We start from the raw sequence: 57671 nt of genomic DNA, 5'->3' as shown, positions 1-57671 counted from the left end.
GTCTGCTCGGCCGCCCCGGCGGCCGAACGCGCCGCCGCCGGGGCCGAGCCCGCCGCCCCCCGGTCGGCCGTGCTGATCGGCACGGCCGCCACCGGCGGTCAGGCCCTGGGCGACGACGCGATCCTGCTGCGCCACCCGGACGGCGGGCTGCACCTGGTCTGGCACGCCCGCCGCTACCTGCTGCGCGACGCCGGCCGGGTGCTCGCCGCGCTCGCCGCCACCCGGCAGCGGGCGGTGCCGGCCGCGCCCGCCCTGATCAACAGCATCCCGGCCGGGGCCGACCTCGCCCCGCCCGACCTGCCCGGCCTCGGCCAACCCTCGCCCCGGGTGCCCGGCGCGGCGGTGGGCGACGTCTTCCTCGTCCGCAACTCCGGCGGCGGCCGCCAGTATGCCGTGGCCCTCACCGGCGGCCTCGCCGGCGTCACCGAGTTGCAGGCCACCCTGCTGCTGGCCCGCACCGGCCAGGGCGAGCCGGAGGCGATGACCCTCGGCCGGTTCGCCGCCCTGCCCAAGCTGCCGGACCTGGTGCCGACCGGGCCCGCCGCCCCGCCGCCGGCCCCGCCCCGGCTCGCCGCCGCGGACTCGGGGGCGCTCTGCGTCCGGGTGGGCGACGACGCGGGGGCCGGCGACGACGCGGGGGTGGGCGACGTGCGGCTGGGCGTCACCCTGCCCGACCTGTCGGACAGCCCGCAGGCGGCGGGCGGGCCGGCGGTCGCCGATCACGTCGTGGTCGAGCCCGGGCACGGCGCGGTGGTGGAGTCGGTCGCCGCCCCGGGCGCCACCGGCGGCGCGCTCTGCGTGGTCACCGACCTCGGCCGCCGGTACGTGCTGGCCGACCCCGCCGTGCTCGGCATGCTCGGCTACCGGGACGTGCGTCCCGTCCGGCTGCCCGCCGGCCTGGTGAGTCTCGTGCCGGCCGGCAGCCCGCTCGACCCGGCGGCGGCCCGCTCGGCCGGCGAGTAAGGAAGGGCCCCCTGTTAACGCCTACGGTAGAGAAGGGTTCCCCGCTCACCCCGCTCCGGCGGGGGAGGGCACGCCCGGAGGGCGGGCGCGGGGGCGGCGGGTCAGGCGGGGCGGCGCAGCACGGTGACGGCGAAGTCGGCGTCGTCGCGCCACGGCCGCAGGTCCCAGGTGGCGAAGCGGTGCTCCGGCCGGAGGCCGGCGGCGACCGCGTCGGCGTCGAAGTCGGTGAGCCGGTAGCCCCGGTCGGTGCCGAAGCCGACCACCACCGCCCCGTCGGGGCGCACGTGCGCGGCGACCCGGTCGAGCACCTGCCGCTCGGTGCCCGGGGCGACGAACGCCATCACGTTGCCGGCCAGCACGGCGGCGTCGAACGGCTCGGGCTCCCCGGCCGCCGCGAGGTCCAGCTCGGCCAGGTCGCCGACGAGCCAGCGGGGGCCGGGGTGGTCCGCCCGGGCCGCCTCGACCAGCACCGGGTCGGCGTCGACGCCCACGACCAGGTGGCCCCGGGCGTGCAGCGCCGCGCCCACCCGGCCGGTGCCGCAGCCGGCGTCGAGCACACGGGCGCGCGGCGGCACCATCGCGTCCAGCAGCCGGGCCTCGCCGGCCAGGTCCGCGCCCTCGGCCGCCAGCCGGCGGAACCGGTCGACGTACCACTGCGAGTGTTCGGGGCCGGTGTCGGTCACCCAGCGGGTCGGGTTCGCCATCGCCCCACGCTAGCCGACCCGGCCCGACGCCCCCGTGGCCAGCCCGTCCGGCCCGGCAGCAGAGGTGCAGATTGATCAATAACAAGACATATGCCGATTTTCTGCTCTATGCTGGAACTCGGCGCTACCGGGAGTGGGTCATGATCAACTGGGTTGTCTCACTCGCCGGCCGGCTGCGCGGCGCACCGGCACCGGCACCGGCACCGGCACCGGCACCGGCGCTGCGCCCGGCGGTCGTCGTGCGGCGGCCCGCCGGGCCCCCGCGGGCAGCCGCGTGAGCACCGGCACCGCCGCCGACGGCGGCGCGCCGGCCCGCGCCCGCGACACGGGGGCGCTGTGGAGGTTGGCCGTGGCCACCCTCGACGGCAACTGGGAGCACGACCACACCGTCCCGTCGCGCACCCTCTACCCGCACCAGTGGAGCTGGGACTCGGCGTTCATCGCGGTCGGTCTGTCCCACGTGCGCCCCGACCGGGCCTGGCGGGAGCTGCGCACCCTGTTCGCCGCCCAGTGGGCCGACGGGCGGGTGCCGCACATCGTGTTCAACCCCGCCCTGCGTGCCGGGTCCTACTTCCCGGGGCCCGCCTTCTGGGACTCGGCGCGGGTGCCCGGCGCGCCCGCCGTGGCCACCTCCGGCATCGTCCAGCCGCCCGTGCACGCCCTCGCCGCGTGGCTGGTGCACCGCCGGGCGCCGTCGGAGCGCAGCCGGGCCGAGCTGGCCTGGCTCTATCCCCGGCTGGTCGCCTGGCAGCGCTACCTCACCGGCCGGCGCGACGTCGGCGGGGCCGGGCTCGCCAGCATCGTGCACCCGTGGGAGTCCGGGCTGGACAACAGCCCCGCCTGGGATTCGCCGCTGGCCGCGGTGCCCGCCGACGTGGCGGTCATGCGGGCGTACCAGCGGCACGACACCGACCACGCCGACGCCGCGCACCGCCCCACGGACCTGGACTACGCGCGTTACGTCGCGCTGGTCGACGCCTACCGCGCGGGCGGATACCGCGACGACGGGCTCGGCGGGCGGCACCCGTTCCTGGTGGAGTGCCCGCTGGTGAACACGGCGCTGGGGCTCGCCGAGCACGCGCTCGCCGCCATCGCCCGCGAGACCGGGGCCGACCCGGGCCCGCACCGCGAGCGCGCGGCCCGCATCACCGCCGCCCTGGTGGACCGGTTGTACGACCCGGTCGGCGGCACCTTCCACCCCCGGGACCTGCGCACCGGCCGGCTCGTCCCGGCCCGCACCGCGCTCGGCCTGATGCCCCTGGCGCTGCCCGGCCTGCCCGCCCGGCCGGTCGCGGCGCTGCTCGCCGAGGCCTGCTCGCCCCGGTTCGGGCTGGCGGCCCGGATGGACCGGCCGCTGCCCAGCCACGACCGCACCGCGCCCGACTTCGAGCCGCTGCGCTACTGGCGGGGCCCGAGCTGGCAGAACCTCAACTGGCTGCTGTGGCGGGGGTTGCGCGCCCACCACCGGTTCGACCTGGCCGCCGGGCTGCGCGACTCGATGATCGACCTCGTCGCGACCGCCGGCTGCCACGAATACTTCCACCCCGACACCGGCGCCGGGCTCGGCTCGCCCGCGTTCGGCTGGACCGCCGCGCTGCTGCTCGACATCCTCGCCGAGCCCTGACCGCCTGCGGTCCGCGACGGCGGCCGCGGGTCCGGCCAGGCGAGCCGGGCGGACCCGCGGCCGGGCTCAGGACACGCCCGCCGGGGTGCCGCCGCCCACCCGCAGCCCGGACAGCGGGATGTCGTCGACGGCCCACCCGAGCGCGTCGACCACCTCGACAACCCCGCTGACCTGCGCGGACAGCCGCAGCGCCAGGCGCACCGTGGAACGCCGTTCGAGCTGGCCGGTGAGGGTGACCACGCCGTCGTGCACGGTGACGTCGACGACGTCGTCGCGCACGCCCAGCGTCCGGCGCAGCACCTCGCCCACCACGTCGGCGCGGATGTCGCCGTCGGGGCGCAGGTGCATCCGGAGCAGGTCGCCCCGGGTCACGATGCCCACCAGCCGGCCCAGGTCGTCGACCACCGGCAGCCGCTTGACGTGCCGCTGGGTCATGAGCCGCGCCGCCTCCACGCACGACGCGTCCGGCCCGACGGTGACCGCCGGGGCGCTCATCAGGTCGGCGGCGAGGGTCGCCCCCGCCTTGACCTGCGCCTCGCGCTGCCGGCGGCCGACGAACACCCGCCGCTCGTGCGGCTGCCCGAGCAGCTCCACCTTGTGCAGCAGGTCCGCCTCGGAGACCACCCCGAGGACCCGCCGCGCGCCGTCCACCACCGGCGCCGCGGTGACGCGCCAGCCGGTGAGCACGTCGACGATCTCCCGGTACGCCGTGCCCTCGCGTACCGCCGCGACGTCCGTCGTCATCACGTCCCGCACCTGCCACGCCCGCATGGCGACCTCCCTCGTTCCACCCCGACCGTAGGAGCGGTCGGGTGGTGCTGGGCAGGGCCGGCCGGCCCGGCGGGCGCGGGGACTCCTACCCGTGCCCGGCGGGCCGGAGGTCCCGGTGGCCCGTCAGCGGGTGGCGGTCAGCTCGCGCAGCAGCGCCGCCACCCGGGACCGGATCTCGTCGCGGATCGGCCGGACGGCCTCGACCCCCTGCCCGGCCGGGTCGTCGAGCTTCCAGTCCTCGTAGCGCTTGCCGGGGAAGACGGGGCAGGCGTCGCCGCAGCCCATGGTGACGATCACGTCGGAGGACTCGGCGGTGGCGTACTCCAGGAGCTTGGGCCGCTGGTCGGTGATGTCGATGCCCACCTCGGCCATGGCCTCGACGGCGGCGGGGTTGACCGTGCCGGCGGGGGCGGAGCCGGCGGAGCGGACCTCGACGGCGTCGCCCGCGAGGTGGCGCAGCCAGCCGGCGGCCATCTGGGAGCGGCCCGCGTTGTGTACGCAGACGAACAGGACGCTGGGCTTGTCGGCCACGGTGGTTTCCTCCGGGGTGGTGGGGTCAGTGGGTGAAGCGCCGGCGCAGCCGCAGCGAGACGTAGACCAGGCCGACGAGGACGGGCACCTCGATCAGCGGGCCGACGACCCCGGCGAGGGCCTGGCCGGAGGCGACGCCGAAGGTGCCGACGGCCACGGCGATGGCGAGTTCGAAGTTGTTGCCGGCGGCGGTGAAGGCGAGGGTGGTGGTGCGGGCGTAGCCGAGGCCGACCGCCCGGCCGAGCAGGTACGCCCCGGCCCACATGAGCGCGAAGTAGACCAGCAGCGGCACCGCGATGCGGGCCACGTCGAGCGGCCGGCCGGTGATCGCGTCGCCCTGCAACGCGAAGAGCACGACGATGGTGAACAGCAGCCCGTAGAGGGCGGCGGGGCCGATCCGGGGCAGCAGGCGCGACTCGTACCACTCGCGGCCCCGGGCGCGTTCGCCGAGGCGGCGGGTGAGCCAGCCGGCGAGCAGGGGGACGCCGAGGAAGATGAGCACGTTGCGGGCGATGTCCCAGCCCGAGACCGCCAGCCCGGCGCCGGGCAGGTCGAGCCAGCCGGGGAGCGCGACCAGGTAGAACCAGCCGAGCAGCCCGAAGGCGAGCACCTGGAACACCGAGTTCAGGGCGACCAGCACGGCGGCGGCCTCCCGGTCGCCGCAGGCGAGGTCGTTCCAGATGATCACCATGGCGATGCAGCGGGCCAGGCCGACGATGATCAGCCCGGTGCGGTACGCGGGCTGGTCGGCCAGGAAGATCCAGGCGAGGGCGAACATCAGCGCGGGGCCGACGACCCAGTTGAGCGCCAGCGAGGAGACGAGGAGCCGGCGGTCGCCGGTGACCGTGTCGAGGCGGTCGTAGCGGACCTTGGCCAGCACCGGGTACATCATGACCAGCAGGCCGAGGGCGATCGGCAGCGAGATGCCGCCGAGCTGCACCGCGTCGAGCGCCCCGTCCAGGCCCGGCACGGCCCGGCCGAGCAGCAGGCCGGCGGCCATGGCCAGGCCGATCCAGACGGGCAGGAACCGGTCGAGGCGGGACAGCCGGGCGACCACCGCGGTCTCGGCGGCGTCGGCGTGGACGGTGCTCACGCGCACTCCCGGGCCGCCCCGGCGGCCCCGGCGGCCGGCTCGACGGTGAGCAGCGCCGCGAGCTGGCCCAGCATCGCCGGCCGGGCCCGATACCAGACCCAGGTGCCGCGCCGTTCGGCGTCGACCAGGCCCGCCTCGCGCAGCACCCTGAGGTGGTGCGAGATCGTCGGCCCGGTCAGGTCGAAGGCGGGGGTGAGCTCGCAGACGCAGATCTCGCCGTCCTCGGCTGAGGCGATCATCGACAGCAGTTGCAGCCGCACCGGGTCGCCGAGCGCCTTGAACGCCGGGGCGAGCGCCGCCGCCGTCGCGGTCGGCAACCGACGCTGCGTCAGCGGCGCGCAGCAGGGCACGGCGGTCAGGTCCGGCGCTTGTTTCGACATGTCTCTAGGTTGACAGGTGTCTAATCAGCGTGCAAGCCTCTGCTTCGACGGATGTCGAGACAGGGAGGCTGAGTTGCTGATCCGCGCCATGGTCGCCGCCGACGCCGAGCGGGTGCTCGCCATCTACCAGGCGGGCCTGGACGGCGGCGACGCCAGTTTCGAGACCGTCGCCCCCACCTGGGCGGCGTTCGACGCGGCCCGGCTGCCCACCCACCGCCTCGTCGCCGTCGACGCCGCCGAAACCGTGCTCGGCTGGGTCGCCGCGTCGCCCACCTCGACCCGCCCCGTCTACGCGGGCGTCGTCGAGCACTCCGTCTACGTCGACCCGGCGGCCCGGGGGAGAGGCGTCGCCCGGCTGCTGCTCGACGCGCTGATCACCAGCACCGAGGCCGCCGGGATCTGGACCATCCAGTCCGGGGTCTTCCCGGAGAACGCCGCCAGCCTCGCCCTGCACGCGCGGGCCGGCTTCCGCACCGTCGGCGTACGGGAGCGGGTCGGCCGGCACCACGGCCGCTGGCGCGACGTGGTGCTGCTGGAACGCCGCAGCACCGTCGTCGGCTGACCGCCCCCTGCCCGAACCCACCTGGAGGAACCCGTGACCGTCCCGAACGACCTGCCCGTCGTGGTGATCGGTGCCGGCCCCGTCGGCCTCGCCGCCGCCGTGCACCTGCACGAGCGTGGCCTGCCCTGCACCGTCCTGGAGGCGGGGGAGAGCGTCGGCGCGGCCGTGCGCCGGTGGGGGCACGTGCGCGCCTTCTCGCCCTGGCGCTACGACATCGACGACGCCGCCCGCCGGCTGCTCGCCGCCAGCGGCTGGACCGCGCCCGACCCCGACGCGCTGCCCACCGGCGGCGAGCTGGTCGACGCGTACCTGCGGCCCCTCGCGGAGCTGCCGCAGCTCGCGCCGCACCTGCGGCTGCGCGCCCGGGTGGTGGCGATCAGCCGGCTCGGCCTCGACCGGCTGCGCACCGCCGGCCGCGAGCAGGCCCCGTTCCTCGTCCGGCTCGCCGACGGCGAGGAGCTGCTGGCCCGCGCGGTGATCGACGCCTCCGGCACCTGGGACACCCCGAACGTGCTCGGGGCGTCCGGCCTGCCGGCCCGGGGCGAGGCTGCCGCCGGGGCGTACCTGGAACGTGCCCTGCCGGACGTGCTCGGAGCGGACCGCGACCGGTTCGCCGGCCGGCACACCCTCGTCGTCGGCGCCGGCCACTCCGCCGCCAACACTTTGCTCTCCCTCGCCGAGCTGGCCGCCGACGCGCCCGGCACACAGGTCACCTGGGCGATCCGCGCCGCCTCGCCGACCCGCGCCTACGGCGGCGGCGACGCCGACGCGCTGCCCGCCCGGGGCGCCCTCGGCTCCCGGCTGCGCGGCCACGTCGAGGCGGGCCGGATCCGGCTGCTCACCGGCTTCTCCGTGCACGCGCTCGACCCGGCCGGCGACCGGGTCGCCGTCACCGTGCGCCGCCCCGACGGCGGGCAGGAGACCGTGACCGTCGACCGGATCGTCGCCGCCACCGGCTTCCGCCCCGACCACGGCATCGCCGCCGAGCTGCGCCTCGACCTCGACCCGGTGCTCGGCGCGACCCGGGCCCTCGCCCCGCTCATCGACCCCAACGAGCACTCCTGCGGCACCGTCCCGCCGCACGGCGTCGACGAGCTGAGCCACCCCGAGCCCGGCTACTACGCGGTCGGCATGAAGAGCTACGGCCGCGCGCCGACCTTCCTCATGGCCACCGGCTACGAGCAGGTCCGCTCGGTCGTCGCCGCCCTCGCCGGGGACTGGGCGGCGGCCCGCGACGTCCGGCTGGAACTGCCCGAGACCGGGGTGTGCAGCAGCGACCCGGCCGACTCCGTCGACGGGCAGGGCTGCTGCGGGCCCGCCCCGGAGCCGGCGGCCCGGGGGCTCGCCACCGGCCTGCACGGCGGGCTGCTCACCGCCCTGCCACTGGCCACCGTGGACTCCGGCGCGGGCGGGTGCTGCGCCGGCTGACCCGGCGCGAGCGGCACCCGGCTCAGGGGATCGGCGCGACGGGGCGCACCGGCGTCTCGCCGAGCAGCCCGCCGTCGTGGACCGTCCCCGCCAACTCCCGCTCCCGGTAGGAGGTGGCGAGGACGATCCAGCTCAGGAAGCTGCCGTAGCCGCCGCAGAGCGACGCGCCGCCGTCGCCGCCGCACAGGACCGCCGGGTCGGTGGTGAACTCGGCACGGTACGGGTCGTCGCCGATGACCAGGCCGAACAGGTTCGGCTCCTGGATGAGCGGCACCGTGCCGTAGGGCAGGCCCTCGGGATAGCCGTCACCCCACCGGAACAGGGTGGTGGCCCCGGCCCCGCACGCGTACTCCCACTCGTCGGGAGTCGGCGGTCGCAGGCCGAGGCGGTCGAGCCCGGCCATCAGCCACGCGTGACCGTCGTTCTCGTCGCCGCCCTCGGGGCCGTCCTCGCCCTCGGAATCGTCATCGTCATCGTCGTCGGGGGGCAGCAGCGTGTCGGCCTCCACGGAGCGGACCGCCACGAGGCTGGCCGGCAGGGACACGCGACGCGGCGGCGAGGTCACCTCGGCCAGGAAACGGTCGAGCGGCTCGGTGAGGGCCCACTCCGTGCTGGCCTCGGCGAAGTCGGCGCGCAGCCGGGCGTCGGGAACGAAGCGGCCCGGGTCGTGGCCGAGCTGCGCGGTGCCGCCCGGCACGAGGGCGAAGCTGACACCGTCGCGGTCGAAGAACGCGACCCGGCCGCCCCGGCCCGCGTACGCGTGCGGCCCGACGCCGGTGAGGCGCGTGCCGGTGCTGCGGGCGATGGCGGCGGCGGTGCGGGCGGCGGCCTCGTCGGACAGGCCCGACCAGGCGGACCACGTGAGATCGGCATGCGACACGGGGGCATTATGGCTGCGGTCCCTGACATGTCCGCACCGGCGGCCACGGCTCAGTCGTGGTCGTAGACGGTGGTGGCGATGTCGCGGTCGCACAGGGCCGCGACGACGAGCGGCTCGATGCGCTCCCACCGGCCGCCCGCCAGGCCGCAGCCGATGCGCGGCAGGTGCACGCTGGCGGAGAGCCGCATGGCGTGCGCGGCGACGGCGTCGAGGCAGCGCTCGACGGCGTCGTACCGGATCGGGGGCCCGTTGCTGCCGGTGCGGATGCCGCGCTGGGCGACCATGTTGGCCACCCACGTGTCGGGCCGGACCTGGACCAACTGGGTCGCGCCGAGGCCGAAGTCGTTGCCGGAGCGCTCGCGGTGCCACTGCCGGTAGGCGCGTTCGGGCTCCGGCCACCGGCGGGAGACGGCCAGGACGAAGCCCTTGCCCCACCCGCCGATGTCGTTGCACACGTGGGCGATGATCTTCGGCCCCCTGGCCTGTGGGCTGGTCGCATCGCCCCTGATGATCCGCAGTGGTACCACCCGGTGATGCTCCCACCGGTGCGGCCCGCCGTCGACTTCGTTGTCGAGGGCGGTGCCGCCCGCCCGCGCCGACCGCCCGGCCATCCGGAGCAGAACCCGCCCCCGGGCCGGCTCCGGGAAAGTGGGCCGGCCCGGGGGCGGGGATCAGGAGGGCGGTCGCGGCGCGCGTACCCAGGACAGGAAGCGGTTGGTCAGGTCGCCGGGCGGGCTCGCCGGGTTCAGCGCCGTCAGGTGGGCCGTCGCCTCCTGCATGAGCAGCGCCAGGTAGAACAGCAGGGCGGTGCGGTCGCCCCGGTACTCGGCGAGCAGCGACAGCCGCGCCGGGCCGCACGGCCACGGGGCCCCGCAGCGGCGGCACAGCCAGAGGGGGCGCATCGGCAGGTGCGGGCCGCCCGACATCAGCGGTACCGCAGCGCGGTCGCCCGCGCCTCCTCGTCGGTCAGCGGCAGGAACCACAGGAACCGCCGCACGATCTGCGGCGGCGTCGGGCCCTCCGGCCGGCCCCGCAGGTCGCGGATCGCCGGGCGCAGGAAGAGCGTGAAGCCCGCCAGCAGCGCGCCGCGCAGGTGGTCGTCCAGGGGCAGGCTGCGCCATGCGGCGCAGGGGAACGGCTCGCCGTCGGCCTCGCACCGCCAGGTGGGCCCGGCCGCGCAGTGCCGCTCCAGCGCGACCGCGGGCCTCACCAGCGGCCCCCGTCTCTCCGCCGGCCTTCGATCGGGGTACGCGGCGCAGCGGCGCCGCCGTGCGCGAGGCGGGTCGCCCGGTCACGTGCTCGTCGGTGGGGCATGGCTCTCCCTCGGTGCGTGTCGGCAGTGGAGCAGTGGAGAGGGGGCCGCCCGACACCAGCTTGCTCAGGGTTGTGAGACGAACACATTCTGTAGCAGGATGGATTTGAGGTGCGCGGGACAATTCAGAAAGGGAAGCCGGATGAACCACGCGGTTATCGAGGCGATGGCGACTGCCGGTCTGACTGCCGAAGCCCTTGCAGCTCAGGTTGAGGTGGATCCGAAGACGGCCGGGCGGTGGGCAAATCCTGGACATATCCCGCAGTCCCGCCACCGGGCGAAGGTTGCCGCCCTGCTCGGGCGAGAAGTCTCGGAGTTGTGGCCGGAGGTCGGCAAGCGGCGCGAGCCGACGTGGTTCCGGCGGTGGGCCGACGTAGAGCGCGAGGCGCTCTCGCTGCGATGGTTCGAGCTGGCCTGGATCCCGGGTCTACTTCAGACCGAGGCGTATGCGCGAGCCACCCTCGCGGGTGAGGCGTTGTCCAGTGGCGAGGTCGACCGACTCGTCGCCGCCCGTCTGGCTCGACAGGCGGTGCTGCGCCGCGATCCGCCCATGCTGCTGGTCGCGGTCATCGATGAGATGGTGCTCAGGCGCACGGCTGGCGGGGACCGGTCCATGATGCGCGACCAATGCGAGCACCTGGCGGCCTGCGCGACGCTGCCCTTCGTCCAAGTCCATGTCGTTCCTGCCGACGTGGGGATGTACGCCGGGCTCGGCGGGCCGTTCATCCTGGCCGAGTTGGACGGCGGCGCGCGGCTCCTCCATGTGGATGGTCAGGCCCACGCGCAGATCCTCGAACAGGCAACTGACCTTGCTACGCTGGATCGGCGGTGGGCTCGTATCTGTGGTGATGCCCTGCCGCGGGCGCAATCCCTAGAACTCATCAGGAAAGCGGCGGCCTCATGGACATGAGCCAGGCTCGGTGGCGCAAGAGCACGAGGAGCGGCAACAACGGCGGTGCGTGCGTCGAGGTCGCTGACAACCTGCCTGGTGTCGTTCTTGTCCGGGACACGAAGGACCGCGCCGGCGGGATGCTGACCTTCGCGCCGGACGCCTGGGCCGGGTTCGTGGGTCTCGCCAAGCGGATCGGCCCCGTCGGCTGACTGCCCGGCCCCGCCTGAGCCCGTGCGCGAGCCGACCGCCACGTGACCTGACGGTAGACGACGTCCTCACGGCCGATATCGCGACGTCGCGGTGGAGCATCGACAGATCTTGGTAACTTTCGGCCCCTCGGGGGGCCGTCTCGTACCAAGATCTCTTGGTCGTGTTCGGGTGCCTCGTGACGCGTGGTGGTGGGGGTGCGCGGGCGCTCGGGCGGCCCCGGGCCCGTCGGGCTGGGCGCACGCGGGCCGGCCCTGGCGGCGCGGGTCGTCCGGTGGCGCGGGGTGGGCGTTCGGTGGCCGGTCGCGGTGGAGCCGCGTCGGCGTGTCGTGTCGTGGAGGCAGCCAGCGTCCAGGGTCGAGGTCTCGTTGCGCCGTAGGGAGCGGCCGGCAGGGGTGCGTGCGGGGCGGTCGGGATTGCCTTCGCGGCGTACGATGGCCGGTGCCCCGCCCGTGCCGATTGCCCTTCCTGAGCTGCCGTTAAGGTCCGGCCGCAGTGGAAAAACGCCGGTCATCAGGCGCTTTGGCCGCAAGATTACTTGCGGGTATGCCTCTAGGTTGAAACTCATGTGCGCGCTAGGGGGATGATCGGGTGAATCTTGCCGGCCGTCCCGGGTCGCGTACGTCGGCTGTTCGGTCCGACTCTGATCGATGATCTTGCCGGCCAGGCATCGAGTCCTATGCTGCATCCATTGTGAAGTCCTGGGGGGGATCGTGATCACGATGCTTGGATGCCGCGCGCCCGTCGGTGGTGCGACGACCCGCGCCCACTGACATGGAAACATACAACATCGTCCATCGTTTCGCTGACCGTTCGGCCATTTTCGCCGACCGGCCGGCCCTGCTCGGCGACGACCAGCCGGTGAGCTACTCGGCGCTCGCCGCCTCGGCGGGCGGTCACGCCGCGCTGCTCGCCGCCGCCGGGATCCGCCCCGGCGACCGGGTCGCCCTGCTGACCCCGCACGGCGCGCCCACCGTCGCCGCCATCCTCGGCACGCTCGCCGCCGGGGCCGCGTACGTGCCGCTCGACCCGGGCTTCCCCGTCGACCGGCTGCGCCACATGCTCGCCGCCGCGCGGGTGCGCGCCGTGCTGACCGCCCCCGAGCACCGGGACCTCGCCGACCGGCTCGCCGCAGAACACCGGGAACCGACCGACCGACCCGGGACCGGGCGCGAGCCCGGCCCCCACCACCAGGAACAGGCCGACCGGCCCGGCACCGCCGTGTCGGCCAGCGTCGTGTCAGACAGCGTCGTGCCGGCCAGCGTCGTGCTGACCACCGACACGGTGGCTCCCGCCCCGCTGCGCCCCGTGCCGGTCGACCCCGACGCCCTCGCCTACGTGCTGTTCACCTCCGGCTCGACCGGGCTGCCGAAGGCCGTCGGGCAGACCCACCGCAACCTCGCCCACGTCGTCGACAACCAGATCGCCACCCTCGGCATCGGCCCCGACGACCGGCTCAGCCTGCTCGCCTCGTTCAGCTTCGACGCGGCCATCCCCGACCTGTACCCGGCGCTGCTCACCGGTGCCGCCGTCGTCCCCGTCGACCTGCGCCGGCACGGGCTGGCCCACGCCGTCGAGCAGCTCGGGAAGCACCGGGTCACCGTCTACCACTCCACCCCGACCGTCTACCGGTTCCTGCTCGACGCCCTCGGCGACCGGCGGCTGACCAGCGTCCGGGCGGTGCTGCTCGGCGGCGAGCAGGCCACCCACGCCGACGCCGCCCGGGGCCGGGACCGGTTCGCCCCGGGCTGTGTGCTGGTCAACGGGTACGGCGCGACCGAGATGACGTTCGCCGCCCGCTACGCGCTGCCGCTGGCCGAGGCCGACCCGGCCGCCACCGGCCCGCTGCCGATCGGCACCGCACTGCCCGGCTACGAGCTGCACCTGGCCGACACCGACGCCGAAATTGACGCCGCCGCCTACACCGACGCCGCCGCCTACACCGACGCCGCCGCCTACACCAGCGGCGCAGCCCCCGTCGGAGCCACCGTAGCCATCGACGCCGCCCCCGACGGCACCACCGGGGCTGCCCGAGTCGAGGCCACCGGGGAGATCATCGTGCGGGGCCGGCACGTCGCGCCCGGCTACCTCGACCGCGCCGACGACCGGTTCAGCCGCGACGGCGACGGGGTGTGGTCGTACCGGACCGGGGACCTCGGGGCGCGGCTGGCCGGCGGCGACCTCGTCTGCCTCGGCCGGCTCGACCGGCAGGTCAAGGTGCGCGGCTTCCGGGTAGAGCTGACCGAGATCGAGGCCGTGCTCGCCGCCTGCCCGGGTGTCGGCGCGGTCCGCGCGATCGCCCGCGGCGGCGAGCTGCTCGCGTACGCCCGCCCGGCCGGCGGGGTCCTCGACCCGGCGGCCCTGCGCGCCGCCCTCGCCCGGCGGCTGCCGGAGTACGCCCTGCCCCGGGCCGTCGTCGTGGTCGACGAGTTCCCGCTCACCGTCACCGGCAAGATCGACGAGCGGGCGCTGCCCGAACCGGCCGCCGAAGCCACCGTCGCAAAGGAGGCCGCCGACCAGCAGCCGGCCACCGCCACCGAGCGGGCCGTGCACGACGTCTGGTGCGCCGTGCTGGGCCGCGAGACGGTCGCCCGCACCGCCGGCTTCTTCGACGTCGGCGGCCAGTCGCTGCTGCTCGGCGTGGTGCAGCAGCGGCTCGCCGCCCGGTTCGGGGTGCGGCTGCCCCTGCTGCGGCTGTTCGAGAACCCGACGATCGAGGCGCAGGCCCGCCTGGTCGACGCGCCGGCCGCGCCCGACCGCGCGCCCGTCGGGCCGGCGCCGGCCGCGCCCGCCACGGCCGCACGCGAGTACACCGGCGACGAGATCGTCGTCGTCGGGCTCGCCGGCCGCTTCCCCGGCGCGCCCGACCCGGCGACCTTCTGGTGGAACCTCTGCGCCGGCGTCGACGCCATCCACGAGCACACCGACGCCGAGCTGGCCGCGCTGGGCATCGGCCCCCGGCTGCTCGCCGACCCCCGGCACGTGCGGGCCGCCGGCCGGCTCGACGACGTGGCCGACTTCGACGCCGACTTCTTCGCCTTCGGCGCGCAGGAGGCCGCCCGCACCGACCCGCAGCACCGGCTGTTCCTGGAGACGGCGTGGGAGGCCCTGGAGGACGCCGGGCACGACCCGTCCCGGTTCCCCGGCCTGGTCGGCGTCTACGCCGCCACCTCCGCCAACCGCTACTTCCTGTTCCACCTGATGGACAACCCGGCGGTGGTCGGCGACGTCGACCCCGACGACTGGGAGGCCCGCCTGGTCGGCCGGCAGTTCACCGACCACCTGCCCGGCCAGGTCGCCTACCGGCTGGGGCTGACCGGGCCGGCCCTGGCCGTGCAGAGCGCCTGCTCCAGCTCGCTGGTCGCGGTCTGCGTCGCCGCCCAGAGCCTCGCCGACTACCAGTGCGACATCGCCCTGGCCGGCGGGGTCAACGTGACCTGGCCCCGCTACCGGCACACCCCCGGCGGGATGGCCTCCCCGGACGGGCGGTGCCGCGCCTTCGACGAGGCCGCCAACGGCTCCGGCTTCGGCTCCGGCGTCGGCGTCGTCGCGCTGCGCCGGCTCGCCGACGCGCAGGCCGACGGGGACCGGATCTACGCGGTGTTGCCCGGCTGGGCGGTCACCAACGACGGCGCGGACCGCGCCGGCTACGCCGTCCCCGGCCCGTCGGGGCAGGCCGCCGCCGTGGCCGGCGCGCTCGCCGCGGCCGAGGTCGCCCCCGGCGAGGTACGCCTCATCGAGGCGCACGGCAGCGGCACGCCGTTCGGCGACGCCCTGGAGGTCGCCGCCCTGCACGAGGTGTACGGGGGCGCCGCGCCCGCCGAGAGCTGCGCCCTCGGCTCGGTGAAGACCAACATCGGGCACCTCGACGCCGCCGCCGGCATCGCCGGCCTGATCAAGGCGGTGCTCGCCGTCCAGCACGGTGTCATCCCGCCGAACCTGCACTTCACCCGCCCGCACCCCGAGATCGACCTGGCGGGCGGCCCGTTCTACGTGCCGACGAAGGCCCGGGACTGGCCGCAGGTGGCCCGCCGGGTGGCCGGGGTCAGCTCGTTCGGGCTCGGCGGCACCAACGCCCACGTCGTCGTCGAGCAGCCGCCCCCGGTCGAGCCGGTCGAGGCCCGGGACGCCGCCGCCCCGGGAGCCGCCGCCCCGGGAGCCGCCGCCCCGGGAGCCGCCGCCCCGGACGCGGTCGCGCACCTGCTGCCGGTGTCGGCGCGTACCCCCGTGGCGCTGCGGGCGGCGCTGCGCCGGCTGCGGCAGCACCTGGCCGGGGCGTCCCCGGCGCTGGCCGAGGTCGCCGCCACCCTCGCGCTGGGCCGCCGGGAGTTCGGCTGCCGGGCGGCGGTCGTCGCCACCGACCTCGACGCCGCCCTCGCCGGACTGGACGAGCTGCTCGACTCCGTCGGCCTGGCCGAGCTGCCCGCCGCCGGGCCGGACGAGCTGCCCGACGCCGACGCCCGGGTCGCCGGCCCGGACGGCGAGCTGCGGGAGCTGGCCCTCGACTGGGTCGCCGGCCGCGACGTCGACTGGGCGGCCCTGCACCCCGAGGGCGGCGTGCGGCGCACCGGGCTGCCGACCTATCCCTTCCAACGTCAGCGGCACTGGATCGACCCCCCTCAGAAAGGCGTGCGGTGAACTGGTTCGTCTCCGCCGGAAGCCGTCCCCAGGCGCCGGTGCGGTTGTTCTGCCTGCCCTACGCCGGGGCCGGGGCCAGCGCGTTCCGCCACTGGCAGGGGGCCTTCGGCGCGGACGTCGAGGTGCTGCCCGTGCAGCTGCCCGGCCGGGAGAACCGGATCAGCGAGGACCCGCGCTTCACCGTCGCCGACGTCGCCGCCGCGATCGCCGGGCGGGCCGACCGCCCGTACGCGATCTACGGGCACTCGATGGGCGGGCGGGTCGGCTTCGAGGTGGTCCGCGAGCTGGCCCGCACCGGCGGGCCGCTGCCGCTGCGGCTCTACGTCGGCGGGGCGCGCGCCCCGCACGTCAACGACGCGAGCCTGTTCGACGGGCTGTCCAACGTGGACGACGAGGAGCTGCTGCGCCGCCTCGGCGACGGCGGCGGGCTGCCGCCGGAGGTGCTGGACCACCCCGAGCTGGTGGAGCTGCTGCTGCCGCTGCTGCGCGCCGACTTCGGCCGGGTCGACAGCTACCGGTACGTGCCGGGCGAGCCGCTGCCGGTGCCGGTCGTCGCGTTCAGCGGCCGCGCCGACCGGGCCGTCAGCCACGCGCAGAGCGCCGCCTGGGCGCGGCACACCGCCGCCGGGTTCACCCTGCACGAGATCGACGGCGGGCACTTCTTCCTGCACGACCGCCTGCCCGAGCTGGTCGCCGCGATCCGCGCCGACCTCACCGACGCCCTGCGGGGCGCCGCCGCCGTCCGGGTCGCCGGCGCACACGGGACCGTGCCGGCCCCGGACGGCCCGGCGGAGCAGGCGGCCGCCCCGACGGGGGACGGGGCCGACGGGGCCGGGGCGCACCGGGTGCCGCTGGGCGACACCGGCTGGTCGGTGTGGCGCGACGCGATCCTGCGTACCACCGGGTTTCCCGCCGACGGGCTCACCGCGCTCTCCGCGCCGCAGGCCGCCGCCGCGGCCGACGACCTGCTCGCCACCGGCGACGGCGCGGAACGGTTCGACAAGGAGTTCGCCGAGGCGCTCACCACCGCCGCCGGCCGGCTCAACGAGCTGGCCGCCGACCCGCTGCTGCGCGAGGCCGTCACCTGGCAGAACCGCACCGCCCTGCTCGCCCTCGACGGGCTGGCCCGCGCCGACGCCGACGCGCCCCGCAACGTGCGCCGCCGCGACCGCGAGCGGGCCCTGCTGAAGTACTGGCAGCGCTACTGCGGCAAGAACGAGACAGTCGGCTTCTTCGGCCCGAGCTGCTGGGTCACCCTCGACCCCGAGCAGGCCGACACCGCCCGGGTGCGCCCCGGGCCGGCCCTGACCCGGCGGCGCTGGGTGTGGTTCGAGTCGTGGGCGCTGTCCGCGTACGCCGACCGCGTCGGGGCGGACCTGGCCGTGCGGCAGTGGTGGCCGCCGCTGCTCCAGCCGCACCTGAGCCTGCGCGACCGGTCGGTGCTGCGCCCCGGCCGCCCGCCGGTGACCCTCACCCCCGTCGAGGCGGCCCTGCTCGCCGCCGCCGACGGCCACCGCAGCGCCCGCGACCTGGTCGCCGACCCGGCGATCGGGCTGCGCCGCCCCGACGACGGGTACGCCCTGCTCGACCGCCTCGTCGAGCGGGAGCTGATCACCTGGGACGCCAACCTGCCCGTCGCCCCCGAGGCCGAGGCGGCCCTCGCGGCCCGCATCGACGCCATCGGCGACGAGCCGGCCCGGCTCGCCGCCCGCGCCGGCCTCGACCGGCTGCGCGCCGCCCGCGACGAGGTGGCCGACGCCGCCGGCGACCCCGACCGGCTGCGCGCCGCCCTCGACCGGCTCGACGCCACGTTCACCGAGCTGACCGGCCAGCCGGCCCGCCGCCGCGCCGGCCAGATGTACGCCGGGCGCACCCTCTGCTACGAGGACACCGCCCGCGACCTCGACGTGAGCTTCGGCGCGCCGCTGCTGGCCGACCTCGCCGCCCCGCTCGCCGTGCTGCTGCGGGCCGCCCGCTGGCTGGCCGGCGAGCTGGAGCAGGCGTACGGGGCGACGTTCCGCGACCTCTACGAGGAGCTGCGCGCCGACGCCGGCGACGCCCCCGTCTCCCTGGCCGACCTGTGGTTCCTCGTGCAGGGCCTGTTCTGGGGCACCGGCGAGCGGCCCGTCGACGCCGTCGCCGCCGAGTTCGCCGCCCGCTGGGCGGGCCTGTTCGGCCTCGCCGACCTGCCCGACGGCGCGACCGAGGTGCGGCTGGCCGTCGCCGACCTGGCCGACCGGGTCGCGCAGGTGTTCCCCGACCGCCCCAGCGAGTGGACCAGCGGCCGGCTGCACAGCCCCGACCTCCAGCTCTGCGCCGCCGACGCCGACGCCCTCGCGCGGGGCGACTACACCGCCGTGCTGGGCGAGCTGCACGCCGCGTGGCCGTCGTTCGACTGCCAGGTGTTCACCCCGTCGCACCCGGACGTGGCGCGGCTGCGCGCGGCGCTCGCCGCCGACCTCGGCGAGCACCGGATCCGGCTGCTGTTCCCCGCCGACTGGCCCCGGCGCACCAGCCGCACCGCCGAGGCGCTGACCGGCCCCACCGACCGGCAGCTCGCGTTCCTGCCCGCCCCGGGCGTCGACCCCGACCGGGTGCTGCCCACCGTCGACCTCACCGTCGCCGACGAGGACGGCCGGCTCGTCGTCACCGCCCGCGACGGGGCGAGCTGGCCGCTGACCGAGGTGTTCGCCGGGCTGCTCAGCGCCCACGCCGTCGACGGGTTCAAGCTGGTCGCCGCCGCCCCGTACACGCCCCGGATCACCCTGGACCGGCTGGTGGTGGCCCGGCAGACGTGGCGTACCACGGTGGCCGAGAGCGGCCTGGCCGACGTGACCGCCGAACGGGACCGGTTCCTCGCCGTGCGCCGCTGGCGGCGCGACCTCGGCCTGCCCGAGCTGGTCTACGTCAAGCTCGGCACCGAGACCAAGCCCTGCTTCGTCGACCTGGGCAGCCCCGCGTACGCCGCCATGTTCGCCGCGATGGTCCGGGCCGCCCGCACCGACGGCGGCGACGCCGTGTCGCTGACCGTCAGCGAGATGCTGCCGACCCCCGACGACGCGTGGGTGCCCGACGCCGCCGGCCGCCGCTACTTCAGCGAGCTGCGGCTGCACATCGTCGACGACCGGCGGCGGGCCGCGCCGTGAGCCACCTGCTGCCACTGGGGGACACCGGCTGGTCGGTGTGGCGGGACGTGCTGCTGCGCACCGCCGGGTTCCCCGCCGCCGGCCTCGACCTGCTCGCCGCGCCCGAGGCCGCCGCGGCGGCCGACGCGCTGCTGGCCGGCGAGCCCGCCACCGAGGCGTACGACAAGGAGCTGGCCGCCGCCCTGGCCGGCTCCTCCGACGTGCTCGCCGGGATCTGCGCCGACCCGGCCGTGCGGGAGGCGGTCACCTGGCAGAACCCGGAGATGCTCGTCGCCCTCGACGGGCTGCTGCGCACCGACCCGGCCGTGCGCAACAAGCCCCGCCGCAAGCGGGAGATCGCGGTGCTGCGCTACTGGCAGCGCTACTGCGGCAAGGCCGAGACGATCGGCTTCTTCGGGCCGGTCTGCTGGGGCGTGATCGACCCGGACACCCCGCACACCCGGCTGACCCCCGGTCCGGGGCTGGTCGCCCGCCGCCAGGCGCACCTGGAGGCGTGGGCGCTGTCCGCGTACGCCGACCGGCTCGCCGCCGACCCGGCGGTGCGCCGCTGGTGGGCCCCGGTGCTGCCGCCCCACCTGCGGCTCGACGGCCGCCGGCTGTGCCCGCCGCTGGCCCCGGCGGTGGAGCTGACCGCCGTGGAGGCCCGGCTGCTCGCCGGCTGCGACGGCCGCACCCCGGCCCGGGAGCTCGTGGCGCGGCTGTGCGCCGACGGCGACGCCGGCCTGCGCCGCGCCGACGACGGCTACCTGCTGCTCGACCGGCTCGTCGAGCGGGGCCTGCTGACCTGGGACGCCGGACTGCCCAACAACCCCGATGCCCAGCGGGTGCTCGCCGCCCGGATCGCCGCCGTCGGCGATCCGGAGCTGCGCGCCGGCCTGGCCGCCGGCCTCGACCGGCTCGTCGCCGCCCGCGACGCCGTGGCGTCGGCGGCCGGCGACCCGGACCGGCTCGCCGCCGCCCTGGCCGCCCTGAACGCCGAGTTCACCGCCGCCACCGGGGAGTCGGCGACCCGGCACGGCGGGCAGATGTACACGGGCCGCACCGTCGTCTACGAGGAGACGACGCGGGACCTGGAGCTCGCCGTTGGGTCGGCCGTCCTCGACGCCCTCGCCGCGCCCCTGGCGATCGTGCTGCGGGCCGCCCGCTGGCTGACCGCCGAGATCGGCGCGGCGTGCGAGCGGGTCCTCGGCGAGCTGCACGCCGAGCTGGCCGCCGACGGGCCGGTGCGGCTGGCCGACATGTGGTCCCTCGCGCAGGGGCTCATCCTCGCCCCGGACGGCCCCGTCGCCGTCGCCAGCGCCGGGTTCACCGCCCGCTGGGCCGAGCTGTTCGGGCTCGCCGACGTCGCCGCCGACCAGCCGGAGCTGCGGCTGCGCAGCGCCGACCTGGCGGGGCGGGCCGAGGCGCTGTTCCCCGCCGCCGCGCCGGGCTGGCCCACCGCCCGCGTGCACAGCCCCGACGTGCAGGTCGCCGCGGCCGGCGTCGACGCGCTCAACCGGGGCGAGTTCCAGCTCGTCCTCGGCGAGCTGCACCCGGCGACCACCCCGTTCGACAGCGCCGTGTTCGCCCCGTTCCACCCCGACCCGGCCGCGCTGCGCGCCGCCGTGGACGCCGACCTGGGGCCGGCCCGGCTGCGGCTGCTGCCGCCGGCCGGGTTCCCCCGGCAGACCACCCGCACCACCTGGCACCTGCGGGGCCCCGCCGACCGGCAGGTCGGCATCGACACGGCCCGGGGTGCGGACGTCACCGACCTGGTCGCGGCGAGCGCCGTCCGGGTCGAGTCCGTCGCCGGCCGGCTCGTCGCGGTGCTGCCCGACGGGGCCCGCTGGCCGCTGGTCGAGGTGTTCGCCAACCTCCTCGGCGCGCTGCTGCTGGACAGCTTCAAGCTGCTCGCCCCCGCCCCGACGACGCCGCGGATCACCATCGACCGGCTGGTGGTGGCCCGGCGCACCTGGCGCACCACCGTCGCCGACAGCGGCCTGGCCGGGGCGGCCGGCGAGTCCGCGCGCTACCTCGCGGTGCGCCGCTGGCGGGCCCGCCTCGGCCTGCCCGAGCGGGTCTTCGTGAAGGTCGGCACCGAGGTGAAGCCCTGCTACGTCGACCTCACCGGCCCGCTGTACGCCCAGTCGCTGTGCGCCATGGCCGACGCCGCCGCCCGCACCGACCCGGCCGTGACCCTCACCGTCAGCGAGCTGCTGCCGGCCCCCGCCGACGCCTGGGTGGCCGACGCCGCCGGGCGTGGCTACGTCAGCGAGCTGCGCCTGCAGATCACCGATCCAGCCACCTACCGGGGGGAACACGGGTGACCGACATCCTGTCCATCAGCGCCGCCCACGGCGAGCCGCTGCCGTGGCCCGACGCGACGGTCGCCGAGCTGGTCGCCGCGCGGGCCGCGCGGACCCCGGGCGCGGTGGCGGTGCGCCAGTGGGACGAGCAGCTCACCTACCGGGAGCTGGTCGGCCGGGCCGCCGGGGTGGCCGCCGCGCTGCGCGAGCGCGGCGTCGGCCGGCACAGCCGGGTCGGGGTGTGCGGGCACCGCCGGCCCGACCTGGTGGTCACCGTGCTCGGCGTGCTGCTCGCCGGCGCGTGCTACGTGCCGCTGGAGCCGGGTGGCCCGCGCCGCCGGCTGCGGGAGATCGCCGCCGACGCCGGGGTGCGCGTCGTCGTCGGCGACGCCGCCGGGGACGAGTTCGGCGACGTGCCCGGCGTCGAGACGGTCGGGCTGCCCGGCCCCGCGCCGCTGGCCCCCTGCCCGGCCCGGCCCGGCGACCCCGCGTACGTGCTGTTCACCTCCGGCTCCACCGGCCGACCCAAGGGTGTCCTCACCACGCACCGCAACATCGTCGAGTTCGTCACCGGCTGCGCGGCCCTGACCGGCGCGGACGCGTCGGTGCGCAGCCTCGGCATCGCCTCCCTCGGCTTCGACGCCGCCACCATGGACCTGTTCGTGCCGCTGCTGCTCGGCGGCGCGGTGCAGCTCGTCGGCGTCGACGACCGGTCCGACCCGGCGCGGCTGGCCCGGTTCGTGGCCGCCCACGGGGTCGACTGGGGCTTCATCACCCCGACCGTGCTGTCCATGCTGGACCCGGCGGAGCTGCCCGGCTGGCGCACCGTGCTCTGCGGCGGCGAGCCCGTGCCCGCCGAGCTGGCCGCCCGCTGGGCCCCCGGCCGGCGCTTCGTCAACGGCTACGGCCCCACCGAGACCACCGTGCTGGCCGTCACCGCCGAGCTGACCGCCGCCGAGACCGACCCGGTGCCGATCGGCCGGCCGCTGCCCAACCACCGGGCGTACGTCGTCGACGCCGACCTGCGTCCCGTGCCGCCCGGCGAGACCGGCGAGCTGCTGATCGGCGGCCCCGGCCTGGCCGACGGGTATCTCAACCGGCCCGGCCTGACCGCCGACCGGTTCGTGCCCGACCCGTTCTCCGGCCTGCCCGGCGAGCGGCTGTACCGCACCGGCGACCTGGTCACCCAGGGCCCCGACGGGCGGCTCGTCTACCTCGGCCGCGCCGACCGGCAGGTGAAGATCAGGGGGCAGCGCATCGAGCTGGGCGAGGTCGAGGCCGTCCTCGCCGGGCTGCCCGGCGTCGACCGGGTGGTGGCGGAGGCCGTCGACGCCCCCGCCGGGGCCGAGCTGGTCGCGTTCCTCACCCCCGCCGACGCCCCCGACGACGCGGAGCTGCGCGCGTACGCCGAGCCGAGGCTGACCCCCGCGATGCGTCCCGCCCGGGTGCTGCGCCTGGCGGAGCTGCCGGTCAGCCCGACCACCGGCAAGCTGGACCGGCCGGCGCTGCGGGCGCTGGCCGCCGCCGCCCGCCCCGCGCCCTCGGCCGCCGACGCCGACGGGCCGGCCGACGCCGACCCGGTCACCCGGGCGGTGGCCCGGGTGTGGGCGCGGCTGCTCGGCGCGGCCCCCGGCCCCGACACCGACTTCCTCGCCGCCGGCGGCAACTCCATCGCCGCGATGCGGCTGGTCGCGGCGCTACGCGCCGAGCTGGGCCGCGCCGTGGACACCCGGGACGTGTTCGCCGGCCGCACCCTCGCCGGCCTGGTGCAGCGGATCACCGCCGCCGCCCCCGCCGCCGGGGACGGGCTGACCACCGGCAACCCGCCGACGCTGTCGCCGCCGCAGCGGCGGCTGTGGTTCGTCGACCAGCTCGCCCCGTCGAGCGCGCCGTACAACATCGCGGTGGCCCACCGGCTGCGCGGCGAGCTGGACGTGCCGGCCCTCGGTGCGGCCCTGCGGGCGGTGGCCGAACGGCACGACGTGCTGCGCTGGCGCATCCCGCAGACCGCCGGGGTGCCCTACGCGGTCTGCGCGGAACCCACCGACGTGGCGGTGCCCGTGGTGGACCTGACCGGCGGCGACGACCCCGCCGCGGAGCTGGCCCGGATGCTCGCCGACGGGGCGGCCCACGCGTTCGACCTGGCCACCGGCCCGCCCTGGCAGGTGACCGTCTACCGGCTCGGCCCGGCCGAGCACGTGCTCGCCGTCACCTGGCACCACGCCGTGTTCGACGGCTGGTCCGAGGCGGTGTTCTACGCCGACCTCGCCGCCGCGTACGCGCGGGCCGTGGCCGGCGACGACCCGACGCTGCCCGCCCCGGCGGCCCGCTACGCCGACTACGCCGTGTGGCGGGCCGAGCGGGACCGCCGCCGGGGCGCCGCCGACCTCGCCTGGTGGACCGCGCACCTGGCCGGCGCGCCGACGGTGCTGGAGCTGCCCCGCGACCGGCCCCGCCCCGCCGTGCAGACGTACGCCGGGGTGGAGGCCGCCGTCGCGTTCTCCGCCGAGGCCGACCGGGCGGTGCGGGCGCTGGCCGAGCGGCGCTCGACGACCGTGGCGGCGGTGCTGCTGGCCGCGTTCGGCGAGCTGCTGAGCCGGCTCACCGGCGGCGACGACCACGTCGTCGGCGCGATCGTCGCCGACCGGCGGCTGGCCGCGTTCGACGACGTCGTCGGGTTCTTCATCGACACCGTCCCGGTGCGGGTCCGCACGGCCGGGGCGAGCTTCGCCGAGCTGGTCGACCGGTGCGCCGCCGAGCTGCACGACGCCACCGCCCACCCGGGCGCGCCGTTGGAGCGGATCGTGGAGGCCCTCGGCGTGGGCCGGGACACCTCCCGCGCCCCGCTGGTGCAGGTGCTGTTCAACGTGCTCAACTTCGCCGAGCCCCGGCTGGCGCTGCCCGGGCTGGTCGGCGGGCCGGTGCCGGTGCCGAAGCCGGGCTCCCCGTTCGACCTCACCGTCTACGTGGTGGAGCGGGCGGTCACCGGCGCGGACGGGCCGGGGCGGCTCGGCGTCGAGGTGGTGTTCAACCCCGACCTGTTCGACGCCGACCGCGTCGAGGCGCTGCTGGCCGACCTGGCCGCCCTCGTCGGCGCGCTGGCCGCCGCGCCGCGGTCCCCGGCCGGGGAGGTGGCCGCCGAGCTGCCCCGCCCGACGGTGCGCACCGCCGGGCTCGGCGCGATGACCGTCGCCGCGTCCGCCGAGCCGGCCCGCGCGGTGGCGCTGCCGGCGGGGCCGGACGCGCTCACCGACACCGAGGAGCTGGTCGCCGCCGCCTGGCGGGAGGTCCTCGGCCGCGACCGCGTCGGCGTGACCGACAACTTCTTCGACATCGGCGGGCACTCGCTCGCCCTGGCCGCCGTGCACGCCCGGCTGACCGCCGCCACCGGCCGGTCGATCGCGATGCTCGACCTGTTCCGCCACCCCACCGTCCGGGCCCTCGCCGCGCACCTCGACGGCGCGGCCGACCGGCCGGAGCTGGCCCGCGCCGCGCTGCGGGCCGCCGCCCGTCGCAGCCGCGCCCGACGTATCCCTCCCCGCCGCCCCGGCGGCACCGCATGAAGGACGACCTGATGGACAACGCGATCGACACCGATCACCCCGCCGACGACGGCATCGAGCCGATCGCGATCGTCGGGCTGGCCGCCCGGCTGCCCGGCGCGGCCGACGTGCACGAGTTCTGGCGCAACCTCGTCGACGGCGTGGAGTCGGTCACCGAGCTGACCCGCGAGGAGCAGATCGCCCGGGGGGTGCCGCCCGAGGAGGTCGACGACCCGGGCTGGGTCAGCCGCGCCCCGCTCGTCGACGGCTACGACGAGTTCGACGCCGGCCTGTTCGGGATGACCGCCCGGGAGGCCGAGGTCACCGACCCGCAGCACCGGCTGTTCCTGGAGACCTGCTACACCGCGCTCCAGGACGCCGGCTACGACCCGGCCCGCTACGACGGGGCCGTCGGCGTGTACGCGGGCACCGGCGCGGCGTCGTACCTCAACCGCAACGTGCTGCGCAACAAGAAGGTCGGCGGCAACCCGCACAGCGCCGTCTCCATCGCCACCAGCAACTCGCCGAACTACGTGGCGACGAACGTGTCGTACCGGCTGGACCTGCGGGGGCCGAGCCTGACCGTGCACACCGCCTGCTCCACGTCGCTTGTCGCGTTCCACCTGGCGTGCGAGGCGCTGCGCAACGGCGAGTGCGACATGGCCCTGGCCGGCGGCGTCAACATCGAGCTGCCGCAGGCCGGCTACCTCGGCATGGACGGCTTCACCTCCCCCGACGGGCGGTGCCGGCCGTTCGACGCCGCCGCGAACGGCACCGTGTGGGGCAGCGGCGTGGGGGTGACGCTGCTCAAGCGGCTCTCCGACGCGATCGCCGACGGCGACCACATCCGGGCCGTGGTGCTCGGCAACGCCATCAACAACGACGGGGCCGGCAAGGTCGGCTTCACCGCGCCCAGCGTGGACGGGCAGATGGAGGCCGTCGCCCAGGCCGTCGGGATGGCCGGGATCGACCCGCGCACCATCAGCTACGTCGAGGCGCACGGCACCGGCACCGCGATGGGCGACCCGATCGAGGTGGCCGCCCTGTCGGCCGTCTACACGAAGGACACCGACGACCGGGGCTGGTGCGGCATCGGCTCGGTCAAGTCCAACATCGGCCACCTCAGCCAGCCCTCCGGCATCGTCAGCGTGATCAAGACGGTGCTGGCGATGGAGCACGGGCTGATCCCGCCGACGATCAACTACGAGACCCCCAACCCGGCGATCGAGTTCGCCGACACCCCGTTCTACGTGGCGAACACCCTCACGAAGTGGGACACCGACGGCGCGCCGCGCCGCGCCGGGGTCAGCTCCTTCGGCATCGGCGGCACCAACGCCCACGTGGTGCTGGAGGAGGCGCCGCCGGCGCAGCCGGGCGACCGGCGGGTGCGCCCGGCGCAGCTGCTGCACGTCTCGGCGAAGACCGCCACCGCCCTCGACGCCGCCGTGGACCGGCTCGCCGAGCACCTCGCCGGCAACCCCGACGGCGGGGCCGCGCACCTCGCCGACGTCGCGCACACCCTGCGGGTGGGCCGCCAGCAGTACGCCCACCGCCTCGCCGTGGCCGCCGCCGACCTGCCCGACGCGGTCGCCGCGCTGCGCAACCCCCGGCGCGCGACGCGCGGGGTGACCGACGGGCCCGCCCCGAAGGTGGGTTTCCTCTTCTCCGGCCAGGGTTCCCAGTTCGCCGGCATGGGCGCGCAGCTCTACGCCGAGGAGCCCGCCTACGCGGCCGTGGTCGACGAGTGCGCCGAGCTGCTCCGCGCCGAGCTGGGCCTCGACATCCGGGAGCTGATCTTCGGCCGGCACCCGGAGGCGGCCGAGCTGCTGGCGCAGACCCGCTACACCCAGCCCGCCCTGTTCGTCGTGGAATACGCCCTGGCCGTCACCTGGCAGCGCCTCGGCGTGCGGCCGGCGGCGATGGTCGGGCACTCCATCGGCGAGTACGTCGCCGCGACCGTCGCCGGGGTGCTCGACCTGCCCGACGCGCTGACGGTGGTGGCCGCCCGGGGCCGGCTCATGCAGTCCCTGCCGGCCGGGTCGATGCTGGCCGTGCCGCTGGACGAGTCGGTGGTCGCCGGGCTGCTGCCCGAGGGCGTGTCGATCGCCACGGTCAACGGGCCGGGCACCTGCGTGGTGGCCGGCGGGGCCGACGCGGTGACCGCGTTCGCCGAGACGCTGAAGGCCACCCGCAAGGTCAAGAGCAAGGCGCTGCGCACCTCCCACGCGTTCCACTCGCCGATGATGGAGCCGATCCTCGCCGAGTTCACCGCGCTGATGGCCACCGTGGCGCTGCGCGCGCCGCGCATCCCGTTCGTGTCGAACGTCTCCGGCACCTGGATCACCGACGCGCAGGCCACCGACCCGGCGTACTGGGCGGCGCACCTGCGCCAGCCGGTCCGCTTCGGCGACGCGGTGGCCGCCCTGCTCGCCGAGGGCACCTGGGCGCTGGTGGAGTGCGGCCCCGGCCGGCAGCTGGCCAACCTGGCCCGGATGCAGGTCGCCAAGGGCTCGGCGCAGCAGCGGGCCCTGGTGCCGCTGGGCAGCCTCCCGGGCCCGGGGGAGCCGACCGGCGACCTGGCGACGCTGCTGGCCACCGCCGGGGCGCTGTGGTGCGCCGGCCTGCCGGTGCGCGCCGGCTCCGACCCGGCGGCCCGGCGGGTGCCGCTGCCGACGTACCCGTTCGAGCGCCGCCGCTACTGGGTCGACCCGGACCCGGTGGAGGCGGTCGCCGCCGCGCCGGCCGAGACGGGCCCCCGGCCGCTGCCGGAGTGGTTCGCCGTGCCGGTGTGGCGGCAGGCCGCGCCCGCGCCGGCCACCGCGCCGCCCGGCCGGTGCCTGGTGCTGGTCGACGGCCCGCGCGGCGCGGCGCTCGTCGCCGGCCTGCGCGCCGCCGGCGCCGACCCCGTCGTGGTACGCCCCGGCGACGCGTTCGCCGCCGTCCCCGACGCGGCCGGTGCGGGGGAGCGCGGCTTCACGCTGCGCCCCGCCGCGCGGGAGGACCTCGACGCGCTGGTCGCCGCCCTCGGCGACGGCCTGCCGGCGCGGCTGGTGCACGCGTTCGCCCTCGACGGCGAGCCTGCCGGCACCGACATCGCCGCCACCCTCGCCGCCCAGGACCGGGGCTTCTTCAGCGCCCTGCACCTGGTGCAGGCCCTCGCCGGGGCCGGCCGCACCGGCGAGGAGCGCCCGCTGGCCCTGGACCTGGTGACCGCCGGCATCGGCGACGTGACCGGCGCGGACCTGACCCGTCCCGAGCACGCCACCCTCGCCGGCCTGGCCCGGGTGCTGCCGGTCGAGCTGCCCGGCCTGACGGTGCGGCTGCTCGACGCCGACCCGGCCGCGACCGGCGCGGACGCCCTGGTCGCCGAGCTGCGCCGCCCGGTCGACCCGGCGCACCCGGAGGTGGCGCTGCGCGGGTCCCGCCGCTGGGTCACCGGCTACGAGCAGGTGACGGTCGACGCCGAGGCCGAGCCGGGCGCGCTGCGCGACGGCGGCCGCTACGTCATCACCGGCGGCCTCGGCGGCATCGGCATCACCCTCGCCGAGGACTTCGCCGCCCGCGCGAAGGCGAAGCTGGTGCTGCTGGCCCGCTCGGGCCTGCCGCCGCGCGAGCGGTGGGACGACCACCTCGCCGTGCACGGCGCGGACGACCGGGCGGGCCGGGCCATCGCCGCGATCCGCCGGATGGAGGCCGCCGGCGCGTCGGTGCTGGTCCTCGCCGCCGACGTCACCGACCCGGCCGACCTGCGCCGGGTCCGGGCCGCCGCCGAGGCCGAGTTCGGCGGGATCGACGGGATCGTGCACGCCGCCGGCCTGCCCGGCGGCGGCATGGCCGAGGTGAAGGACCGCGCCGAGGCCGACCGGGTGCTCGCCCCGAAGCTCGCCGGCACGCTCGCCCTGGCCCAGGTCTTCGGCGACCTGCCGCTGGACTTCGTGGTGCTCTGCTCCTCGATCACCGCCGTGATCGGCGGCTTCGGCCAGGTCGACTACTGCGCGGCCAACAACTTCCTCGACGCGCACGCCCGCGCCGGTGCCGGCTGGGCCGCGCCGGTGGTGGCGCAGAACTGGGGCGGCTGGGCCGAGGTCGGCATGGCGGCGGAGAGCACCGCGCCGGCCGGGTTCCGGGCGGTGACCCGGGACGCCGTCACCGCCACGGTCGACCACCCGGTGCTCACCACGCGGGTGACCGGCCCGGAGGGCACGGTGCTGCACGGGCTGGTCTCCGCCGCGACCCACTGGCTGCTCGACGAGCACCGCATCGGCGGGGTGCCGGTGGTGCCGGGCACCGCCCACCTGGAGTCGGTGCGCGCCGCCGTGGCCGCCGCCGTCGCGGCACCCGGCCCCGACGCGGCGGTGGAGCTGCGCGACGTGGTGTTCCTGGAGCCGTTCTCGGTGCCCGACGGCACGACCGCCCAGTACCGGGTGGCGCTCACCGCCGCCGAGGACGGGGCCACGGAGTTCGTGGTGCAGAGCCTCGCCGCCGGGGTGCTGCGCACCCACGTGCGCGGCGCGGCCGGCTGGACCACCGAGCCCGCCCCGGCGGCGGTCGACGTGGCGCCGGTGGCCGCCCGGTCCCGCCGGGTCGACGACGACGCGTCGTTCGGCCGGGGCCGCACCAGCATGCTCGCCTTCGGGCCGCGCTGGCGGTCGCTGGCCGCGCACCACCTCGCCGACGGCGAGGAGCTGGCGCTGGTGGAGGCGCCCGCCGAGGCCGCCGCCGACCTCGGCGCGTGGGGCCTGCACCCGGCCCTGCTCGACGTGGCCACCGCGTTCGGCCGGGGCCAGGGCTCCGGCACCTACCTGCCGCTGTCGTACGGGCGGATCGTGGTGCGCGCGCCGCTGCCCGGGCGGTTCCACAGCCACCTGCGCCACCGCGACGGCGGCACCGACGAGGTCGTCTCCGCCGACCTGACCCTCACCGGCCCGGACGGGCGGGAGCTGGTCTCGATCAGCGACTTCGTGCTGCGCCGGGTGGACGCGTCGGCGGTCACCGGCGGGCTCGCCGCCGACGGCCCGACCGCCACCGCCGACGGCCCGGCGGCGGGTGCGCCCAGCGAGGACATCCGCCCGGTCGACGGCGCGGAGGCGTTCCGCCGCAGCCTCACCGCCGGCCTCGGCGCCCAGGTGGTGATCACCACCCGGTCGGTGGCCGACATCCGGGCCCGCGCCGCCCGGGTCACCACCGGGAGCCTGGAGTCGGAGGCCGACCCGGCGGTGTCGGCCGCCACCGTGGAGGCCGGCGCGTCGGCCGCGCCGCGCACCGAGCTGGAGGCCGCCATCGCCCAGGTGTGGCGCGACGGCCTCGGCGTGCCGGTCGTCGGCGTGGACGACGACTTCTTCGCCCTCGGCGGCAACTCCCTCGTCGCGGTGCAGCTCATCGCGTCGATGCGCAAGGCGACCGGGGTGCGGCTGCCGATGCGCAGCCTCTTCGAGACGCCCACCGTCGCCGGGCTCGCCGCCCGCATCGAGGAGCTGCGCGCCGAGGCGTCCGCCGCCGACGAGCCCCCGGCCCCGGCTCCGGCCCCGAGCATCCCGCGGTTGCCCCGCGCGTGAGCACCAGGGAAGCGGTCCCGCGTGTGAGCACCAAGGAAGCACCAGGAGTCGTGGCTTGACGCAAGCAAGGGAGTACAGAGCAATGAGCGACACGATCGCCACGCTGCCGGTGGTCGTCGAAAGCGACGGCCGGGCACTGACCGACCTGATCGGCGCGCGCCGCACCGAGCTGCGGGCCGCCCTCGTCGACCACGGCGGGCTGCTGTTCCGCGGGTTCGACGTGGGCGGCGTCGACGGCTTCGACGCGGTGGTGCGGGCGCTGGCCGGTGAGCCGCTGGTCTACACCGAGCGGTCCTCGCCCCGGCACGCCATCAAGGGCCGGGTCTACACCTCGACCGACTACCCGCCGGACGAGGAGATCTTCCTGCACAACGAGAACTCGTACCAGGCGCGCTGGCCGCTGACCCTGTTCTTCTGGTGCGTCACCCCGCCGGACACGCTCGGCGCGACGCCCCTGGCGGACGTGCGCCGGGTCTACGAGCTGATCGACCCGGCCGTGCGGGAGGAGTTCGTGCGCCGCCGCTGGATGCTGGTGCGCAACTTCCACGCCGACTTCGGCACCCGCTGGCAGGACGTGTTCAACACCGACGACCGCGCCGAGGTCGAGGCGTACGCGGCGGCGAACCGGATCAGCCTGGAGTGGGTGGGCGCGGACGGGCTGCGCACCCGCGCCGTGCGCGAACCGGTGCACTACCGGCCCGGCTCGGACACCCCGCGCTGGTTCAACCACGCCACGTTCTTCCACCTGAGCACCCTGCCGCAGGAATACCAGGAAGGGCTGCTGGCGATGTTCGGCCCCGACGGGCTGCCGTCGAACACCTACTACGGCGACGGCGGCGAGATCCCCGCCGACGTGCTGGACCACCTGCGGGCCGCGTACCGGGCCGCCAGCGTCCGCTTCGACTACCAGCGCGACGACGTGCTGGTGGTCGACAACATGACGGCCGCGCACGCCCGGGAGCCGTTCACCGGGCCCCGCAAGATCGCCGTCGCGATGGCCGAGCCGCACACCCCCGAGAGCACTGGAGACAACTGATGGCCGAAACCCGATTCCTGGTCGTGCGCAACGACGAGGAGCAGTACTCGATCTGGTCGGCCGACCGGGAGCTCCCCGCGGGCTGGCACGACACCGGCTTCGCCGGCACGCGCGAGGAGTGCCTCGCCCACATCGACACCGTCTGGACCGACATGCGCCCCCGCTCCGTACGCGAGGCAATCCAGTGAGCGCGAGGAGTGCAGCGGAGCGGAGCCCCGCAGTCGCGAACGAAAGGCAGCGGCGATGACGCGCGAGTGGACCTTCCCCGCCTCCTTCGCCCAGGAGCGGGTGTGGCTGGCCAACCAGCTCGACCCCGGCTCGCCGGTCTACAACGTGTCCAACCCGTGGCCGTTCCCGCCCGAGCTGGACGCCGACGCCGTGACCGAGGTGTTCAACCAGGTCGTCGCCCGGCACGAGGCGCTGCGCACCCACCTGCGCTCCGACGACGGGGCGCTGGTGCAGGTGGTCCGCGAGCACGAGCCGGTCCGCCTGCCGGCCGAGGACCTGTCGGGCCTGCCCGAGGCCGAGCGGCTCGCCCGCTACCACCAGATCCGCGAGGAGCTGGCCCGCACCCCGATCCCGCTGGACGTCCCGCCGCTGTGGCGGGCCCGGCTGGTCAAGGTCAACGAGGCGTGGTCGGTGCAGTTCGTGGTGCACCACGCCGTCTTCGACGCCCACTCGGCGGTGCTGTTCACCACCGAGCTGTCCGCGTTCACCACGGCCGCGCTGACCGGCGCGCCCGCCGCCGTGCCCGAGCTGCCCATCCAGTACGCCGACTTCGCCGCCTGGCAGCGCGACCAGCTCGCCGGCCCGGAGCTGGACCGGCAGCTCGACTTCTGGCGGGCGCACCTGGCGGGCGCGCCCGCCGTGACCGGCCTGCCGCTGGACCGGCCCCGCCCGGCCCAGCTCGGCTTCGCCGGCGACGAGCTCCGCTTCGACCTGCCCGCCGGGCTGCTCGACGCCGTCGGCGCGCTCGCCACCGCGTCGGCGGCCACCCCGTACATGGTGCTGCTGACCGGGTTCGCCGCGCTGCTGTCGCGGATCTCCGGCGACGACACCGTGGTCGTCGGCGTCTCCACCGCCGGCCGGGACACCGCCGAGGTGGCCCCGCTGATCGGCATGTTCGTCAACCCGGTGGCGCTGCGCTGCGACCTGACCGGCGACCCCACCGTCGCCGAGCTGCTCGGCCGGGTGAAGGGCGGCCTGCTCGACGCGATGGAGCACGGGCAGACCCCGTTCCAGAAGATCGTCGAGGCGGTGGCCCCGCAGCGGGACCCGTCCGTGCAGCCGATCTTCCAGACCGCGCTGAACTTCATCCCCGACTCCGGCCTGGACCCGGTGCCGCTGGGCACCACGAAGGACGACCTCGCCTTCGACGTCACCGCGGGGGAGAGCCGGCTGGTCTACCGCACCGACCTGTTCGACCGGGCCACCGCCGAGGCGGTCGTCGCCCGCTACGTGCGGCTGCTCGCCGCCGCCGTCGCCGACCCCGGCCGGCGGGTCAGCGAGCTGCCCCTGCTCGACGACGCCGAGCGGCGGCTGGTCCTCGACGCCGGGAACGCCACCGGCCACGCCCGGCCGGCCGGCACCGTCGTCGACGCGGTGCAGCGGCAGGCCGCCGCCACCCCGCACGCGACCGCCCTGGTCTGCGACGGCGTCGCGCTGACGTACGCCGAGCTGAACGCCGCCGCGAACCGGCTGGCCCGGCTGCTGGTGGCGCGCGGGGCCGGCCCGGAGACCCGGGTCGCGCTGGCCCTGCCCCGCTCGGCGGACCTGCTGGTGGCGGTCCTCGCGGTGCTCAAGTCCGGCGCCGCGTACGTGCCGGTCGACACCGGCTACCCGGTGGCCCGGATCGCCTACCTGCTCGACGACGCCGAGCCGGCGCTGGTGCTGGCCACCGCCGACACGGCGGCCCTGGTGCCCGGCGACCCGCTGGTGCTCGACCCGGGCACCGCCGCCGACCTCGACGCGGCCGACCTGACCGACGCCGACCGGGTCGCCCCGCTGCGCCCCGGACACCCCGCGTACGTGCTCTACACCTCCGGCTCCACCGGCCGCCCCAAGGGCGTCGTGGTGGAGCACGCGGCGGTGGCGGCCTACCTGGCCTGGGCCCGGGACGCCTACCCGGGGCTGGCCGGCACGGCGCTGCTGCACTCGCCGGTGTCGTTCGACCTGACCGTCACCGGGCTGCTCGGCCCGCTCACCGCCGGCGGCACCGTCCGGCTCGCCGCCATCGACGAGCCGGCCGCCCGCGCGGGCGGGAAGCCGGCGTTCCTGAAGGCCACCCCGAGCCACCTGCCGCTGCTCGACGACGCCCTGTCCCCGACGGCGGACCTGGTCATCGGCGGCGAGGCGCTCACCGGCGAACAGCTCGCCGCCTGGCGGGCCGCCCACCCGGGCGTGGCCGTCACCAACGAGTACGGCCCGACCGAGGCCACCGTCGGCTGCGTCGCCACCCGCATCGCCCCCGGGCAGGAGCTGGCCGCCGGGCCGGTGCCGATCGGCACGCCCACCTGGAACACCCGGGCGCTGCTGCTCGACGCCGCCCTGCACCCGGTGCCCCCGGGCGTGGCCGGCGAGCTGTACGTGGCCGGCGACCAGCTCGCCCGCGGCTACCTGCGCCGCCCCGGCCTGACCGCCGAGCGGTTCCTGCCCTGCCCGTACGGGCCGCCGGGGCAGCGCATGTACCGCACTGGCGACCTGGCCCGCTGGCGGGCCGACGGGACGCTGGAATACCTGGGCCGCCGCGACGACCAGGTGAAGGTGCGCGGCATGCGCATCGAGCTGGGCGAGGTCGAGTCGGCGCTGCTGGCCCGGCCCGGCGTGCGCGCGGCGGCGGCGGCCGTGCGCGTCGACTCCGGCGAGCCGACGCTGGTCGGCTACCTCGTCGGCGACGCCGACCCGGCGCCCCTGGCGGCCGACCTGGCCCGGGAGCTGCCCGCGCACCTGGTGCCGGCCGCGTTCGTCACGCTCGACGCGCTGCCGCTGACCCCCAACGGCAAGCTGGACCGGGCCGCGCTGCCCGCCCCGGCCGCCCCGGCGGCGGTCGAGGACGCGTACGTCGCCCCGCGCACCGACGCCGAGGCGCTGGTGGCCGAGGTGTACGCCGACATCCTCGGCGTGGAGAAGGTCGGCGCGGCCGACGACTTCTTCGCCCTCGGCGGCAACTCGCTGCGCGGCATGCGGGCGATGGCCCGCATCCGGGCCGAGGTGGACGTGGACCTGCCCATGCGGGCGCTGTTCGGCAGCCCGGTGGTGGCCGACCTGGCCGCCCAGATCGAGAAGCTGATCGCCGCGGAACTCGACGAGCTCTCCGACGCCGAGGTCGCCGAGCTGCTGGCGACGGAAGAGGGACCCACCGCATGACCGACCTGAAGGATCCGGCCCGGGAGGCGGCCCGGCAGGCGCTGATCGCCAAGCGCCTGCGCAAGCGGGCCACCGCCCCCGCCGCCCGGATCACCCCCCGGCCCCCCGGCGCGCAGGTGCCGCTGTCGTACGCCCAGGAGCGGGTCTGGTTCATGGACCAGATCGCCCCGGGCGAGGCGGCGTACCACATCGCGGTGCCGCTGCGGGTGCGCGGGCCGCTCGACGTCGCGGCCCTGCGCCGCGCGCTGGCCGCCCTGACCGCGCGGCACGAGTCGCTGCGCACCCGGTTCCCCGCCGACGCCGACGGCCGCCCCACGGTGGTGGTCGAGGAGTCCGTCGAGGTGCCGCTGACGGTGACCGAGGCGGCCGACGCCGACGCCGCGCAGGCGCTCGTGGAGGCCGCGTCGGCGGAGCCGTTCGACCTGGCCGCCGGGCCGCTGCTGCGCGCCCTGCTGATCCGGCTCGCCCCCGAAGACCACGTGCTGTTCCTGAGCAAGCACCACATCGTCGGCGACGGCTGGTCGGTGGACGTGCTGCTGCGCGACCTGATCACCCTCTACCACGGCGGCGAGCCGCCCGCCCTGCCCGTGCAGTACGGCGACTTCGCCGTGTGGGAGGCGCGGGAGCTGGACGGCCCGGCGGCCCGGGGGCACCTGGACTGGTGGAAGTCCCGGCTGGCCGGGATCACCCCGTTGGAGCTGCCGCTGGACGCGCCGCGCCCGGCCACCCAGACCTACCGGGGCGACTTCGTCGAGTTCCAGCTCGACCCGGCCGAGACCGAGCGGCTCAACGCGCTCACCCGGTCGTCCGGCGCGACGCTGTTCATGACGCTGCTCGCCGCCTACCAGGTGCTGCTGTCCCGGCACGCCGGGCAGGACGACTTCGCCGTCGGCGCGTCCGTGGCCGGCCGGTCCGTCCCCGAGCTGGAGAACGTCGTCGGCATGTTCATCAACATGCTGCCGCTGCGCGCCGAACTGGCCGGCGACCCGACGTTCGCCGAGCTGCTGGAGCGCACCCGGCGCGGCGTGCTGGACGGCTTCGAGCACGCCGAGGTGCCGTTCGCCAAGGTCGTGCACGAGCTGGGCCTGCCCCGCGACGTGAGCCGGTCCCCGGTGTTCCAGGCCATGTTCGTGTTGCAGAACTACGAGATGGGCCGGTTCACCGGCGTCTCTGACGCCGCCGACGTCCGCTTCGAGTGGACGCCGATGGAGTTGCGGGCCACCCGGTTCGACTTCGAGCTGCACGCGGTGGAGACCACCGAGGGGCTCTGGGGCAAGCTCGTCTTCAACACCGACCTGTTCACCCGGGCCACCGTCGAGCGGATCGCCCGCCGGTGGACCACCCTGCTGCGGGCGGTCGTCGCCGCACCGGACACCCCGGTCTCGGCCCTGCCGATGGTCGACCCCGCCGAGCGGGACCTGCTGGCCGCCTGGAACGACACCACGGCCGGGTTCCCGCAGGAGCAGACCCTGCACGGGCCGTTCGAGGCGCGGGCCGCCGCCACCCCCGACGCGGTGGCGCTGACCTTCGAGGGCCGCTCGGTCACGTACGCGGGGCTGAACGCCGCCGCGAACCGCGTCGCCCACCGGCTGCGCGCGGCCGGCGTCGGCCCGGAGACCCTGGTCGGGGTGTGCGCCGAGCGGTCGGTGGAGCTGGTCGCCGGGCTGCTCGGCGTGCTCAAGGCAGGCGGCGCTTACCTGCCGCTGGACCCGGAGTACCCGGCCGACCGGCTGTCCTTCATGGTCACCGACGCGGCCGCGCCCGTGGTGCTGGTGCAGGAGCACCTGCGCGACGTGCTGCCCGACACCGGCGCGACGGTGCTCGCCCTCGACGACGCCGCGACGTGGGCCGACCAGCCCGCCACCGACCCCGCGCCGACGGCCGGGCCCGGCAACCTGGCGTACGTCATCTACACCTCCGGCTCGACCGGCCGCCCCAAGGGCGTGCCGAACACCCACCGGGGCATCGTCAACCGGCTGCACTGGAAGCAGGAGACCTACCGGCTCGCCGCCGACGACGCGGTGCTGCAGAAGACCCCGGCCAGCTTCGACGTGTCGGTGTGGGAGTTCTTCTGGCCGCTGCGCGAGGGCGCCCGGCTGGTGCTGGCGAAGCCCGGCGGGCACAAGGACGCCGGCTACCTGCGGGACCTGCTGGTGGCCGAGCGGATCACCACCGCCCACTTCGTGCCGTCGATGCTGACGGTCTTCCTCGGCGAGGACGGCATCGAGGCGGCCACCGCCCTGCGCCGGGTGATCTGCTCCGGTGAGGAGCTGCCGCTGGCCTCGGCGGTGGAGTTCACCACCCGGCTGCCCTGGTGCGAGCTGCACAACCTGTACGGCCCCACCGAGGCGGCCATCGACGTCAGCGCCTGGCGCTGCGACCCGGCGGCGCTCGCCGGGCTGTCGAGCGTGCCGATCGGCGGGCCGATCGCCAACCTGCGGCTGCACGTGCTCGACGCGGCGGGCAACGAGTGCCCGGTCGGCGTCGCGGGGGAGCTGCACATCGGCGGCGTCGGCCTGGCCCGGGGCTACCACCGCCGGCCGGCGCTGACCGCCGAGCGGTTCGTGCCCGACCCGTTCTCGGGCGAGCCGGGGGCCCGGCTGTACCGCACCGGCGACCTGGCCCGCTGGGCCGTCGCCCCGACCGGCTCAGGGGTGATCGAGTTCCTCGGCCGCATCGACCACCAGGTGAAGCTGCGCGGCCTGCGCATCGAGCTGGGCGAGATCGAGAGCGCCCTGCGGGAGCAGCCGGGCGTCACCGAGGCGGCCGTCATCGTCCGCGAGGACGCCCCGGGCGACAAGCGGCTCACCGCGTACCTGGTGGGCGACGCCGAGCACGCCGCGCTGAAGGCGGCGCTGAAGGAGACGCTGCCGGAATACATGGTGCCGACCGCGTTCGTCACCCTCGACGCGCTGCCGCTGAGCCCCAACGGCAAGCTCGACCGCAAGGCCCTGCCCGCGCCCGTGGTGACCCGCGAGGCGTCGGTGGCGCTGGTCGAGCCGCGCGACGACACCGAGCGGCTGCTGGCCGGGATCTGGTCGGAGGTGCTGGGCGTCGACACGCTCGGCATCGACGACGACTTCTTCGACCTGGGCGGGCACTCGATGCTCGCCACCCAGGTCGTCGCGAAGATCCGCAAGGCCGAGCACGGTGGGCGGCCCGTCGGCGTGATGGACCTGTTCCAGCAGCGGACCATCCGCGAGCTGGCCGCGTTCATGACCGGCGACGCCGCCGACGACGGTCCGCGCCGGCTGCTCTACGAGCTGACCAAGCCGATCCCGGCGGGCAGGCGGCTCCGCACGTACGTCTGCGTCCCCTACGGCGGCGGCAGCGCCATCGTCTACCAGCCCCTCGCCGACGCCCTGCCCGCCGGCAACGCCCTTTACTCGCTGGCGATCCCCGGGCACGACGTGGGGCTCAGCGAGGAGGGCCTGCCGTTCGAGGAGCTGACCCGCCGGGTCGCCGACGAGATCGTCGAGCGGATCGAGGGCCCGATCGTCCTGTACGGCCACTGCGGCGTCGGCAGCGCCATCGTCGCCGAGGTGGCCCGCAAGGTCGAGGCAGCCGGGCGGGAGCTGGAGGCGCTCTACATCGGCGCGATGTTCCCGTTCGCCCGCCCGAAGGGCCTCTTCGCCGCCGCCCGCAACCGCCTCGAACGGCTGCGCAGCAACAAGCACTACGCGAGCTGGCTCAAGTCGATGGGCGTGGACACCGACGAGCTGGACCCGGAGCAGGCCGACCGGATCATCAGCAACATGCGGGCCGACTCCCGCGCCTCGGAGGAGTACTTCACCGGGCTGCTCGACGCCAATGCGGCGAAGCTGCGCGCCCCGATCGTCTCGGTGGTCGGCTCCGAGGACCCGGTGACCGACTACTTCACCGAGCGGTACGCCGAGTGGCAGTTCCTCACCGACACCGTCGGGCTGGTCGTGCTCGACCAGGCGGGGCACTTCTTCCTCAAGTACCGGGCCGACGAGCTGGCGGAGATCGTCACGGCGGTGCACCCGGCGGTGCGCGCCGGCGACACGACCGCCCTGGAGGCGGCGGCCCGGGGGGACGACGCCGGCTGGGTCGTCGCCGACCACCAGCGCGTCGGCGCGGCACCCCGCCCCGAGCGGGCCGTGGTCAAGCCGAGCATGGGCCGGTTCGTCGCGGTCACCGCCGGTCAGCTCGTCTCCACGACAGGCTCGGCGCTGACCGCGTTCGCCCTGCCGATCTGGCTGTTCACCCAGACCGGCTCGGTGGCGAACCTGGGCCTGCTGTGGGCGCTGGCGCTGGTCTGCGGCGTGCTGATGCTGCCCATCGCGGGCGCGATCACCGACCGGGTCAGCCGCCGCCGGATCATGATGATCGCCAGCTCCGCCGCCGGGTCGATCCAGCTCGTGCTGGCCGCCCTGCTCTGGACGGACAACCTGCGGCTGTGGATGATCTACGCCCTGGTGGCGCTCAGCCAGGTCGCCGGGTCGTTCCAGCGCATCGCGTTCCAGTCGGCGGTGCCGCAGCTCGTGCCGAAGCGCTACCTCGGGCACGCGATGGGCGTCACCCAGCTCACCAACGGCTTCGCGATGCTGCTGATGCCGGTCTTCGCCGCCGGGCTGCTGGCCGCCATCGAGCTCAAGGGCATCCTGCTCATCGACGTGGCCAGCTACGTGGTGGCGGTGGCCACCCTGGCCGTGGTCCGCTTCCCCGACCTGCTCGGCTGGCGGCCCCGGGAGCGGCTGCTCGTCGCCATCGCCAACGGGCTGCGCTACTCGTGGCAGCACCGGGGCTTCCGGCTCATGCTGGGCTACTTCGCGATCGGCAACGTCTTCCTTGCCCCGGCGCTGGTACTGACCACCCCGCTGGTGCTCTCCTTCGCCACCGCCACGCAGGTGGCGCAGGTCGCCCTGGCCGAGGCGCTCGGCGCGGTGGCCGGCGGCGTGCTCATGTCGCTGTGGGGCGGCCCGCGCCACCGGCGGATGATCGGCGTCCTGCTCGGCAACCTCGGCACCGCGCTCGGCTGCGTCGTGATCGGCCTGGACGCCTCCGTCGCGGTGATCTGCGTCGGGGCGTTCTGGCTGGCCATGGCGATGACCACCGCCCAGTCGATCTACGCGACGATCGTGCAGGTGAAGGTGCCGCAGCGCTACCACGGCCGGGTGTTCAGCCTCAACCAGACGATCTCCTGGTCGACGCTGCCGATCGGGTTCGCGCTGCTCGCCCCGGCGGCCAGCGGCCTGTTCGAGCCGATGCTCGCCGAGGGGGGCGCGCTCGCCGGGTCGGTGGGCGCGGTCATCGGCACCGGTCCGGGCCGGGGCATCGGCTTCGCGTACGTCTGCTTCGGCGCGGCGCTGGTGCTGGTCACGCTGGGCGGCTTCGCGATCCGGCTGCTGCGCCGCTTCGACCTGGAGGTGCCGGACTCGCTGCCCGACGACCTGATCGGCGCGCAGGAGCGCGAGCGGCGGCTCGCCGCCCGGGCCGCCGGGCGGCAGGAGGAGAAGGTGCCCGTGGCGGCCTGACCCGCCGCCGGGGCGGCCCGCGTGGCCGCCCCGGCACGGGGCCGGGGCCTGCGGCGGTCCACCGCCGCAGGCCCCCGGTGTGCTCAGGCCCCCGGCGGGTCGGCCAGGTCGGCGGCGGCGACGTCGTCGGGCTCGGCGACCCAGCCGGAGAAGACGGGCACGCCGTGCCACGGGCCGGTGCCGCCGCCGCGCCGGTCGGTGGCGACGGCCACCACCGCGTACGGGTGGCCGAAGCGCAGCTCCGCGACGCGGGCCACCCCCAGCGGGGGCAGGCTGACCCGCGCGAACATCCCGGTGACGGCCGCCGCGGCGAACCCGTACCGGTCGTAGCGGGCCGCGACCGCCTGCCGGGCCCGCACGTCGCCCGCGCCGACCAGCGGTGCGAGGACCCGGCCGGCGGCGGTGAACCCGAGCCCGGTCAGGTCGTGCTCGTCGCGGGCCGACCAGCAGGGCAGCGCCGCCGTGTGCCGCTGCTCCCGGCGGTCGGGGGCGAACGTGCGCACGGCCTCCTCGCGCAGCGTCCACAGCGGCGTCTCGCCCAGCGGCAGGTCGAACAGCGACCGCCGGCCGGTGGGCTCGTCGGCTTCGATGTCGGCGGCGATCCGGTACGCGGCGGCGAGCACGTCGGCCGGGGCCACCCCGGGCGCGGCGGCCACCGAGACCACCGACAGCCCCGCCCCGGCGGCCCCGCCGCTGCCGTCCGTGCGGGTGTCCGCGCCGCCCGCCTCGTGCCCGCCGTCCACGGCCGGCTGCGCCGCCGCCACGTGCACGGCGACGTCCCCGGCCTCCGGCGTCGCGGCGATCCACGTGCGGTGCCCGTGCGCCGGGGTGCGCAGCACCCGGGTCAGCCGCCCCGCCCACGGGCTGTCGGGGCCGAGCGCCCCGGCCGGGGCGAGGTCGAACGGGGCGGCCCAGGAGATCCGGGTGGCCACGGCCGAGGCCAGGGCGAGCGCCACCCGGGGGTCGAGGGCCAGCGGGAACCGCTCGATCAGCCCGAGGCTGTGCTCGCGGGCCCACGCGTCGAGTCCGGCCTGGTCCGGCAGCGGGCCGGTCCCGGTGGCGCGGGGGAGGGCGGCCCGCCAGGCGTCCAGCCCGGCGCTTCCGGTGCCGGGCCGGTGCCAGACGGCCGTCGCCGACGGCACCAGGGGATGCGGCGCGTCCAGCAGGTCGGCGGCGATCCGGGCGGCCCGCGCCGGCGCGGTGCCCAGGGCGTCGGCGAGGGCGGCGGCGTCCCCGTCGAGTCCGGCGTGCCCGTCGAGTCCGGCGTTTCCGTCCGGTCCGGCGGCGTGCCCGTGGGGTCCGGCGGCGTCGCCCTCGGGGACGGCCGATGCGCAGAGGGCGAGCAGCAGCCACGCGCCCAGCGGGGACGCGACGTGGTGCCGGTCGCCGGCCGTGGCGTGCAACCGGGCGGCGTAGCGGGCCAGCGGGGCGTGGAGGTTCGTCGTCATCCCCCCACTGTGCCCGCCCCGGCCCGGTCGCGCGGCGGGCGGCCGCGCGGCGCCCGCCGGCCGCCGTGGCTGGGCGGCGGGCCGGGGGACGGGTTAGGCTGCCCGCCGTGGCAGGTCTGTTGAGGAGTGTGGCGTCCCGGCTGGGGCGGGTGGCCCGCGGCGGGGCCGCGCCGACGCGTACCCCCGGTCCGATCCCGGCCCAGGTGGCGCGGCGTCGGCAGGTCACGGCGTTGCAGCGCCGGGAGCTCAGCTACGCCCCCGAGCCCGACGGGCAGGCCGACCCGGGCGAGGTCGTCTGGACCTGGGTCCCCTACGAGGACGACCCCCGGCAGGGCAAGGACCGCCCGGTGCTGGTGGTGGGGCGCTCCAGCCGCACCCTGTTCGGCCTGATGCTGTCCAGCCAGGGCGAGCGGGACGGCCAGCGGCACTGGCTGGCGTTGGGCCCGGGCGCCTGGGACCGGGACAACCGGCCCAGCTGGGTGCGGCTCGACCGCGTCCTCACCATGCGGGAGGACAGCATCCGCCGGGAGGGCGCGGTGCTGGACCGGGCGCGCTTCGACCGGGTCGGCCAGGCCCTGCGCGCCGGCTACGGCTGGCGCTGAGCCCCGCCGCCCCGTCGCGGCCCCGCCGATGGCGGGGCGTCAGCACTCGGCGAGGCGCGCGCTGTCGATGAGCTGGCGGGCGGAGCGGGACGCGCCGACGCTCTTCGCCCGGTACATCGCCGCGTCGGCGCGGTCGAGCGCCTCGGTGAGCTGGGTCGGGCAGGTGACGGGGGCGAGCCCGACGGAGGCGGTGACCCGCAGGCTCAGGCCGCCGAGGGGGATCGGCGCGGCGAGCGACTCGCAGAGCCGGCGGGAGGCGTGCTCGATCCACCGCCGGTCGACGGTCGGGGTGGCCAGCAGCCCCGCGAACTCGTCGCCGCCGAGGCGGGCCACGAGATTGTCCCCGGCGAAGGCGGCCAGCCGTTCGGCCACGCTGATCAGCACCTGGTCACCGGCGGCGTGCCCGTAGCGGTCGTTGACCTGCTTGAAGTCGTCGAGGTCCAGCACGATGGCGATCAGCGGCTGGCCGGCGCTGTCGGTGAGCAGGGTCGCGGCCAGCCGGAAGAAGGCCCGCCGGTTGGGCAGCCCGGTGAGCGGGTCGTGGCTGGCGGCGTGCCGCTCGGCGGCCAGTTCCGCCTGGAGGTGTTCGATCTCCGCCTCGGCCAGCATGGCCCGGCGGCGCAGTTGCCAGGCGGAGACCAGGGCCCCGGCGGCCGAGATGCCGGACGCGATGGTCAACGGATCCGGCACGAACCCTCCTCACCGCGTCTGCCCACGCGCCCGACCGCTGCCGCCGTGCCCGTGGGGGCTCCTGTTTTCCCTGGTACAGCCCCAGGTGAGGTAACCCAAAGTGAACACCTGGGTACACCCTCGTTGGGCTATCATGCTCGCTGTCCGGTGCAGATGCAATAGCAGATGCACGTGCAGCAAATCCCGTCGTAAGCCCCGCCCCTCGCCAGCACACCGCTCCTCCCCGCGGCATCGGCAGGCTCTTGACAAGAAAGATGCCCCATGCAGCAGCCCCGCAACGGCGTTCCCACTGCACAGCTCCCTCCGCTGACCTGGTTGAAGAGTCGACGGAGCAATCCCAGCGGCAACTGCGTCGAGCTTGCCGAGCTACCCGGCGGCGCCGGAATCGCCGTCCGTAACTCCCGCTACCCCGATGGTCCGGCGCTGATCTACACGATCGACGAGATCGCGGCATTCGTCCTCGGCGCCCGGGACGGCGACTTCGACCACCTCATCGGCTGACCCTGGGTCACCCCTCGGCTGCGTCCCGTCAACGGGACCGAAACGCCGGTCGGGCCGGGTTCACCTCACTGTCGGTCCATGGCATGCTTACACGTCGGCCGGGGTGGGGCCCGGTGCGACGAAGGCAGCAAGCGGAGGTCGGCGCGTGACGATGGTTCCCACGGAGGGTGGCCCGGCCACCGGCCCGACCGTGCTGCGCATGCTGCTCGGCGCGCAGCTACGCCGCCTGCGGGAGGCCAGCGGGGTGACCAGGGAGGGCGCCGGCTGGGAGATCCGGTCCTCCGAGTCGAAGATCAGCCGAATGGAGCTGGGCCGGGTCGGCTTCAAGGAACGCGACGTCGCGGACCTGCTCAGCCTCTACGGCGTCACCGACGCCACGGAGCGGGAGGCCCTGCTCAAGCTCGCCCGCGACGCCAACAGCCCCGGCTGGTGGCACCGCTACGGCGACGTGCTCCCGTCGTGGTTCCAGTCGTACCTCGGCCTGGAGGCGGCCGCCGCGCTGATCCGCAGCTACGAGGTGCAGTTCGTGCCGGGCCTGCTCCAGACCCCGGAGTACGCCCGGGCCGTCGTCCTGCTCGGCCACCGGGGGGCCGGGGCGGACGAGATCGACCGCCGGGTGAGCCTGCGCATGCAGCGCCAGGAACTGCTCCGTCGCCCCCGGCCGCCGCAACTGTGGGCCGTCGTGGACGAGGCGGCGCTGCGCCGGCCGATCGGCGGCCCCCAGGTCATGCACGACCAGCTCACCGCCCTGATCGAGGCGACCCGGGCGTCGCACGTGCGGTTGCAGATCATCCCGTTCGACGCGGGCGGCCACGCCGCGGCCGGCGGCGCGTTCACCATCCTGCGCTTCGGCGACCAGGACCTGCCCGACATCGTCTACATCGAGCAGCTCACCAGCGCGATCTACCTCGACAAGCGCGAGGACCTCGACTACTACGCGGCGGCCATGGAACGACTCTGCGTCGAGGCCGAGCCACCGGAGCGCACGCCGGAACTCCTCACCCGGTTGCGCGACGAGCTCTATCCGCAGTAGCGGGTTCCCTGGTCGGGGCCGTGGCGCGGGCTGCCTCTACCATGGTCGACACCGGCGACAGTGGACGGACGCCGCGCAACAGGTAAGCGCAGAGCCATGGAGGCACCCCTTGACCACCGATGCCCCCGGCACCTCGACCGGTTCCGCCCACCCCAGCGACCGGATCGACACCTCGGTGGCGCATCCCGCCCGCCGCTACAACTACCTGCTCGGCGGCAAGGACAACTTCCAGGCCGACCGCGACTCCGGGGACGCGATGGCCGCGGCCTTCCCGACCATCCGCACCGCCGCCCTGGAGAACCGCCGCTTCCTCAAGCGGGCCGTCGGCCACCTCGCCCGCGAGGCCGGCGTCCGGCAGTTCCTCGACATCGGCACCGGCATCCCCACCGCCGACAACACCCACGAGGTCGCCCAGGCCGCCGACCCGCAGGCCCGGGTGGTATACGTCGACAACGACCCCATCGTGCTCGCCCACGCCCGGGCGCTGCTGACCAGCACGCCCGAGGGCGCGACCGCCTACATCGACGCCGACCTGCGGGACCCGGAGCGGATCCTGAGCCACCCCGACCTGCTCCGCACCCTCGACCTGGGGCAGCCGGTGGCGCTGATGCTGGTCGCGATCCTGCACTTCCTGCCCGACCCCGACCACCCGTACGACGTGGTCCGTCGGTTGCTGGAAGCGCTGCCCGCCGGCAGCTACCTGGCCGCCTCGCACGCCACCTACGACCACCTTCCCGAGCAGGTGGCGCAGGAGTCCATCGCGGCGACGCGGACCGGCGGGGCGCACAACGTGATCAGCCTGCGCAGCCGGGCGGAGTTCGCCGGCTTCTTCGCCGGCCTGGAGCTCGTCGACCCGGGCATCGTCTCGATCGCGCAGTGGCGCGCCGAGCGGGAGCCCCTGCCCCGGCCCTCGGTGGTCGACGTCAGCATGTACGGGGCAGTGGCCCGCAAACCCTGACCCTCCGTCACCGGCCCGGCCACCGCGCCGTCACGACTGCTGCCCGACGGCGACGGACAGACGCGTCTGCCCGCCCGACGCTCACGGGTAGACAGACGCGACTGGTGCCCGACGCCGACCGGCAGGCAGACTGGACCACGATGTCGCCGTTCACGCCCACCCTGCGTCTGCACGACCGCTACGTCCTGCGCGAGCGCATCGGCCTCGGCGGCATGTCCGAGGTGTGGCGCGCCGACGACGAGGTCCTGCACCGCCCCGTCGCCGTCAAGGCCCTCGCGGCGGAACTCGCCGCCGACCCGCACCTGCGCGCCACCATCCAGCGCGAGGCGCGGGCCGCCGCCCGGCTCACCCACCCGCACGTCACCCAGGTGTACGACTACGGCGAGGCGGCCCTCGGGGGCCCGACGGTGGTGCCGTACCTGGTGATGGAGCTCGTCGAGGGGCACAGCCTCGCCGACCGGCTCGCCTCCGGCCCGCTGCCCTGGCCCGAAGCCGTCCGGCTGGCCGGGCAGGTCGCCGCCGCCCTGGCCGCCGCGCACCGCATCGGCGTGGTGCACCGCGACATCAAGCCCGCCAACATCATGCTCACCGAGAGCGGCGCGAAGGTGCTCGACTTCGGCATCGCCGCCCTCGCCGGCCCGCACCAGCCCCGCACCGGCGCTGACGGCGATCCCCGCCCCGGGCGCTCCGGGTCCGCTCCGGGGGCGCACCAGTCCCGTCCGGGGCCGGACGACGAGCCGATGATGGGCACGCCCGCCTACCTCGCCCCCGAGCGGTTCCGCCCCGGGCCGCCGAACCCGGCCAGCGACGTGTACGCCCTCGGCGCCCTGCTCCACCGCGCCCTCGCCGGCCGCGCCCCGCTGCCCGTGCAGACCTGGGCGGACGCCCTCGAAGCGCACGCGCAGCGCCGGCAGCCCCCGCCGCTGCGCGTCCCCGGGCTGCCCCCGGACGTCGCCGCGCTCACCCTCGCCTGCCTGAGCGCCGACCCGGCCCGCCGACCCACCGCCGCCCAACTGGCCCGCCGGCTCGGCGCGACACCGGCCGGGACCCGGCCCGCCGCCGCGTCGGCCCCGGCCCGGCCCGCCGACCCGACGCCCCCGGACCACCCGCCCACGCTGGTGGACCGCGCCGGGTCCTGGGCGGCCCCCGCCCGCCCCGGGCGGGCGTCCGGTCCGGCGTCCCCGCCCGCCCGGGTGCCCGGGCCCGTCCCGGCGGCGGAGCCCGCCCGCCGCGCGCCGCGCGGCCCGGGCCAGGGCAACCGCCTCCCCGGCGTCCTCGTCGCCGCCGGGATGGCGCTGCTCGTCGGCGTGGTCGCGCTGCTCGCCCTCGGCGACGGCGCGCCGACCCCGCCGACCGGGGCGCCCACGACCGTCGCCTCCGCCGCCGGGAAGCCGACCGAGCCGCCCCGGTCGGCCGCCGCCCCGCCCACCACCGCCCGCTCGTTGCCGGTCACGTTGCGCCAGCTCGCCGCCGAGTTCACCGCCCTGATCGACGAGGCGCAGGCGCGCGGCGACATCGACCGCGAGACCGCCGACGACCTGCGCGAGGAGGTCGCCGAGCTCAACCGGGGCAAGCTCAAGGACCGGGCCAAGCACCTGCGGGACCTGCGCGAGGACATCGCCGAGGCGGTCGAGCGCGACGAGATCGGCGGGGAGACCGCCGCCCGGCTAAGGGAACTGCTCACCGGCTTCCCGGGGGCGCGCGGCGACGCGGCGGGCTGACGGGCCACACCGACGCCGGCCGTCCACGGTGTACGGCCCGCCCGTCCCGCCCGTCGTCGCGTCGGCGGGGCGTGGCAGCCGGCGGGAACGGTCACTACCGTTGTCGGATGATCAGCACGCAGCCGCTCCTGCCCTTCCCCCGCACGGTCGCCGCCGGTCCCGAACCCGGCTCCGACGGGCCGGTCGGATTCGTCACGGGTCTGGTCGAGCGGCTGGGTGGCCCCGGCGCCGGGCTGGCGGTCGCGCTGGAGAACCTCTTCCCGCCGATCCCCAGCGAGGTGATCCTGCCGCTGGCGGGCTTCGTCGCCAGCCAGGGCCGGATGAGCCTGGTCGGGGCGATCGGCTGGACCACCCTCGGCTCGGTGGTCGGCGCGCTGGCCCTCTACTGGATCGGCGCGATGCTGGGCCGGGACCGGATGCGGGCCATCGCCGCCAAGCTGCCGCTGGTCAAGCTCGAGGACGTCGACCGCACGGAGGCGTGGTTCCTCCGGCACGGCGTCAAGGCGGTGTTCTTCGGCCGGATGATCCCGGTGTTCCGCAGTCTCATCTCGATCCCGGCCGGCGTCGAGCGGATGCCGGTGCTGACGTTCCTGCTCTACACCACCCTGGGCAGCCTCATCTGGAACACGGTCTTCGTTCTGGCGGGCTACCTGCTCGGCGAGAACTGGCACGTGGTCGAGGCTTACGTCGGCACGTTCCAGAACGTGGTCATCGCGGTGTCCGCGCTGGCGGTCGCGTGGTTCGTCGTCACCCGGGTACGCCGGTCCCGCGCCGCACGGCGCGACGCCGCGGCCTCCGACTCCACGTCCGCCTCCACGTCCGTTTCCGCTTCCGCGAACTCGTCCGTTTCCGCTTCCGCGAACTCGTCTGTCGGTGGTCCGTCCATGGGCGGTCCGTCCGCCGAGGAGCGCGGCGGCGACCTCGTCGGGTTCGCCGGCGGTCCGGCTGGGCACGCCGGCGGTCCGGCTGGGCGCGGCCCGTCTGCCGGCGCCGACCGCGGCCTGCCGACCGGGCCGGAACGCGGCACGGGGGAGTACCGGGGAACGGTCTACCGCAGCGGCTCCTGGCGCGGCGGGCCTGAGCACTGACGGGTCGGCGCGTCCCGCCCGGCTGATCGACTCCGTGTCGGGGACATGGCGGTATCCCGTCCCGTTGATGCCCCCACCTGCCCAACATCCCGTCACGCGACCGCCCGTGTGGGGGGGTTTGTACGACCCGCCGGGGTGGCGTGGCATGGGGTGGGTGGGGTTGATCATGTCGGGCAGGTGGCGGTATCCCGGCCCGCTGATACCGCCACCTGCCCGGCATCCCGTCACGCGACTGCCCGTGTGGGGGGTTTGTCCGTCCCGGCGCGCGGGGGTGGCGTGGGGTGGGGTGGGGTCGAGGTGGGCCTGCCGGGGGCGGGGTGGTGACGGGCGGCAACCCGTGGGCTGGAATCTCGACGGGGTCGGGGGCGTTACACCTGGCGCACGACCGAAGCAGCACCCGCCAGACCCCCGGCCCAGCAGCCCTCGCCCCCCAGGGGTGGTGGCCGGTCGCCGGGAATGGGGGCGGGTCGCCGGTCGTTACACCTGGACCCGGGCCGGCACCACCACTGATGGCAGCCGCCCCGCTCCCTTCCCCCGCTCGTCTTCTTCTTGTTCGTTGTTCGGGCGCCTCGACGTGGTGCTCGCACACCCCCGTACCACCCCCCCGTTCGGGGCGTGAGGGTGTGCCGACCCCCGGATTGGAGTCACCCCTGATGAACACGACCATCCTGCGTAAGAGCGTCCTCGGCATCGCCGGACTCGCCTTCGCCGGTGGCCTCGCCGCCGGCCCCCTGAACCACACCACCACCGACACCACCGGCGCGGTCGACGCGCGGCCCGTCGCCGCCACCACCCAGTCCAGCGGCGTGGACGCCGGGAAGCTGATCCCCCACGGTGTGCAGGGCGCGCAGTCGCGCATCGACCTCGACCCGGAGCAGACCGCCAACGTCAAGGCCATCATCGCCGCCACGAAGAAGGCCGGCCTGGACGAGCGGGCCGCGGTGATCTCGATCGGCACGGCGTTGCAGGAGTCGAAGCTGGAGAACCTGGGTCACCTGGGTGACCGCAACGACCACGACTCCCTCGGCCTGTTCCAGCAGCGTCCCTCCAGCGGCTGGGGCTCGCCCGAGCAGATCACCGACCCCGAATACGCGACGACGGCGTTCCTCAAGGGCCTGCGACAGGTCGACGGCTGGCAGAACATGGCCCTGACCGACGCCGCCCAGACCGTCCAGGTGTCGGCCTACCCCGACGCCTACGCGCAGTGGGAACAGCAGGCCGCCGACCTCGTCACCCAACACTGGAACAGCTGACACCACGTACACACGCTGCCGGCCGGGCCCCCGAACACCAGGAGCCCGGCCGGTAGCGTCCTTACCGGTGGCGCCCCGACCCTCGGCGGCCCTGCCCAGCGGGTGTTAACAAGGGGCCCTTCCGCTACAGAAAGCGTTAACAAGGGGCCCTTCCTTGCCAGCCGGGGAGCGGAGTGATCCGATCCCGGGTCGGGTACGTACTGCCTGGCGGGGGACCGCGAAAGGGGAGCACATGCCGGTGTCGGAGCATGACGCGTACCGCCGTCCGGAGGCCGTTCCTCCGGTGCCCGCACCGGTCGTCGAGGTGACCGGGGACCCCGTCCCGCAGCCGCCCGTTCCGGCCTGGCCGCGCGGCGTACGGCTGATGGTCGCCGCCGCGGTCGTGGTGCTGGCGTTGGGCGCCGGCGCGGTGGCGGTGACCCTGGCCAACCCGGACCGGCTGGGGGTGGCGTTCTCCGGCGGCAGGCCGGACGTCGGGTCGACGGTGCCGCTGGCGGCCGAGCCCGGCGGCGGGGGAGCGTCGGCCGACGGCCGGGTGCTCACCGCGCCCCTGGCCGGTAGGGCCCGGGCCAGTTTCGAGCTGCTCGACGGGCTGACCACGTTCGACCTGCGCATCGACGACCTCGGCGAGGACCTGTACCGGATCACCAGCCCCGCCGACGGCGGGGTGGAGCCCCGCCCGGAGCTCGTCGGCGACCGGCTGCGGGTGCGGATGGCGGTCAGCGGCCGGCGTGGCCCGGCCGTCGCGGAGGTCGTGCTCAGCTCCCGGGTGACCTGGCGGCTGCGGCTGGCCGGCGGGGTGACCGAGCAGGTGCTGGACCTGACCCGGGGCCGGCTGACCGGGCTGGAGCTCGCCGCCGGGGCCACCCGCGTCGACCTGCGCCTGCCCCGGGTCGTCGGCACGCTGACGGTGCGGCTGACCGGCGGGGTGAACCAGTTGGTGGTCCGGGTGCCCGGCGCGCTGCCGACCCGGGTCCGGGCGGGTGCCGGTGCGGGCGCGGTCACCGTCTACGACCGGCACCGGCAGGGGGTGGCGGCCGGCACGCTGACCGGCTCGCCGGACTGGGACCGCCGGGCCGACCGGGTGTACGTCGACATGGTCGCCGGGGCCAACACGGTGACCGTCGAGGGGAGCTGAGCGTACAGTCGGGCGGTGGATCGTACGGAATCTCTGCCGGCGCAGACCCGACCGCCGGGCGTGGCGCCCGCCGACCCGGGCAGCGTGCTGCTGCCGGGCCACGACGTGCCGCTCGGCCGCTACACGACGGTGCGCCGGCTGCTGCCGCAGCGTCAGCGGCGGATGGTCGGGGCCTGGTGCTTCGTCGACCACTTCGGTCCGGACGACGTCGCGCAGCGGCCCGGCATGGAGGTGCCGCCCCACCCGCACACGGGCCTGCAGACGGTGACCTGGCTGCTCGACGGCGAGATCGTGCACCGGGACAGCCTCGGCAACGTGCAGCCGATCCGCCCGGGGCAGCTCAACGTGATGACCTCCGGTCACGGCATCGCGCACTCGGAGCGGTCGCCGGCGCAGCATCCGCCGGTGATGCACGGGGTGCAGTTGTGGGTGGCCCTGCCGGACCCGGCGCGGGCCGGTGGGCCGGGCTTCGCCCACCACGAGGACCTTCCGGTGTGGCGCGACGGCGACGCCGACGTGACGCTGCTGGTGGGCGAGCTCGGCGGGGAACGCTCCCCGGCCGTGGTGCACACCCCGCTGCTCGGCGCGCAGCTCACCGCCCGGGGCGCGGCGCCGGCCCGGCTGCCGCTGCGCCGCGACTTCGAGTACGCGCTGCTGGCGATGTCCGGCGTCGCCGAGGTGGGTGACGTGTCGGTGGAGCCGGGATCGCTGCTCTATCTCGGCCTGGGTCGGGAGAGCCTGACCCTGGCCGCCGCCCCGGGCAGCCGCCTGCTGCTGCTCGGCGGGGAGCCGTTCGAGGAGCCGCTGGTGATGTGGTGGAACTTCGTCGGCCGGTCGCACGAGGAGATCGCCGAGGCCCGCGCGGACTGGGCGGCGGGCCGCCGCTTCGGGGTGGTGGCGGACGACGCGGCCCCGCCGCTGCCGGCGCCCGCGTTGCCGACCACCCGGCTGCTGGCCCGCACCCGGCACGGCGAGATCCTGCGCTGAGCCGCCGCTCACCCCGCCGCCGCCCGCCAGGCGTGGCCGGCGGCGACGCGGGTAGTCGCGGGCATGCCGACCACCGCGATCTCCACCATCGAGGACAGGAAGCGCCTGGCCCGCCGCCTGGCGGGCGACGGGCGCGGCTTCGCCGAGCAGTACGGCTTCCGGGTGACCAACAACCCGTCCAGCCTGTTCCAGTTGCTCACCCTGTCGGTCCTGCTGGCCCGCCGGGGTGACTTCCGGTGCGCCGTGGCCGCCGCGGCGGCGCTGCGCGACTCCGGGTGGGACAGCGCCGCCCGGCTGGCCCGGTCGCTGCACGCCGACCGGGTACGCGTGTTGCGCGGGGCGGGGCTGCGCGGCGACGTCGACGCGCTCGCCGACGGCCTCGGCGACCTCGCCCGTACCGTCGTGGAGCGCTACCGGGGCGACCTGCGGCGGCTGCGCGGGGCGGCCCGGCACGACCCGGCCGTCGAGCGGACGCTGCTGGCCGGGTTGCCGGGCGTCGACGGCGAGGCGGTGGCGTTGTTCCTGCGCGAGGCGCAGGCGTTGTGGCGGGAGGTGGCCCCGGTGGCGGACCGGCGGGCGCTGGCGGCGGCCCGCCGGCTGGGGCTGGGCGGGTCGGCGGCCGACCTGGCCGACCTGGCCGGCGGCGGCGGGTCGGAGCGGCTCGCCTGGCTGGTCGGCGCGCTCGCCCGGGTCGACCTGGAGCAGCGGTACGCCGAGCTCACCTGAGGTGCGTTGGCCCACAGTTTTCCCGAGAACTGACCGTTCGGACGATGGTGTCGGTACGATGATCTCGGCAGTTGACTCCCGCCCTCATCGGGTGCGAGTGGCCGCCCGGCGGTGCGGTCCGGTTCGGTCCGCGTTCACCGCCGGGGCACAGGTTCTGCGTGGCGCCCCGGGTCGCGGTTCGTGGCCCGGGGCGCCCGTCTGTCGAGGCGGCCCGCTCACCCGTTTCTGTCGCGGCGGCCCGCTCAGCCGGCCAGCCCCACCACCAGGTTCACCGTCGCGGCGATGATCACCGCGCCGAACAGGTACGACAGCAGCGAGTGCCGCAGCACGGTGGTGCGCATCTCGTTGCTGGTCAGGTTCGTGTCGGAGACCTGGAAGGTCATCCCCACGGTGAACGCCAGGTAGGCGAAGTCCGAGTAGCGGGGGCGCTCCCGCTGGTGGAACATCACCCCGCCCTCGGGTCCCGTGTAGTAGATCCGCGCGTACCGGGCGGTGTGGACGGTGTGCACCACCAGCCAGGACAGCAGCACGCTCACCACGCCCAGCCCGCCGTACGCGTCGCGGCGCGGCCCCGGCGGGGCGCTGTGCGCGTACAGCAGCACCACCGCGACCGCCAGCAGGCTGGCCAGGCAGGCGGCCAGCAGCAGCACGTCGCGGACGGCGCGGCTCGGGTCCTCCCGGCCGGCGAGCCGGGCGGTGCCCTCGCCGTCGAGCGGCCACAGCCTGCGCCACACCAGCACCAGCCAGCTCAGCGCCGCCGCGTCCCAGCCGACGAGGGGGCCGATCCGGGGCGAGCCGACGAGCGCGAACAGGCCGCCGGCCAGCAGCCCGACCAGCCCCATCACGAGCGGTTGCGCCACCGCCGGGGGGTGGCCGTCGACGCGCCGCACCGGCCGCGTACCCGATCGTCCGGCTCGTCGGCGGGCGGTCAGATGCGCCGCAGGTGCTGCGAGACCCGGGTGTGCGGCTCCCTGGCCTGTGCCGCCCGGCGGGCCGGGCTCGCCTCGGGGGCCGCCTCGATGCCGGCGGACCGGGCCACCTCGGTCCCGTTGGCGTAGTCCACCGGGGGCAGGGCCCGCAGGGCGCGCAGCACGTCCGGCGGGGCGCCCTCCCGTTCCGCCTCGCGGACCACGTCGGCCTTGTCCGCCGGGTAGTCGAGGCTGGACAGGTACTGCAGGACGTCGTCGTAGCTCGCCATGGGTGCGCTCCTCGTCGCCGCGATCGGGCTTCCCGACCGGCGGCGGTTACCCACCGTGCGGCCGCCCACGCCCGCGCGGGGTCCGGCGATCGACGCCGCCCGGCCGCCGTTTCCCGGCCCGTTCGGCGGGTACGCGAGCCCCTCCTGCGGGCGCGACCGGCCCGAGGCAGCGGAAGGAGCGCCGTCATGAACTACGACACCTTCGTCGACCAGGTGGCCCTGCGGGCGCGGGTCCCCGGCGAGCGGGCCGTCGAGCTGACCCGGGCCACGCTGGAGACGCTCGCCGAGCGGCTGACCGGCGGCGAGGTGCTCGACCTCGCGGCGCAGCTGCCGAGGCCGTTGCAACTGGTCCTGCGGCCCAGCCCGGACACCGAGGCCGCCGACCGGTTCGGCGCGGCCGAGTTCGTCGCCCGGGTCGGCCAGCGGGCCGGGCTCGACGAGCGGGCCGCCCGGGACGCCGTGCGGGCGGTGTTCACCACCCTGCGCGAGGCGGTGACCGGCGGGGAGTTCGACGACATCGTGGTGCAGATGCCGCGCGACTACCGGGACATGGTGGAGCCGGCGCTCGCCCCGGGCGCGGCGGCCCCGCGCCGACCCTGACCGGCCACCCCGGCGGGGCTGGCCGCCGGTGGGCCGCCGCGGCGGGTTAGGAAGGGCCCCCTGTACAACAGAAGGCGTTAACAGGGGGCCCTTCCTTGCGCCTCAGGCGATCGCGCCGGCGGCGCGGAGGGCGGCGATCCGGTCGGCGGCGAAGCCGGCCTCCGCCAGGACCTCGTCGGTGTGCTCGCCGGGGTGCGGGGGCGGCCGGCGCAGCGCCGTCGGCGTGCCGGAGAACCGGGGCGCCGGGGCCGGCTGGGTCGCCCCGGCGTGCTCCACGAACACCCGCCGGGCCGCCAGGTGCGGATGCCGCGGGGCCTCCGCCCAGTCGAGCACGGGCGCGACGCAGGCGTCCGAGTCGCCGAGCAAGGCCGTCCACTCGTCGCGGGTGCGGGTGCGGAACAGCCGCGCCCAGGCGGCCCGCAGGGCCGGCCAGTTCGCCGGGTCGGCGCGCTCCGGCGCGTCGTCGCCGGGCAGCGGGAACCCGGTGCGGCGGACCAGCTCGTCGTAGAAGCGGGGCTCCAGGGCGCCGACCGCGAGGTGCCGGCCGTCGGCGCACTCGTACGTGTCGTAGAACGGCGCGCCGCCGTCGAGCAGGTTCACCCCGCGCGGGTCCTGCCACCTGCCGGCCCCGCGCAGCGAGTGGATCATCGTGGAGAGCACCGACACGCCGTCCACGATGGCCGCGTCGACGACCTGGCCCGGCGCGCCGGCGCGGACGGCGTACAGGGCGGCGACGACGCCCAGGGCCAGCATCATCCCGCCCCCGCCGAAGTCGCCGAGCAGGTTCATCGGCGGCACCGGGCGCTCGCCGGCCCGGCCGATGCCGTGCAGCGCCCCGGTCAGCGCCAGGTAGTCGATGTCGTGCCCCGCGTACGGGGCGAGTGGGCCGTCCTGCCCCCAGCCGGTCATCCGCCCGTAGACCAGGCGGGGGTTGGCCGCGAGGCAGTCGGCGGGGCCGAGGCCCAGGCGTTCGGTCACCCCCGGGCGGAAGCCCTCGATCAGGGCGTCCGCGCCGCCGATCAGGGCCCGCGCCGCCTCCCGGCCCCCGGGCGACTTGAGGTCCACGGCGACGGAGCGGCGGCCCCGGTTGAGCAGGTCCGGGTGCGGGGTGCCGAAGGCGGCCGGGTCGACGTCGGTGGCCCGGTCCACCCGGATCACGTCGGCGCCCAGGTCGGCCAGCATCATCGCGGCGAACGGGCCGGGCCCGATGCCGGCCAGTTCGACCACGCGTACCCCGGTGAGGGGGCCGACCGGGCCGCCGGCCGCCGGACCTGCGTCGGGGTGGTGCGCGCGCTCGCTCACCGGGACACCATAGGCGCGGGCGGGCGTCGGGGGACAGGGCCGGCCGGACCACCCGCCACCGGGGCATCACCCCTGGTGACAGGTCGGTGTCGGCTTGGCGAGTCGCCCGGAGCTGGCCTAACCTGGTCCCACGAGGGGAGTACTTCCCACGAACCATTCCGGTCAGTACGGCGTGCCCGGGGCGCGCCTCGGGTGGTTGCCCACGGAATCGTGGGTGAAGGAGACCTCGAACATGACACGGTGTTCGAGGAGACCCATATGACCGAATCATCCCTTCTTGCTGCCGGCGCGCTGTCCTCGATCGGCACGCCCACCCTCTGGGCGGTCACCATCGCCGGGGTGCTCGCCCTGCTCGTGCTGGACTTCCTCGTCACCCGCCGCCCCCACGAGGTGTCGATCCGGGAGGCGCTCGGCTGGTCGGCGTTCTACGTCGCCCTCCCGATCGCCTTCGGCGCGTGGATCTGGTCGCGCTACGGCTCCCAGCAGGGCGTGGAATACCTCACCGGCTACCTGGTGGAGAAGTCGCTCTCGGTCGACAACCTGTTCGTCTTCATGCTGCTGCTGGCCGCGTTCGCGGTGCCGGCCGTGCTCGCCCAGCGGGTGCTGCTCTACGGCATCGCCGGCGCGCTGGTGCTGCGCGCCGTCTTCATCGCCCTCGGCGCGGCGGCGTTGCAGACCCTGGACTTCGCCTTCCTGATCTTCGCCATCATCCTGATCGCCACCGCCGTCAAGCTGCTCCGCGACGCCCTCTCCGGGCACGAGCAGGAGGTGGACATCAACAAGATGCGGTCGGTGAAGCTGCTGCGCAGGTTCATGCCGGTCGTCGACGAGTACCAGGGCACGAGGATGACCGTCCGGCAGGGCGGCCGCCGGGCGCTCACCCCCCTCGCGCTCGTGGTGGTCGCGGTGCTCGCCACCGACGTGGTCTTCGCCGTCGACTCGGTGCCGGCCGTCTACGGCATCACCGAGGACCCGTACCTGGTCTTCGCCACCAACGCCTTCGCGCTGCTCGGGCTGCGGGCGCTCTACTTCGTGCTGCACGCCGCGCTCAGCCGGCTCGTGCACCTCAGCTACGGCCTGGCGATCATCCTCGCCTTCATCGGCGTCAAGCTCGGCCTGCACTGGGCGCACGGCATCTGGTCCGGCGTGCCGGAGATCCCGACCCTGGCCTCGCTCGGCGTGATCATCGGCGTGCTGGTGATCGTCACGCTCACCAGCCTCCGGGCCACCCGCGACGCGTCCCCGGGCGACAAGGAGGTCGTCACCGGCCGGCACTGACCGCGCGGCGCGCGTCGGTCCGGGCGAACGGTACCGACGCGCGCCCCCAGGTGGTACGACTGACGGGTGGGAATCGTCTCGCCAGGCTTCCAGGGCCGACGCCGCTCGGCGGGGCCGGCCCTGCCGCCCGGGCAATACCTCACCGAGGACTTCCCGGTGCTCTCCGCCGGCCCGACGCCGCGGGTGCGGCCGGACGCCTGGGAGTTCGTCGTCACCACCGAGACCGGCGCGGAGCACCGCTGGACGTGGGCCGAGTTCACCGCCCTGCCGCAGGAGACCCCCACCGTCGACATCCACTGCGTCACCCGGTGGTCCAAGCTCGGCACCACCTGGCAGGGCGTCTCGCTCGACGTGCTGCTCGACGGCGTCGCCACCGACGCGGCGTACGCGCTGGCCCACTCCTACGGCGGCTACACCACGAACCTGCCGCTGGCCGACCTGCGCGGCGGACGCGCCTGGGTGGTGCACGGCTACGACGGCCGGGACCTGCCCGCCGAGCACGGCGGGCCGGCCCGGCTGCTCGTGCCGCACCTCTACCTGTGGAAGTCCGCCAAGTGGGTGCGCGGCATCCGCCTCGGCAACACCGACACCCCCGGCTTCTGGGAGACCGCCGGCTACCACGACTACGGCGACCCGTGGCGCGAGCAGCGCTACGCCGGCGATTGAGCGCCCCGCTGGCCGCCCCGCTGGGCTGGCGGGTGGCCCGGCTCGTCGAGCGCCGCACCGAGACGCCGA

General features: G+C 76.1%; 42 protein-coding genes and 1 pseudogene (2 of these 43 running past the window's edge). 29 read left to right on the top strand and 14 right to left on the bottom strand.

Translation table 11 applies throughout. The annotated features are described in order from the left end of the window. On the top strand, nucleotides 1–963 hold the 3' portion of the coding sequence (gene eccB, locus O7633_RS05440) for a type VII secretion protein EccB (RefSeq protein WP_282326469.1). Its footprint begins 447 nt before the window's first position; only the last 963 of its 1410 coding nucleotides appear in the window; its start codon lies beyond the left edge, outside the window; its stop codon occupies nucleotides 961–963. A gap of 101 nt (nucleotides 964–1064) precedes the next feature. Here the strand turns inward: eccB and O7633_RS05435 are convergent, their stop codons facing one another. Then, complete coding sequence (locus O7633_RS05435) at nucleotides 1065–1667, bottom strand: class I SAM-dependent methyltransferase (protein WP_282326468.1); 603 nt, start codon at nucleotides 1665–1667, stop codon at nucleotides 1065–1067. 334 nt (nucleotides 1668–2001) lie between these two features. On the opposite strand from O7633_RS05435, the gene O7633_RS05430 reads away from it, so the two are divergent. Next, on the top strand, nucleotides 2002–3291 hold the full coding sequence (locus O7633_RS05430) for a hypothetical protein (protein WP_282328472.1): 1290 nt from the start codon (nucleotides 2002–2004) through the stop codon (nucleotides 3289–3291). Between the two features lie 66 nt (nucleotides 3292–3357). Here O7633_RS05430 and O7633_RS05425 read toward each other — a convergent pair whose 3' ends face one another. The 4 genes from O7633_RS05425 to O7633_RS05410 all read right to left on the bottom strand — a co-directional run bounded on the left by O7633_RS05425 (nucleotide 3358) and on the right by O7633_RS05410 (nucleotide 6066). After that, nucleotides 3358–4062: a CBS domain-containing protein gene (locus O7633_RS05425; protein ID WP_282326466.1), complete on the bottom strand. Its 705-nt coding sequence runs from the start codon at nucleotides 4060–4062 to the stop codon at nucleotides 3358–3360. Nucleotides 4063–4185: 123 nt separating this feature from the next. Then, nucleotides 4186–4593, bottom strand: a complete 408-nt coding sequence (locus tag O7633_RS05420) for an arsenate reductase ArsC (protein ID WP_282326464.1) — start codon at nucleotides 4591–4593, stop codon at nucleotides 4186–4188. Nucleotides 4594–4618: 25 nt separating this feature from the next. Beyond that, on the bottom strand, nucleotides 4619–5686 hold the full coding sequence (gene arsB, locus O7633_RS05415) for an ACR3 family arsenite efflux transporter (protein ID WP_282326462.1): 1068 nt from the start codon (nucleotides 5684–5686) through the stop codon (nucleotides 4619–4621). Then, nucleotides 5683–6066, bottom strand: coding sequence for a metalloregulator ArsR/SmtB family transcription factor (locus tag O7633_RS05410; RefSeq protein ID WP_282326460.1), 384 nt, complete (start codon nucleotides 6064–6066; stop codon nucleotides 5683–5685). The genes arsB and O7633_RS05410 overlap by 4 nt, the downstream gene beginning before the upstream one ends. Before the next feature lie 73 nt (nucleotides 6067–6139). On the opposite strand from O7633_RS05410, the gene O7633_RS05405 reads away from it, so the two are divergent. Together O7633_RS05405 and O7633_RS05400 are read left to right on the top strand one after the other, a co-directional pair. Then, on the top strand, nucleotides 6140–6628 hold the full coding sequence (locus O7633_RS05405) for a GNAT family N-acetyltransferase (RefSeq protein ID WP_282326459.1): 489 nt from the start codon (nucleotides 6140–6142) through the stop codon (nucleotides 6626–6628). Nucleotides 6629–6661: 33 nt separating this feature from the next. Next, nucleotides 6662–8056 (top strand): FAD-dependent oxidoreductase, encoded by a 1395-nt coding sequence (locus O7633_RS05400; RefSeq protein WP_282326457.1) that lies wholly within the window; start codon nucleotides 6662–6664, stop codon nucleotides 8054–8056. Between the two features lie 22 nt (nucleotides 8057–8078). Here the strand turns inward: O7633_RS05400 and O7633_RS05395 are convergent, their stop codons facing one another. From O7633_RS05395 to O7633_RS05380, 4 genes are all read right to left on the bottom strand, one after another. Continuing rightward, nucleotides 8079–8936 (bottom strand): hypothetical protein, encoded by an 858-nt coding sequence (locus O7633_RS05395; protein WP_282326455.1) that lies wholly within the window; start codon nucleotides 8934–8936, stop codon nucleotides 8079–8081. Between the two features lie 50 nt (nucleotides 8937–8986). Next, on the bottom strand, nucleotides 8987–9463 hold the full coding sequence (locus tag O7633_RS05390; RefSeq protein WP_282326453.1) for a macro domain-containing protein: 477 nt from the start codon (nucleotides 9461–9463) through the stop codon (nucleotides 8987–8989). A gap of 144 nt (nucleotides 9464–9607) precedes the next feature. Continuing rightward, nucleotides 9608–9862, bottom strand: a complete 255-nt coding sequence (locus O7633_RS05385; protein WP_282326451.1) for a flavin reductase — start codon at nucleotides 9860–9862, stop codon at nucleotides 9608–9610. After that, entirely contained in the window at nucleotides 9862–10146 is a 285-nt protein-coding gene (locus tag O7633_RS05380) for a hypothetical protein (RefSeq protein ID WP_282326449.1), read from the bottom strand. Before O7633_RS05380 ends, O7633_RS05385 begins: the two co-directional genes overlap by 1 nt. Nucleotides 10147–10390: 244 nt before the next feature. Here O7633_RS05380 and O7633_RS05375 point away from each other — a divergent pair, with 244 nt between their 5' ends. The 11 genes from O7633_RS05375 to O7633_RS05325 all read left to right on the top strand — a co-directional run bounded on the left by O7633_RS05375 (nucleotide 10391) and on the right by O7633_RS05325 (nucleotide 40413). Beyond that, nucleotides 10391–11158, top strand: coding sequence for a DUF5753 domain-containing protein (locus O7633_RS05375; RefSeq protein WP_282326447.1), 768 nt, complete (start codon nucleotides 10391–10393; stop codon nucleotides 11156–11158). Further along, nucleotides 11149–11349, top strand: coding sequence for a DUF397 domain-containing protein (locus O7633_RS05370; RefSeq protein WP_282326445.1), 201 nt, complete (start codon nucleotides 11149–11151; stop codon nucleotides 11347–11349). Before O7633_RS05375 ends, O7633_RS05370 begins: the two co-directional genes overlap by 10 nt. A 772-nt stretch (nucleotides 11350–12121) precedes the next feature. Beyond that, on the top strand, nucleotides 12122–15985 hold the full coding sequence (locus O7633_RS05365; RefSeq protein WP_282326444.1) for an AMP-binding protein: 3864 nt from the start codon (nucleotides 12122–12124) through the stop codon (nucleotides 15983–15985). Continuing rightward, entirely contained in the window at nucleotides 15982–19131 is a 3150-nt protein-coding gene (locus O7633_RS05360; RefSeq protein WP_282326442.1) for a thioesterase domain-containing protein, read from the top strand. Before O7633_RS05365 ends, O7633_RS05360 begins: the two co-directional genes overlap by 4 nt. Then, nucleotides 19128–21437 carry a lantibiotic dehydratase gene (locus tag O7633_RS05355; protein WP_282326440.1) on the top strand — a complete coding sequence of 770 codons (2310 nt, stop codon included), beginning with the start codon at nucleotides 19128–19130 and terminating at the stop codon, nucleotides 21435–21437. The genes O7633_RS05360 and O7633_RS05355 overlap by 4 nt, the downstream gene beginning before the upstream one ends. Next, nucleotides 21434–24979: an amino acid adenylation domain-containing protein gene (locus O7633_RS05350; RefSeq protein ID WP_282326438.1), complete on the top strand. Its 3546-nt coding sequence runs from the start codon at nucleotides 21434–21436 to the stop codon at nucleotides 24977–24979. The genes O7633_RS05355 and O7633_RS05350 overlap by 4 nt, the downstream gene beginning before the upstream one ends. Before the next feature lie 11 nt (nucleotides 24980–24990). Further along, nucleotides 24991–30513, top strand: coding sequence for a type I polyketide synthase (locus tag O7633_RS05345; RefSeq protein WP_282326437.1), 5523 nt, complete (start codon nucleotides 24991–24993; stop codon nucleotides 30511–30513). Nucleotides 30514–30595: 82 nt separating this feature from the next. After that, complete coding sequence (locus tag O7633_RS05340; protein ID WP_282326435.1) at nucleotides 30596–31549, top strand: TauD/TfdA family dioxygenase; 954 nt, start codon at nucleotides 30596–30598, stop codon at nucleotides 31547–31549. Beyond that, on the top strand, nucleotides 31549–31737 hold the full coding sequence (locus tag O7633_RS05335; protein ID WP_282326434.1) for an MbtH family protein: 189 nt from the start codon (nucleotides 31549–31551) through the stop codon (nucleotides 31735–31737). The genes O7633_RS05340 and O7633_RS05335 overlap by 1 nt, the downstream gene beginning before the upstream one ends. 55 nt (nucleotides 31738–31792) lie before the next feature. Beyond that, complete coding sequence (locus tag O7633_RS05330) at nucleotides 31793–34915, top strand: amino acid adenylation domain-containing protein (RefSeq protein ID WP_282326432.1); 3123 nt, start codon at nucleotides 31793–31795, stop codon at nucleotides 34913–34915. Continuing rightward, the gene (locus O7633_RS05325; protein WP_282326430.1) at nucleotides 34912–40413 is read left to right on the top strand and encodes a non-ribosomal peptide synthetase/MFS transporter; all 5502 of its coding nucleotides are present in this window, start codon (nucleotides 34912–34914) and stop codon (nucleotides 40411–40413) included. The genes O7633_RS05330 and O7633_RS05325 overlap by 4 nt, the downstream gene beginning before the upstream one ends. Before the next feature lie 83 nt (nucleotides 40414–40496). Here the strand turns inward: O7633_RS05325 and O7633_RS05320 are convergent, their stop codons facing one another. Further along, nucleotides 40497–41861: a hypothetical protein gene (locus tag O7633_RS05320; protein WP_282326429.1), complete on the bottom strand. Its 1365-nt coding sequence runs from the start codon at nucleotides 41859–41861 to the stop codon at nucleotides 40497–40499. A 107-nt stretch (nucleotides 41862–41968) separates the two neighbouring features. Here O7633_RS05320 and O7633_RS05315 point away from each other — a divergent pair, with 107 nt between their 5' ends. Further along, nucleotides 41969–42463, top strand: a complete 495-nt coding sequence (locus O7633_RS05315) for a type II toxin-antitoxin system PemK/MazF family toxin (protein WP_282326428.1) — start codon at nucleotides 41969–41971, stop codon at nucleotides 42461–42463. A gap of 39 nt (nucleotides 42464–42502) precedes the next feature. On the opposite strand, the gene O7633_RS05310 is transcribed toward O7633_RS05315, so the two are convergent. Beyond that, the gene (locus O7633_RS05310) at nucleotides 42503–43153 is read right to left on the bottom strand and encodes a GGDEF domain-containing protein (protein WP_282326427.1); all 651 of its coding nucleotides are present in this window, start codon (nucleotides 43151–43153) and stop codon (nucleotides 42503–42505) included. A 261-nt stretch (nucleotides 43154–43414) separates the two neighbouring features. On the opposite strand from O7633_RS05310, the gene O7633_RS05305 reads away from it, so the two are divergent. From O7633_RS05305 to O7633_RS05265, 9 genes and pseudogenes are all read left to right on the top strand, one after another. Next, the gene (locus O7633_RS05305; protein ID WP_074473229.1) at nucleotides 43415–43654 is read left to right on the top strand and encodes a DUF397 domain-containing protein; all 240 of its coding nucleotides are present in this window, start codon (nucleotides 43415–43417) and stop codon (nucleotides 43652–43654) included. A 145-nt stretch (nucleotides 43655–43799) separates the two neighbouring features. Further along, nucleotides 43800–44687: a helix-turn-helix transcriptional regulator gene (locus O7633_RS05300; RefSeq protein ID WP_178065077.1), complete on the top strand. Its 888-nt coding sequence runs from the start codon at nucleotides 43800–43802 to the stop codon at nucleotides 44685–44687. A gap of 109 nt (nucleotides 44688–44796) precedes the next feature. Continuing rightward, the gene (locus O7633_RS05295) at nucleotides 44797–45645 is read left to right on the top strand and encodes an SAM-dependent methyltransferase (RefSeq protein WP_282326425.1); all 849 of its coding nucleotides are present in this window, start codon (nucleotides 44797–44799) and stop codon (nucleotides 45643–45645) included. Nucleotides 45646–45749: 104 nt separating this feature from the next. Beyond that, nucleotides 45750–47366 (top strand): serine/threonine protein kinase, encoded by a 1617-nt coding sequence (locus O7633_RS05290; RefSeq protein ID WP_282326424.1) that lies wholly within the window; start codon nucleotides 45750–45752, stop codon nucleotides 47364–47366. Between the two features lie 128 nt (nucleotides 47367–47494). Continuing rightward, nucleotides 47495–48136 (top strand): annotated as a pseudogene (locus O7633_RS05285) (DedA family protein); the annotation flags it as partial. 971 nt (nucleotides 48137–49107) lie between these two features. Further along, entirely contained in the window at nucleotides 49108–49707 is a 600-nt protein-coding gene (locus O7633_RS05280; RefSeq protein ID WP_282326422.1) for a hypothetical protein, read from the top strand. Nucleotides 49708–49939: 232 nt separating this feature from the next. Further along, the gene (locus tag O7633_RS05275) at nucleotides 49940–50845 is read left to right on the top strand and encodes a hypothetical protein (RefSeq protein ID WP_282326420.1); all 906 of its coding nucleotides are present in this window, start codon (nucleotides 49940–49942) and stop codon (nucleotides 50843–50845) included. A 15-nt stretch (nucleotides 50846–50860) separates the two neighbouring features. Next, nucleotides 50861–51832: a pirin family protein gene (locus O7633_RS05270; RefSeq protein ID WP_282326418.1), complete on the top strand. Its 972-nt coding sequence runs from the start codon at nucleotides 50861–50863 to the stop codon at nucleotides 51830–51832. A 63-nt stretch (nucleotides 51833–51895) separates the two neighbouring features. Continuing rightward, nucleotides 51896–52558 carry a hypothetical protein gene (locus O7633_RS05265; RefSeq protein WP_282326416.1) on the top strand — a complete coding sequence of 221 codons (663 nt, stop codon included), beginning with the start codon at nucleotides 51896–51898 and terminating at the stop codon, nucleotides 52556–52558. A 242-nt stretch (nucleotides 52559–52800) separates the two neighbouring features. Here the strand turns inward: O7633_RS05265 and O7633_RS05260 are convergent, their stop codons facing one another. Both O7633_RS05260 and O7633_RS05255 read right to left on the bottom strand, forming a co-directional pair. Continuing rightward, the gene (locus tag O7633_RS05260; protein WP_282326414.1) at nucleotides 52801–53418 is read right to left on the bottom strand and encodes a DUF1345 domain-containing protein; all 618 of its coding nucleotides are present in this window, start codon (nucleotides 53416–53418) and stop codon (nucleotides 52801–52803) included. Nucleotides 53419–53486: 68 nt separating this feature from the next. Next, nucleotides 53487–53756 carry a DUF2795 domain-containing protein gene (locus O7633_RS05255; RefSeq protein ID WP_074473236.1) on the bottom strand — a complete coding sequence of 90 codons (270 nt, stop codon included), beginning with the start codon at nucleotides 53754–53756 and terminating at the stop codon, nucleotides 53487–53489. 186 nt (nucleotides 53757–53942) lie between these two features. On the opposite strand from O7633_RS05255, the gene O7633_RS05250 reads away from it, so the two are divergent. Next, nucleotides 53943–54356 carry a DUF2267 domain-containing protein gene (locus O7633_RS05250; protein ID WP_074473237.1) on the top strand — a complete coding sequence of 138 codons (414 nt, stop codon included), beginning with the start codon at nucleotides 53943–53945 and terminating at the stop codon, nucleotides 54354–54356. 102 nt (nucleotides 54357–54458) lie between these two features. Here O7633_RS05250 and O7633_RS05245 read toward each other — a convergent pair whose 3' ends face one another. Next, entirely contained in the window at nucleotides 54459–55658 is a 1200-nt protein-coding gene (locus O7633_RS05245; RefSeq protein WP_282326411.1) for a CaiB/BaiF CoA-transferase family protein, read from the bottom strand. A gap of 258 nt (nucleotides 55659–55916) precedes the next feature. Between O7633_RS05245 and O7633_RS05240 the strand changes: the two genes are divergently transcribed. From O7633_RS05240 to O7633_RS05230, 3 genes are all read left to right on the top strand, one after another. Beyond that, nucleotides 55917–56936, top strand: a complete 1020-nt coding sequence (locus tag O7633_RS05240; protein WP_282326409.1) for a TerC/Alx family metal homeostasis membrane protein — start codon at nucleotides 55917–55919, stop codon at nucleotides 56934–56936. A gap of 66 nt (nucleotides 56937–57002) precedes the next feature. After that, entirely contained in the window at nucleotides 57003–57602 is a 600-nt protein-coding gene (locus tag O7633_RS05235; protein WP_282326407.1) for a sulfite oxidase-like oxidoreductase, read from the top strand. Then, nucleotides 57599–57671: the start of a ferredoxin reductase gene (locus O7633_RS05230; RefSeq protein ID WP_282326405.1), read on the top strand. 674 nt of this gene lie beyond the right edge of the window; 73 of the gene's 747 nt are visible here — the first part of the coding sequence; the start codon lies at nucleotides 57599–57601; the stop codon falls past the right edge of the window. Before O7633_RS05235 ends, O7633_RS05230 begins: the two co-directional genes overlap by 4 nt.

Origin of the sequence: Micromonospora sp. WMMD712, assembly GCF_029581295.1 — a bacterium.
In the GTDB taxonomy this organism is placed as follows: domain Bacteria; phylum Actinomycetota; class Actinomycetes; order Mycobacteriales; family Micromonosporaceae; genus Micromonospora; species Micromonospora carbonacea.
Note: the sequence above shows the minus strand (reverse complement) of the source record. Positions and strands in the feature narration are given on the sequence as shown.

What these genes read in the sequence shown, in the direction of transcription:
- O7633_RS05365 (WP_282326444.1), top strand. Translation starts at nt 12,122, where the DNA reads ATGGAAACATACAACATCGTCCATCGTTTCGCTGACCGTTCGGCCATT.
- O7633_RS05250 (WP_074473237.1), top strand. Translation starts at nt 53,943, where the DNA reads ATGAACTACGACACCTTCGTCGACCAGGTGGCCCTGCGGGCGCGGGTC.
- O7633_RS05435 (WP_282326468.1), bottom strand. Translation starts at nt 1,667, where the DNA reads ATGGCGAACCCGACCCGCTGGGTGACCGACACCGGCCCCGAACACTCG.
- O7633_RS05345 (WP_282326437.1), top strand. Translation starts at nt 24,991, where the DNA reads ATGGACAACGCGATCGACACCGATCACCCCGCCGACGACGGCATCGAG.
- O7633_RS05320 (WP_282326429.1), bottom strand. Translation starts at nt 41,861, where the DNA reads ATGACGACGAACCTCCACGCCCCGCTGGCCCGCTACGCCGCCCGGTTG.
- O7633_RS05410 (WP_282326460.1), bottom strand. Translation starts at nt 6,066, where the DNA reads ATGTCGAAACAAGCGCCGGACCTGACCGCCGTGCCCTGCTGCGCGCCG.
- O7633_RS05265 (WP_282326416.1), top strand. Translation starts at nt 51,896, where the DNA reads ATGCCGACCACCGCGATCTCCACCATCGAGGACAGGAAGCGCCTGGCC.
- O7633_RS05330 (WP_282326432.1), top strand. Translation starts at nt 31,793, where the DNA reads ATGACGCGCGAGTGGACCTTCCCCGCCTCCTTCGCCCAGGAGCGGGTG.
- O7633_RS05335 (WP_282326434.1), top strand. Translation starts at nt 31,549, where the DNA reads ATGGCCGAAACCCGATTCCTGGTCGTGCGCAACGACGAGGAGCAGTAC.
- O7633_RS05275 (WP_282326420.1), top strand. Translation starts at nt 49,940, where the DNA reads ATGCCGGTGTCGGAGCATGACGCGTACCGCCGTCCGGAGGCCGTTCCT.
- O7633_RS05370 (WP_282326445.1), top strand. Translation starts at nt 11,149, where the DNA reads ATGGACATGAGCCAGGCTCGGTGGCGCAAGAGCACGAGGAGCGGCAAC.
- O7633_RS05280 (WP_282326422.1), top strand. Translation starts at nt 49,108, where the DNA reads ATGAACACGACCATCCTGCGTAAGAGCGTCCTCGGCATCGCCGGACTC.
- O7633_RS05255 (WP_074473236.1), bottom strand. Translation starts at nt 53,756, where the DNA reads ATGGCGAGCTACGACGACGTCCTGCAGTACCTGTCCAGCCTCGACTAC.
- O7633_RS05305 (WP_074473229.1), top strand. Translation starts at nt 43,415, where the DNA reads ATGCAGCAGCCCCGCAACGGCGTTCCCACTGCACAGCTCCCTCCGCTG.
- O7633_RS05340 (WP_282326435.1), top strand. Translation starts at nt 30,596, where the DNA reads ATGAGCGACACGATCGCCACGCTGCCGGTGGTCGTCGAAAGCGACGGC.
- O7633_RS05240 (WP_282326409.1), top strand. Translation starts at nt 55,917, where the DNA reads ATGACCGAATCATCCCTTCTTGCTGCCGGCGCGCTGTCCTCGATCGGC.
- O7633_RS05385 (WP_282326451.1), bottom strand. Translation starts at nt 9,862, where the DNA reads ATGTCGGGCGGCCCGCACCTGCCGATGCGCCCCCTCTGGCTGTGCCGC.
- O7633_RS05425 (WP_282326466.1), bottom strand. Translation starts at nt 4,062, where the DNA reads ATGCGGGCGTGGCAGGTGCGGGACGTGATGACGACGGACGTCGCGGCG.
- O7633_RS05375 (WP_282326447.1), top strand. Translation starts at nt 10,391, where the DNA reads ATGAACCACGCGGTTATCGAGGCGATGGCGACTGCCGGTCTGACTGCC.
- O7633_RS05325 (WP_282326430.1), top strand. Translation starts at nt 34,912, where the DNA reads ATGACCGACCTGAAGGATCCGGCCCGGGAGGCGGCCCGGCAGGCGCTG.